Source organism: Pseudomonas asturiensis (assembly GCF_900143095.1).
Classification (GTDB): domain Bacteria; phylum Pseudomonadota; class Gammaproteobacteria; order Pseudomonadales; family Pseudomonadaceae; genus Aquipseudomonas; species Aquipseudomonas asturiensis.
On sequence record NZ_FRDA01000014.1, the window covers coordinates 113412 to 157409 of the forward strand.

48 protein-coding genes (1 of these 48 cut by a window edge) are annotated in these 43998 nt (G+C 58.8%); 26 read left to right on the top strand and 22 right to left on the bottom strand.

Annotated features, from left to right (window positions below):
* Both BUB69_RS21455 and BUB69_RS21460 read left to right on the top strand, forming a co-directional pair.
* Positions 1–848 carry the 3' portion of a 5'-nucleotidase gene (locus BUB69_RS21455; protein ID WP_073170250.1) on the top strand. Its footprint begins 127 nt before the window's first position, so 848 of the gene's 975 nt are visible here — the last part of the coding sequence; its start codon lies off the left edge, out of view; the stop codon is at positions 846–848.
* 357 nt (positions 849–1205) lie between these two features.
* Complete coding sequence (locus BUB69_RS21460; RefSeq protein ID WP_425439396.1) at positions 1206–1604, top strand: DUF1493 family protein; 399 nt, start codon at positions 1206–1208, stop codon at positions 1602–1604.
* 115 nt (positions 1605–1719) lie between these two features.
* Here BUB69_RS21460 and BUB69_RS21465 read toward each other — a convergent pair whose 3' ends face one another.
* Genes BUB69_RS21465 through BUB69_RS21475 form a run of 3 tightly spaced genes read right to left on the bottom strand, consistent with a single transcriptional unit; the run spans position 1720 to position 4419 of the window.
* On the bottom strand, positions 1720–2271 hold the full coding sequence (locus BUB69_RS21465) for an RNA 2'-phosphotransferase (RefSeq protein ID WP_073170252.1): 552 nt from the start codon (positions 2269–2271) through the stop codon (positions 1720–1722).
* A 38-nt stretch (positions 2272–2309) separates the two neighbouring features.
* Entirely contained in the window at positions 2310–3062 is a 753-nt protein-coding gene (locus BUB69_RS21470) for a hypothetical protein (protein WP_141121888.1), read from the bottom strand.
* Between the two features lie 58 nt (positions 3063–3120).
* A complete protein-coding gene (locus BUB69_RS21475; RefSeq protein ID WP_073170256.1) occupies positions 3121–4419 on the bottom strand; it encodes a mechanosensitive ion channel family protein in 1299 nt (432 codons plus the stop codon).
* A 231-nt stretch (positions 4420–4650) separates the two neighbouring features.
* On the opposite strand from BUB69_RS21475, the gene BUB69_RS21480 reads away from it, so the two are divergent.
* On the top strand, positions 4651–5766 hold the full coding sequence (locus BUB69_RS21480; RefSeq protein ID WP_073170258.1) for an XAC2610-related protein: 1116 nt from the start codon (positions 4651–4653) through the stop codon (positions 5764–5766).
* A 4-nt stretch (positions 5767–5770) separates the two neighbouring features.
* On the opposite strand, the gene BUB69_RS21485 is transcribed toward BUB69_RS21480, so the two are convergent.
* Positions 5771–6664, bottom strand: coding sequence for a LysR family transcriptional regulator (locus BUB69_RS21485; RefSeq protein ID WP_073170260.1), 894 nt, complete (start codon positions 6662–6664; stop codon positions 5771–5773).
* Between the two features lie 155 nt (positions 6665–6819).
* Here BUB69_RS21485 and BUB69_RS21490 point away from each other — a divergent pair, with 155 nt between their 5' ends.
* Positions 6820–8019, top strand: coding sequence for an MFS transporter (locus tag BUB69_RS21490; RefSeq protein ID WP_073170263.1), 1200 nt, complete (start codon positions 6820–6822; stop codon positions 8017–8019).
* A 45-nt stretch (positions 8020–8064) separates the two neighbouring features.
* Complete coding sequence (locus BUB69_RS21495) at positions 8065–9093, top strand: alpha/beta hydrolase (RefSeq protein WP_073170265.1); 1029 nt, start codon at positions 8065–8067, stop codon at positions 9091–9093.
* Positions 9094–9140: 47 nt separating this feature from the next.
* Here BUB69_RS21495 and BUB69_RS21500 read toward each other — a convergent pair whose 3' ends face one another.
* A complete protein-coding gene (locus BUB69_RS21500; protein WP_084537152.1) occupies positions 9141–9629 on the bottom strand; it encodes a cyclophilin-like fold protein in 489 nt (162 codons plus the stop codon).
* Positions 9630–10108: 479 nt separating this feature from the next.
* Between BUB69_RS21500 and BUB69_RS21505 the strand changes: the two genes are divergently transcribed.
* Positions 10109–10984 (top strand): EamA family transporter, encoded by an 876-nt coding sequence (locus BUB69_RS21505; RefSeq protein WP_073170268.1) that lies wholly within the window; start codon positions 10109–10111, stop codon positions 10982–10984.
* 65 nt (positions 10985–11049) lie between these two features.
* Here the strand turns inward: BUB69_RS21505 and BUB69_RS21510 are convergent, their stop codons facing one another.
* The 8 genes from BUB69_RS21510 to BUB69_RS21545 form a co-directional block, all read right to left on the bottom strand.
* On the bottom strand, positions 11050–11484 hold the full coding sequence (locus tag BUB69_RS21510) for a DUF3757 domain-containing protein (RefSeq protein ID WP_084537155.1): 435 nt from the start codon (positions 11482–11484) through the stop codon (positions 11050–11052).
* Between the two features lie 232 nt (positions 11485–11716).
* Positions 11717–13084 carry an ATP-binding protein gene (locus BUB69_RS21515; protein ID WP_073170270.1) on the bottom strand — a complete coding sequence of 456 codons (1368 nt, stop codon included), beginning with the start codon at positions 13082–13084 and terminating at the stop codon, positions 11717–11719.
* Positions 13081–13743 (bottom strand): response regulator, encoded by a 663-nt coding sequence (locus tag BUB69_RS21520; RefSeq protein WP_073170272.1) that lies wholly within the window; start codon positions 13741–13743, stop codon positions 13081–13083. The genes BUB69_RS21515 and BUB69_RS21520 overlap by 4 nt, the downstream gene beginning before the upstream one ends.
* Before the next feature lie 10 nt (positions 13744–13753).
* Complete coding sequence (locus BUB69_RS21525) at positions 13754–14401, bottom strand: tetratricopeptide repeat protein (protein WP_073170274.1); 648 nt, start codon at positions 14399–14401, stop codon at positions 13754–13756.
* Complete coding sequence (locus tag BUB69_RS21530) at positions 14398–15207, bottom strand: SDR family oxidoreductase (RefSeq protein ID WP_073170275.1); 810 nt, start codon at positions 15205–15207, stop codon at positions 14398–14400. Before BUB69_RS21530 ends, BUB69_RS21525 begins: the two co-directional genes overlap by 4 nt.
* Entirely contained in the window at positions 15194–15883 is a 690-nt protein-coding gene (locus BUB69_RS21535) for an iron-containing redox enzyme family protein (protein WP_073170277.1), read from the bottom strand. The genes BUB69_RS21530 and BUB69_RS21535 overlap by 14 nt, the downstream gene beginning before the upstream one ends.
* Entirely contained in the window at positions 15880–17370 is a 1491-nt protein-coding gene (locus BUB69_RS21540) for an AMP-binding protein (protein WP_073170279.1), read from the bottom strand. Before BUB69_RS21540 ends, BUB69_RS21535 begins: the two co-directional genes overlap by 4 nt.
* A complete protein-coding gene (locus tag BUB69_RS21545; RefSeq protein WP_073170281.1) occupies positions 17360–18037 on the bottom strand; it encodes a thermostable hemolysin in 678 nt (225 codons plus the stop codon). Before BUB69_RS21545 ends, BUB69_RS21540 begins: the two co-directional genes overlap by 11 nt.
* Before the next feature lie 266 nt (positions 18038–18303).
* On the opposite strand from BUB69_RS21545, the gene BUB69_RS21550 reads away from it, so the two are divergent.
* Both BUB69_RS21550 and BUB69_RS21555 read left to right on the top strand, forming a co-directional pair.
* Positions 18304–19644, top strand: coding sequence for a DEAD/DEAH box helicase (locus tag BUB69_RS21550; protein WP_073170321.1), 1341 nt, complete (start codon positions 18304–18306; stop codon positions 19642–19644).
* 401 nt (positions 19645–20045) lie between these two features.
* The gene (locus BUB69_RS21555; RefSeq protein ID WP_073170283.1) at positions 20046–20423 is read left to right on the top strand and encodes a transcriptional regulator; all 378 of its coding nucleotides are present in this window, start codon (positions 20046–20048) and stop codon (positions 20421–20423) included.
* A 68-nt stretch (positions 20424–20491) separates the two neighbouring features.
* On the opposite strand, the gene BUB69_RS21560 is transcribed toward BUB69_RS21555, so the two are convergent.
* From BUB69_RS21560 to BUB69_RS21580, 4 genes are all read right to left on the bottom strand, one after another.
* On the bottom strand, positions 20492–21364 hold the full coding sequence (locus BUB69_RS21560) for a DUF6279 family lipoprotein (protein ID WP_073170285.1): 873 nt from the start codon (positions 21362–21364) through the stop codon (positions 20492–20494).
* Positions 21365–21444: 80 nt separating this feature from the next.
* Positions 21445–22173 (bottom strand): TorF family putative porin, encoded by a 729-nt coding sequence (locus BUB69_RS21565; RefSeq protein WP_073170287.1) that lies wholly within the window; start codon positions 22171–22173, stop codon positions 21445–21447.
* A 147-nt stretch (positions 22174–22320) separates the two neighbouring features.
* A complete protein-coding gene (locus BUB69_RS21575) occupies positions 22321–22833 on the bottom strand; it encodes a hypothetical protein (RefSeq protein ID WP_073170289.1) in 513 nt (170 codons plus the stop codon).
* A 166-nt stretch (positions 22834–22999) separates the two neighbouring features.
* Positions 23000–23188: a hypothetical protein gene (locus BUB69_RS21580; RefSeq protein ID WP_002554403.1), complete on the bottom strand. Its 189-nt coding sequence runs from the start codon at positions 23186–23188 to the stop codon at positions 23000–23002.
* A gap of 313 nt (positions 23189–23501) precedes the next feature.
* Between BUB69_RS21580 and BUB69_RS21585 the strand changes: the two genes are divergently transcribed.
* Complete coding sequence (locus BUB69_RS21585; protein ID WP_024689143.1) at positions 23502–24338, top strand: CvfB family protein; 837 nt, start codon at positions 23502–23504, stop codon at positions 24336–24338.
* Positions 24339–24380: 42 nt separating this feature from the next.
* On the opposite strand, the gene BUB69_RS21590 is transcribed toward BUB69_RS21585, so the two are convergent.
* Complete coding sequence (locus BUB69_RS21590; RefSeq protein ID WP_073170292.1) at positions 24381–25013, bottom strand: DsbA family oxidoreductase; 633 nt, start codon at positions 25011–25013, stop codon at positions 24381–24383.
* A 153-nt stretch (positions 25014–25166) separates the two neighbouring features.
* On the opposite strand from BUB69_RS21590, the gene BUB69_RS21595 reads away from it, so the two are divergent.
* Entirely contained in the window at positions 25167–25568 is a 402-nt protein-coding gene (locus tag BUB69_RS21595; protein WP_073170322.1) for a DUF2177 family protein, read from the top strand.
* A gap of 118 nt (positions 25569–25686) precedes the next feature.
* On the opposite strand, the gene BUB69_RS21600 is transcribed toward BUB69_RS21595, so the two are convergent.
* Positions 25687–26067, bottom strand: coding sequence for a hypothetical protein (locus BUB69_RS21600; protein WP_073170293.1), 381 nt, complete (start codon positions 26065–26067; stop codon positions 25687–25689).
* A gap of 244 nt (positions 26068–26311) precedes the next feature.
* Between BUB69_RS21600 and BUB69_RS21605 the strand changes: the two genes are divergently transcribed.
* The 3 genes from BUB69_RS21605 to def all read left to right on the top strand — a co-directional run bounded on the left by BUB69_RS21605 (position 26312) and on the right by def (position 28288).
* Entirely contained in the window at positions 26312–26503 is a 192-nt protein-coding gene (locus BUB69_RS21605) for a CsbD family protein (RefSeq protein WP_073170295.1), read from the top strand.
* 227 nt (positions 26504–26730) lie between these two features.
* On the top strand, positions 26731–27690 hold the full coding sequence (locus BUB69_RS21610) for a YihY/virulence factor BrkB family protein (protein ID WP_073170298.1): 960 nt from the start codon (positions 26731–26733) through the stop codon (positions 27688–27690).
* 58 nt (positions 27691–27748) lie between these two features.
* Positions 27749–28288 carry a peptide deformylase gene (def, locus tag BUB69_RS21615; RefSeq protein WP_073170300.1) on the top strand — a complete coding sequence of 180 codons (540 nt, stop codon included), beginning with the start codon at positions 27749–27751 and terminating at the stop codon, positions 28286–28288.
* Between the two features lie 9 nt (positions 28289–28297).
* Here def and BUB69_RS21620 read toward each other — a convergent pair whose 3' ends face one another.
* Positions 28298–28708: a GNAT family N-acetyltransferase gene (locus BUB69_RS21620; protein WP_073170302.1), complete on the bottom strand. Its 411-nt coding sequence runs from the start codon at positions 28706–28708 to the stop codon at positions 28298–28300.
* Between the two features lie 157 nt (positions 28709–28865).
* On the opposite strand from BUB69_RS21620, the gene BUB69_RS21625 reads away from it, so the two are divergent.
* The 4 genes from BUB69_RS21625 to BUB69_RS21640 all read left to right on the top strand — a co-directional run bounded on the left by BUB69_RS21625 (position 28866) and on the right by BUB69_RS21640 (position 31475).
* A complete protein-coding gene (locus BUB69_RS21625) occupies positions 28866–29879 on the top strand; it encodes an ABC transporter substrate-binding protein (RefSeq protein ID WP_073170303.1) in 1014 nt (337 codons plus the stop codon).
* 7 nt (positions 29880–29886) lie between these two features.
* Entirely contained in the window at positions 29887–30414 is a 528-nt protein-coding gene (locus BUB69_RS21630; RefSeq protein WP_073170305.1) for a GNAT family N-acetyltransferase, read from the top strand.
* A gap of 96 nt (positions 30415–30510) precedes the next feature.
* Positions 30511–31008, top strand: a complete 498-nt coding sequence (locus tag BUB69_RS21635) for a hypothetical protein (RefSeq protein WP_073170306.1) — start codon at positions 30511–30513, stop codon at positions 31006–31008.
* Between the two features lie 29 nt (positions 31009–31037).
* Positions 31038–31475: a nucleoside deaminase gene (locus tag BUB69_RS21640; protein WP_073170307.1), complete on the top strand. Its 438-nt coding sequence runs from the start codon at positions 31038–31040 to the stop codon at positions 31473–31475.
* Between the two features lie 18 nt (positions 31476–31493).
* On the opposite strand, the gene BUB69_RS21645 is transcribed toward BUB69_RS21640, so the two are convergent.
* Complete coding sequence (locus BUB69_RS21645; RefSeq protein ID WP_073170308.1) at positions 31494–32522, bottom strand: diaminopimelate epimerase; 1029 nt, start codon at positions 32520–32522, stop codon at positions 31494–31496.
* 149 nt (positions 32523–32671) lie between these two features.
* Between BUB69_RS21645 and BUB69_RS21650 the strand changes: the two genes are divergently transcribed.
* The 5 genes from BUB69_RS21650 to BUB69_RS21670 all read left to right on the top strand — a co-directional run bounded on the left by BUB69_RS21650 (position 32672) and on the right by BUB69_RS21670 (position 37799).
* Positions 32672–33493 carry an alpha/beta fold hydrolase gene (locus BUB69_RS21650; protein ID WP_073170309.1) on the top strand — a complete coding sequence of 274 codons (822 nt, stop codon included), beginning with the start codon at positions 32672–32674 and terminating at the stop codon, positions 33491–33493.
* Complete coding sequence (locus BUB69_RS21655) at positions 33483–34658, top strand: PAS domain-containing sensor histidine kinase (protein WP_073170310.1); 1176 nt, start codon at positions 33483–33485, stop codon at positions 34656–34658. The genes BUB69_RS21650 and BUB69_RS21655 overlap by 11 nt, the downstream gene beginning before the upstream one ends.
* Positions 34659–34872: 214 nt before the next feature.
* Complete coding sequence (locus BUB69_RS21660; RefSeq protein WP_073170323.1) at positions 34873–36078, top strand: GAF domain-containing sensor histidine kinase; 1206 nt, start codon at positions 34873–34875, stop codon at positions 36076–36078.
* Positions 36079–36249: 171 nt separating this feature from the next.
* Positions 36250–36570 (top strand): hypothetical protein, encoded by a 321-nt coding sequence (locus BUB69_RS21665; protein ID WP_073170311.1) that lies wholly within the window; start codon positions 36250–36252, stop codon positions 36568–36570.
* A 62-nt stretch (positions 36571–36632) separates the two neighbouring features.
* Positions 36633–37799 carry a PQQ-dependent sugar dehydrogenase gene (locus BUB69_RS21670; protein ID WP_073170312.1) on the top strand — a complete coding sequence of 389 codons (1167 nt, stop codon included), beginning with the start codon at positions 36633–36635 and terminating at the stop codon, positions 37797–37799.
* 102 nt (positions 37800–37901) lie between these two features.
* On the opposite strand, the gene BUB69_RS21675 is transcribed toward BUB69_RS21670, so the two are convergent.
* Positions 37902–38210 (bottom strand): PepSY domain-containing protein, encoded by a 309-nt coding sequence (locus tag BUB69_RS21675; RefSeq protein WP_073170314.1) that lies wholly within the window; start codon positions 38208–38210, stop codon positions 37902–37904.
* A gap of 291 nt (positions 38211–38501) precedes the next feature.
* Between BUB69_RS21675 and BUB69_RS21680 the strand changes: the two genes are divergently transcribed.
* The 4 genes from BUB69_RS21680 to BUB69_RS21695 all read left to right on the top strand — a co-directional run bounded on the left by BUB69_RS21680 (position 38502) and on the right by BUB69_RS21695 (position 43941).
* The gene (locus BUB69_RS21680; protein ID WP_073170315.1) at positions 38502–40673 is read left to right on the top strand and encodes a TonB-dependent siderophore receptor; all 2172 of its coding nucleotides are present in this window, start codon (positions 38502–38504) and stop codon (positions 40671–40673) included.
* A gap of 195 nt (positions 40674–40868) precedes the next feature.
* Complete coding sequence (locus BUB69_RS21685; RefSeq protein WP_073170316.1) at positions 40869–42185, top strand: MFS transporter; 1317 nt, start codon at positions 40869–40871, stop codon at positions 42183–42185.
* Between the two features lie 550 nt (positions 42186–42735).
* The gene (locus tag BUB69_RS21690) at positions 42736–42984 is read left to right on the top strand and encodes a helix-turn-helix domain-containing protein (protein WP_163032204.1); all 249 of its coding nucleotides are present in this window, start codon (positions 42736–42738) and stop codon (positions 42982–42984) included.
* A gap of 237 nt (positions 42985–43221) precedes the next feature.
* On the top strand, positions 43222–43941 hold the full coding sequence (locus BUB69_RS21695) for a hypothetical protein (RefSeq protein WP_073170318.1): 720 nt from the start codon (positions 43222–43224) through the stop codon (positions 43939–43941).
* Positions 43942–43998 lie beyond the last annotated feature (57 nt).

The following is a 43998-nucleotide window of genomic DNA, read 5'->3' on the forward strand; positions in this document are numbered from 1 at the left end:
ACCTCAACAGTCCGCTCTCCAAGGGCATTGCGTATCCATTCATCAAACGCCTGCTCTCCCTCAATGACCTTGCCGAACCCGATGACCCGCTGGTCGAAGTGGTCCTGCTTTCCAGAAACGACCCCGATACCGGTCTGCGCGTGATGAAGACCATCGAGCATTACGGCCTGCCCATGACTCGCGCAATCTTCATGCAGGGCAAATCCCCCTACGAATACATACCGGCACTGAACATCGCGCTGTTTCTGTCGGGTAACAAAGCCGATGTGGAGTCCGCCATCAAGGCCGGGCATCCGGCGGGGCAGGTGCTGGATTCCGAATTCGATGATGATGAGGACGACAAGACCCTGCGCATCGCATTCGACTTCGACGGCGTGCTGGCCGGCGATGAGTCGGAAACCGTCATGCAGGCCTCGGGCCTGAACGAGTTTCATGCCCATGAAGTGAAAAACGTGATGCAGCCGCATCACCCCGGCCCGCTGAAAGAGTTCATGGTGCGAATGTCGAAGATTCAGTCGGTGGAAGAGCAGCACAAGAAAAACAACCCGGATTACCAGAACCGGATTCGTGTCTCCATCGTCACGGCCCGCAACGCGCCGTCCCATGAGCGTGCGCTCAACACCCTGAAAAGCTGGGGCGTAATGGCCAACGATGCGTTCTTCCTCGGCGGCATCGAGAAAGCCAAGGTCCTGGCCGTGCTCAAGCCCCATATCTTTTTCGACGACCAGTCCGGGCACTTGAAGTCTGCAAGCGCCGTCGCACCGTCGGTTCACATACCGTTCGGTGTGACCAATCAGCAGGCGATCGAGCCGCCTGTTCATCAGGTGGGCGAGGTATTAGCCGAGTGATTATGTAATGTCACAGGGTGCTGTTTATAGCTTGTGAAATCAAAAGAGAGAGGACCCTATTTCAAGTAGGAATATTCTGATTTTTGAGTTTTGAAGATTTCATCGCGGCTGAAACAAGACGGGCTGGCGTATGCTGATGCAATGATCGTTGCTCTTGTGATGAGCCGATGTTGAATGGGAAAAATGAGGTGAGCTTGACGGTAGGCAAGCTTGCTGCCTATGCATAGGCAGTGTGAAGTGGCTGCGTTGTATTGTTATGAAGGTGAATGTGGGCTCTCTGCAGATGATGTGCTGTTGGTTGGTCGATGAACAAGACCGGATTTTTTGAACATGGGCGAAGGTAGGTTGGATCGAACAGTGCTGAATTACCTGGTCGAGAAAATATTCTTCTTCGCAGGCTTTGGCCGTAACGCTTTCGAAACGCTAAGTCTTGCCACGCAATTGAGCGATGACCTAGGTCTTGATGGCGAGGATGCCAACGATTTGATGGCGGATTTCTTTGAGCGTTTCAATGTGGCTCCGGGCGACTACGATCATTACCGCTACTTCAAACCGGAAGGCACGGATGTAGGTGTGTTTTTTCGTTCCAGAGAAAGGCGCGCCGGCACACCCATGACGTTAGGGATGTTGTGTGAGGCTGCGAGGATGAAAGCGTGGGATTGCCAAACGCTTGAAGCGATGAGGTTCAGCTCTGTGCCTGTCTACAGTTGTACGGAGGACATACCTGTCGAGGGGTTCAAGATCAGGACAAGGTAATGCATCACGTCACATCGTTTGGCATCACGAATCAGCAGGCGACTGCGCCCGGTGGAGGTCGATCAGGCGGCTGAGGTCGTGAGGGGGGTGATGGCGCAGGCGAGCGGCATTCGGCTCAGGTCAGCCTGGTCAGGTAAATCGCCGGCACCGATTGCACCAGCCATACGCCGTTGTCTGCCTGAAAGAACCGAACGCCTGCTTGCCGCATCCCGGGCACATCCACAGCGAGTAACACTGGCTGTCCGTATCGTTTGCCAACGCTCTTTGCCGTTTCGGGATTGTCGGTCAGATGCACATGATGCCGACTTCCGGCGATCAGTCCCTGAGCCTCAATCGAGGCCATGAAACGTTCAGCTGTGCCGTGATAGAGAAGGTCGGGCGGCGTCTTTTCGAGGTGCTGCACCTCGACCTGCCCGGTGCTATGGCCCTGGGCTGCGCGAATGCGTTGGCCGTCGTGCGAGAGCGTAAAACGCTTCTTGTCGTTTGTCTCGACCACCTCGCACAGCATCTGACGGTCAAGCGTATGGCCTTGCTTGTTCGCGTTCTGGATCAACAGATCGACTTCGGTCCAGCCATCGCGATCAAGATCGAGGTCCATGGATTCGGGGGCGTGGCGCAAGACATAACTGAGTAGCTTGCTGATTTCGTCTCGTTGTTTCTTGTTCAAGGAGATACGCCTTTCAATCGGTTGGAGTCAGTACCGGGTTACAGGGTAGGTATGGGTTGCTTGCACACATACCCGGCGAATGTTTTTCGATTTCTCCACTCTTTCCAGTTTGCAATGAACCAGTCGTGATGAAGGCTTCCGTCCTTTGAGTACATGTCTTTTCCTTGCGCAACATTGAAGAAGAAGACGTGCTCCTCTGACGGGATTGAGCGGATCACTACTTTGATCTTTGCATCAGGTCCGTAAGTGTTGGCAAAAAAACGATTGATGTCGTCGACGTAACGCGAATCCACAATCGTGAACGGTTCTCCGTTCGGCGAGTGGACATCGATCTCTGACAGCTTTTGCTCCGTCAAATAGCTGGAAACCCCCAGCAGGTTTACATGCGTACCAACGGTTATCCATTCGGTTTGACCTGGCGCGATCGTGAGGGTGTTGTTTTCGTTGGGGTTCGGGCTGAGCGTGCATCCGCCTTTGCTTGAGCCTTCTCCAACAGATATCCCCGAGCCGTCAGTCACTGACAAGACAGAGGACGTCAGTGTGATTTCAGTTTGCCCATAATTTCTGATCTGCAGGCTCAGAGAGGCTTGCTCTCTACCATGACGCATTTCAGGGTGGCGGAAGATCGGCGTCAAGCGGGCTTGAATAATCGACAGGGGTTCCGGCTTGCCAATCAGGTTTTTAATGGCGTCCCATGCGCCACCCAGGTCGCTCAAAAAAGTAGCTGTTAACGCTATCGCCGCTGCAAGCGATGCGGCTGTCTTTTTATGTCGTCTGATGAAGTTTTCCACAATTGATCCCATACAACATTCGGTGTTTTCGTTGACCTGTTGGTTGATGAATACTCGGTCATGACAATGTTCCGGCTTGTGGTGAGTCTGCCGCTATCACCTCATTCGCCCCTCGCAAGGCCATGCGCATATCCGCGCCACTGGGCTGCTGATAAAGGCTCAACCCGAACTCCGGCATTACCGCAATCAAATAATCAAAGATGTCGCCCTGAATCCGTTCGTAATCCACCCACACCGTGGTGCGGGTGAAGCAGTAGATTTCCAGCGGGATCCCCAGCGAGGTGGCTTCCAGTTGCCTGACCATGCAGGTCATGTCGGGATTGATCCCAACATGGCTTTTCAGGTAGGCGAGGGCATAGGCGCGGAAGGTGCCGATGTTGGTCATGCGACGGCGGTTGGAGGCGAGTTCGGCGACGTTGCCCTGGGCCTGGTTCCAGGCGAGCAGTTCGGCCTGTTTGCGGCCGATGTAGTCAGTCAGCAGATGGACCTGCATCAGGCGCTGCTCTTCGTCGTCACGCACGAAACGCACGGCGCTGGCGTCGATGAACAGGCTGCGTTTGATGCGTCGCCCACCGGATTGCTGCATGCCGCGCCAGTTGCGGAAGGACTCGGACATCAAACGCCAGGTCGGGATGGAGACGATGGTCTTGTCGAAGTTCTGCACCTTGACGGTGTGCAGGGTGATGTCGACCACATCGCCATCGGCCCCGACCTGTGGCATTTCGATCCAGTCGCCGACGCGCAGCATGTCGTTGCTGGTCAGTTGCACGCTGGCCACGAAAGACAGCAGCGTGTCTTTGTAGACCAGCAGAATGACCGCCGACATCGCGCCCAGACCTGACAGCAGCAACAGCGGCGAACGGTCGATCAGGGTGGCAACGATGATGATCGCGGCAAAGATGTAGAGGATCATCTTTGCCAACTGCACATAGCCCTTGATCGAGCGGGTGCGAGCGTGTTCGGTGCGGGCGTAGATGTCGAGCAGGGCGTTGAGCAGTGTGCCGATGCTCAGGGTCATGAACAGGATCGTGAACGCCAGGGCGATGTTGGCGATCACGCCCTTGCCGGTCGCGCTCAGGCCGGGGACCAGGTTCAGGCCGAACTGGATGACCACCGACGGCACGATCTGCGCCAGTCGGTGGAAGACCTTGTTATGGCGAAAGTCATTGAGCCAGTGCAGGGCAGGCTGACGGCCAAGCATCTTCATGGTGTAGAGAATCAGAAAGCGCGCCACGCGGCCAAGGACCAGCGCGGCAGTGAGCAGCAGGATCAGCGCCAGGCCGGTACGTACCCAGGGATGCTGATCGAGCATGCCCCAGAGTTCCTGCGTTCTGAGCCACAGCGATTGAATGTCCATACAGCAGAAAATCCTGTGAACGAAGAGGGGGGCGTGATTAAAACATTAACGGCGCGGGTCGGGCAGGGGATCGCAAAGGGCGAAACATAATCGGTGGAGCCCAATGATAGCCAGAGTGTGGAAGGCGTTAATGAGGTTCGATAGGCCACTACAGCAGCAGGATGCCCTGACAGAACACTGAACCTGAAAAAACTGCAGTAGACTCGCGGTTCATCAAACAGGGTGTTCACCATGCTGACTTCGATCATTCAACACGTGGGTGCATCGCGTGTTCTGCAGGCAGCGATGATGCTGTCCGGGCTAATGCTGTCGACGCTGACCCATGCTGCGGATGCGCCGGTGACTTACGGTGAGATGGACGCGGCGGCCTATGATCAGGCCACGCGCGAACGCTACACGCTGCAGGATTTCTCCGACCGATACCGCGCCACGCTGGACATTGTCGCCAAGGATGATGTGTTCCGCCCCGGAGTCATCAGCATTTACGACAAGGCCAGCGACCAGGCACTGATCCGGGTGCAGTCCGATGAGCTGGTGCTAGACACCGACGCGAAAACCGGCAAGGTCAAAGCCAATGTTCACGAGCTGCCGTATGGCGAGCAGAGCGTGTTGATCTATCAGGACTTCAACTTCGATGGCATCAAGGATCTGGCGTTGATGGATGGCCAGAACAGCTGCTATCACGGGCCGTCGTTTCAGGTGTTTCTCGGCACGGCAAATGGCTTCACGCACAGCGACTCATTCACCCAACTGGCGCAGGAAAATTGCGGGATGTTCGGGGTGGATGAGAAAAAGCGTGAAATCAGCACCATGACCAAAAGCGGTTGCTGCTGGCACCAGATGGCCACGTATACCGTGCGCAACGGCGAGCCGCTGCTGGAAACCGAGACGGTCATCGATCAGACCGGCAACTCGGGCTTGCCCACCGAAACGGTAGGAGTGAACAAGAATGGCAAGATGACCTACACCACCCACATCCTGTGGGAGGACGATGACCAGCGCGAGATCCTGCTTGCGTTCAAGCTGGCACCGTTGGGCAAGCGCATCGTGATGTTCCGCGCCGCACCGGCTGAACCGGTCAGCTACGCGGCCATCGACGCGAAGGATCAGGTCGGTCTGGTCTATCCGCAAGCTGAAAACGAGCGGTTTGACTACGATGCTGCAACCCATACGTTGAGTTTCGTGCGTGGCGACACGACCTGGCGGATTCTGGCCGACGCGAAGGGCGCACCCAACAGCATGCAAGTGGTGATACGGGGCAAGGTCACCCCACTGACGTTGCTACCCGAACCTGCCCAGGGTTCACTCGACAAGGTGGCACAAGCCTTGAAGGAAAGCGGCGAGTAAGACGTCAGCCCCGATACCTGATCGCCTCCACAAACGCCGTGAATGCCGGTGATGCCTGGCGGCGATTGGGGTAGTAAAGGTGAAAGCCTTCGAAATACGGGCTCCAGTCGGCCAACACTTCCTTTAGGCGTCCGCTGTCCAGATACGGCCTGGCAAGAAAGTCCGGCACGTAGGCCAGGCCAACGCCGTCGAGCGCGGCGTTCATGACGTGGATCATGCTGTTGGAGGTGAATTGGCCGTTAACCCGTGTGTTGAGCTTGCGCCCGCCCTTTTCGAATTCCCAGGCATAACAGTTGCCATTGGGTGAGTGGCGGATGTTGATGCAGGTGTGTTGCGTCAGGTCTTGAGGTATGAGCGGCGCGGCATGTTTCTCGAAGTATTCCGGCGTGCCGACCACGGACAGGCGCCAGTCCGGGCCGAGACGTACGGCAATCATGTCCTTGCTGATCGACTCCCCAAGACGTATCCCTGCATCGAAGCGCTCGCTGACGATATTGGTAAAGCCATAGTCGATGCAGACCTCGACCTGAATGTCCGGATACTGCGCCAGAAAGCCCGCCAGCATGGGGCGGATAATGTTCTCCGCTGCGTCATCGGAGCAGGTCACCCGAATCGTGCCGGCAGGTTTGTCGCGCATTTCGCCCAGCACCGCCACTTCTGTGGCGATCTGATCCAGCAGCGGCCCGATGGTGTTCATCAGTTTTTCGCCGGCTTCGGTGGGCGCCACATTGCGTGTGGTGCGCGCCAGCAAGCGCACGCCCATCCTCTCTTCCAGCCCCCGAATGGTATGGCTCAACGCCGATGCCGTGACGCCAAGTTTTACCGCTGCGCGGGTAAAACTCTGATCCCGTGCGACGGCAAGGAAGGCTTGCAGATCATTCAGTCTGGGTGTGCTCATTGCTGAGTTTCTCTCACAATCACATGGAAATTGTGGCGTCTAATCATCCTAATCCCTTTGCCCTAACCTGTGCTTCACATTTTTACAGGCGTCAGGTCGGCAGCGCGAATGCCTTGTAGCGACCTGCCGACCTCGTCCAGACAGGTCAGTGGAGCATGAAAACATTTGATTCAACCTTGGGGCATAAAGCGCACGCGGCCCACCCGCCTGCGTGGGGCGCGGTTTTTTCAATGGCGCTGTGCGTGGTCGTGCTCATCGCCTCGGAGTTCATGCCGGTCAGCCTGCTGACGCCCATCGCGCAGGACCTTGGCATCAGTCAGGGACAGGCAGGCCAGGCGATTTCCATCTCGGGTTTCTTTGCGGTGCTGACCAGCCTGCTCAACACGCCGCTGACCGGGCGATTTGATCGCAAGAAAGTGCTGCTGGGTTTCAGCTTCCTGTTATTGGTGTCGGGGGTGACGGTCACCTTCGCGTCCAATGGCGCAGTGTTCATGACGGGTCGCGCCTTGCTGGGTGTCGCCATCGGTGGTTTCTGGTCGATGTCCACGGCCACGGTCATGCGTCTGGTGCCGAAGGCGTCCGTTGCCAAGGGCCTGGCGCTGATCAATGGCGGTAACGCGCTGGCCGCAACCGTTGCGGCTCCGCTGGGCAGTTTTCTAGGCCAGTACATTGGCTGGCGCGGCGCGTTCTTTCTGGTAATCCCGCTCTCGATTCTGGCCTTTGCCTGGCAGTGGCTAAGTATTCCGGCGATGAGCAGCCCACAGAAGACCCGGGCTACCAATCCTTTCAAACTGCTGCGCAACCCGCAGGTGGCCATTGGCATGCTCGCGATCATGCTGCTGTTCATGGGCCAGTTCGCGGTTTTCACCTACCTGCGTCCGTTTCTGGAAAGTGTCACCGGCGTGAGCGTGACCACCTTGTCGTTGATGTTGCTGCTGCTGGGCCTCTGCGGTCTGGCCGGCACTTACATGATCGGCTCGCTGCTGCAAAACCGCATGTATGCCTACCTGATCGCCATTCCCCTGGTGATGGCGATGTTGGCCGTCGCCCTTGTCGCGCTGGGTCATTTGCCCATGGCTGTAGCCGTCGTGCTCGGTGTCTGGGGGCTGGTTGCCACGCCTGCACCGGTGGCCTGGGGATTGTGGCTCAGCCGTACGCTGCCCGACGACGCGGAAGCCGGTGGCGGCCTGATGGTCGCGACCATCCAGATGGCGATCACGGTGGGCGCGGGTGTCGGCGGCGAGGTATTCGACCACCTGGGTTGGTGGAGTCCCTTCGTCTTTGGCGCTGTGGTGTTGCTCGGTTCGGCCGGTTTTGCCTGGGCCGCGATGCGCAATGTTCGATTCAGTGAATAAAGCCATAAAGAACGTTCGTTTATCACTCGACTCAGGAAAACCGCAATGAAGAAAATTCTATTGATGCTGGGGCTTTTAATGGGCTCGTATTCGGTAATGGGAGCAGACATGTCCAGAGGCGCAAACAACTTCTACACGAGTGACAAGCTCATTCAGCAGAAGGTGACGTTCAACAATCAGTACAAGATGCGAGTGGCCGGTAACCTGTTTATTCCCAAAGGCTGGGATCCTGATGTCAAGGCACCTGCGATCGTCGTCGGTCACCCGATGGGCGCGGTGAAGGAGCAGAGTGCCAATCTGTATGCACAAAAGCTGGCAGAAAAAGGCTTCGTGACGCTGTCCCTGGACCTGTCTTTCTGGGGCGAAAGTGACGGTCGGCCTCGTAACGCCGTATCGCCGGACATCTATGCGGAGGACTTCAGCGCAGCGGTGGATTTCCTGGGCACCCAGACGTTTGTTGACAAGAACCGCATCGGCGTTCTGGGCATCTGCGGCAGCGGCAGTTTTGTCATCAGTGCTGCCAAGATTGATCCGCGGATGAAGGCCATTGCCACCGTCAGTATGTATGACATGGGCGCTGCCAATCGTGATGCGCTCAATCATTCGCAGACACTGGAACAAAGAAAGAAAATCATCGCTGAAGCCGCAGCGCAGCGTGACGTGGAATTTGCAGGCGGCGAAACCCGGTACACCAGCGGCACGGTGCATGAGCTGACTGAAAAGTCCCATCCCATCGAACGCGAGTTCTACGACTTTTATCGCACCCCACGTGGGGAGTTCACGCCTGAGGGCCAGTCGCCGAAACTGACCACGCACCCGACGCTGACCAGCAACGTCAAGTTCATGAACTTCTACCCCTTCAATGACATTGCCACGATCTCGCCACGTCCGATGCTGTTCATCGCGGGCTCTGAAGCGCACTCGCTCGAGTTCAGTCAGGAGGCTTACAAGCTTGCCGGTGAGCCCAAACAGCTGGTGATTGTGCCGGGTGCCGGTCACGTCGACCTGTACGATCGCGTCGATCTGATCCCGTTCGACACACTGACCGAGTTCTTCAAGACCGGGTTGAAGTAACCGGTTCGACACACGACAGCCCTGCTGAGAAGCGGGGCTGTTTGCGTTCAGTCCTTGATCAGTTCGAACCTGACGTTAAGCGGGCCTGGCTGACGGATCAGGTCCAGCGGTGATTCGAGTGTGCCGAGCTTGATCAGCCCGGGCGAATAGTTGAAGCCTTTGTGGAAGATCGCGATGTTGCCCCAGGGCGCGTAGTAGGCGAAGTCTCCTGCTTTCGGCGTGATGCCGGGCGCCGCGCCTTGGGTGTTCAGCTTGCGTGGCAGCACGTTGATCTTCTCGGTCGAGGCGTAGTCTTCCAGAACCACGTCGAGCGGTAGCAGGGCGACGAAGTCTCGGGAGGTCTGATGGTCTTCAAGCGTGAACGTCAGGGTCTTGCCATTGGCGAGCATTGCGATACGCATGGGGTGTTCTCGGGTGGGGTTCCGGGCTGTTTCAGCAAGGGCCGGATGCGGCATCAGTGTCGGCAGCGCGCTGATATAGAGCAGGGCGGTCAGCAGTTTTCCAGAGCAGCGAGTGTGCAGTGTTTTTCGGGGCATCGGGTCTAGGCCTGTAACGACTGAAGCTTGAATAACAGGGTGGCCCCAAGCATAGGTCACTCGTCGTCGTTCATTACCCGGCGGGCGTTGCATGCGGATGTGAGCGTTGCTCAGTAATCGACTCATTTAAGGCTTCATGACCACACGGGACGCTTAGCGTGACTCCCACCTCTTGCAGCGACTAACGGACTGTGGGAGGCGGCTTGCCGGCGATGCGTTTTCTGAAGCGACCTATCAGCGACTGAAGTGACGCCATCGCCAGCAAGCCGCCTCCCACAACCCCGTGTTTGCTGCGCGACAGCGCGGCGTCGAAGACGGTGGGGATTTCTCACAGGCGATGCATTCAATCAGGCATCCTTGTTTTGACTCGGTTTTGCGCTACTTGCGCACGTGTGGATAACAATCAGCCAGCCCTCCACCTCAGTGGACAGCCCCGCCTGCAACCCGCTATGGTCGCGCCCTTCAAAAGAGAGGCGAGTATGGGCTATCTACTTTTCGTGACGCTGATCCAGGCGTTTTCCTTCAGCTTGATCGGTGTCTACCTGGCAGGCCATGTCGACAGTTATTTTGCGGTGCTGATCCGTGTCGTGCTGGCCGGGCTGGTGTTCATCCCGCTGACGCGCTGGCGTCAGGTCGAGCCTGCGTTCATGCGTGGCATGCTGCTGATCGGTGCGCTGCAGTTCGGCATCACGTACGTGTGCCTGTACCTGAGCTTCAAGGTGCTGACAGTGCCCGAAGTGCTGTTGTTCACCATTCTCACGCCCCTGCACGTCACGCTGATTGAAGACGCCCTCAACCGGCGCTTCAACCCTTGGGCCTTGCTCGCCGCGCTGGTCGCCGTGCTGGGCGCAGGCGTCATTCGTTACGACGGGCTGGACGGCAACTTCCTGGGCGGTTTCCTGCTGTTGCAACTGGCCAACTTCACCTACGCGGCCGGGCAGGTTTTGTACCGGCGTCTGGTGGTGCGTTACCCCAGCGACCTGCCGCACTATCGCCGCTTCGGCTATTTCTACCTGGGTGCGCTGGCGGTCGTGCTGCCTGCGTTTCTCGCTTTCGGCAACCCGCAACGTTTACCCGAAGACCCGGCCCAATGGAGCGTGCTGCTGTTCCTCGGTCTGTGCTCGACCGCGCTGGGCATGTACTGGTGGAACAAAGGTGCCTGCATGGTTTCGGGTGCCACACTGGCGGTATTCAACGTGTTGCATGTCCCGATCGGGCTGCTGATCAACCTGATGATCTGGAATCAGCACGAACCGTTGAGTCGGTTGTTGATCGGCGGCATGCTGATTCTGGTGTCGCTGTGGATCAGTCGGTTGGGCTCGCGTCGTGAATCAGCCATAGCAGCAGGTCACTGACCACATCTTGAAGGCTCTTTATCCAGACCGTGTCAGCCGGTTAAAGAGCCTTGGGAACCTGCTAATTACTGAACCAACGAAAATGTGCAGTTTTCGGGCTGCGTGTTCTCGCAAACGTAACTGATAGAGCCAAAATAGCCGGGCTCTTTTTTCCACGAGTCGCCTTCGGTTTTGACCGTGAATTCTTCTTCGTTTTTCGGGACGAAATATATGTCGAGGGACATGCCGTAATCTGCTTTATAGACGCATGTCTGAAATTTTTGAGGAGAATTTTCATCTGCCTGGAGGACCGTAGCTTTTTGAAAACTGGCTCGGCCAAGATCAAGCTTGTTAACGGGCGTCTTGCTGGTCCAGTTACCCTTTTCGCCTTTCGCCGTATAGATACCGGCGGAGTCCTGCGAAATTGCCGAGGCAGCCGGACAGTGCTCTATTGCCAGCGATGCAGTAGAAAGTCCCATGAGCAGCGTCGCGGCTGCTACGCCTGATACTAGGATGTTCATAGATAGTCCTTTATCTATAGAGAATATATATTTCTGGATTTCAATAGGCGCCATCATCGTCTCGGCATGTTTTGCCTGATACCCGCCAAGCAGATGGCTATAACGACAACCCTTTTAGTGATAATCGGGCGTTATCAATCAGAACGTGTTCAATCCTGATCCAACTAAAGTATAGGTCAGGTCTGCGAGTGATGAGCGCTCGTTCAGAGGCCATTACCGTTCCAGGCTCATCTCAACCCAACGGCGCTCTCAAACTGGCCCGCAGCCCGCCACCCGACCGGTTTTGCAAATTCACGCCGCCACCCAGCAACAGCGCAACCTTCTGCACGATGGCCAACCCAAGGCCTACGCCCTGATCGCTGCCTCGACTGTAGAAGGGCTCGAACAATCGCTCGCACTCCTGCTCATCAATGCCCGGCCCTTGGTCGTCGACCGTCAGTACAAAATGATGGGCGTTAAAGGACAGGCCTACAGTCACTTGTCCGCCTTCGGGCGAGAAGTTGACGGCGTTGGTGATGAGATTTTGCAGGGCAATGTCGAGGGCAGAGAAGTCCACGTTTGCCTCGTGCACGGTTTCGCTGCACTCGAAGGACAGTTCCAGGCCTTTGTTAAGCACCCACGGCGTCAACTGCACCAGGCTGTCACGCACCGCGCCGACCAGTTCCACAGGCGCTCGGCCTGCCTGTGATGGATCAGGTTCCAGGCGTGCGATGGTCAGCAGCTGATTGACCAGCCGCGTGGTGCGGTCTACGCCGATGATCAGATAACCCAGCGATTCGCGGCGCTGTTCCTCGTTGTGCGCTTCCAGCACATTCTGCGCATGCACCCTGAGCACCGCGAGCGGCGTGCGCATTTCATGGGCGGCGTCGGCAATGAAGCGACGCTCACGCTTGAGCAGTTCCTGAATCTGCCCCAGCAGCCGGTTCAGCGCCGCCTGCATGGGCTCCAGCTCGCTCGGCAAGGGTGTCAGGCTCAAGGGTTGCAGCGAACCCGCATGGCGAGCTCTGAGGGTGTGGGCGAAGTTGGCCAGGGGTTTCAGGCCCCAGCCGATGGCCAGCCAGATGGCCAGCACCAGCAGCAGGCTGCCGATCAGGTTGGGCAGCACGGTGTGGCGAACGATCCGGTTGACCAGATCCGAACGCACATCGTCACGTTCGCCTACCCAGATGCGCAGCCCGTTCTGCAGGTCATTGAGCACGAACGCACGCCAATAATGACGGTTCAGGTCGGGAACGTTGCTGAAACCGGCACTTTCCGGCGGGTGGGTGAAGGTGGGTGCGCTGGCAGTACGCACCAGGGAACGACCGTCCTTGTCCCAGACCTGAAAGGCAATCTTGCTTTCGTAGGGGTGACCGTCGATACGCGGCTCGGCCTGGGCCAGCGCCAGGTTGAACGCCTCATAAAGCTGCGCGTGTTCCTGGCGCTCCAGCGGCATACGCATGATGCCTTCCAGGAGCCTGGCGTTCTGTGCCAGTTGTGCGTCATAGATTTCGGCGATTTCGTGATTGCTGTCATGCACGTTGAACAGCGTGAGGACCAGCAGACCGGCCAGCAGCAGGCCGATGATGGGCGTCAAGGTACGGCGGCGTATCGACTTCAAGAGCGCTCCTCCACCAGATAGCCGACGCCGCGAATCGTCCGTATCAGGTCGCTGGAGAATTTCTTGCGCAAATGGTGGATGTGCACCTCAAGCGTGTTGCTTTCGGCCTCTTCGTTCCAGCCGTAAAGCAACTGCATCAGCCGTTCGCGGGTCATCACCCGACCCGGTGGCGAGAGCAGTTCGTACAACAACTGGTACTCCTTGGGGGTCAGCGCTACCGGCTCGTTGTGGTAGCTGACTTGTTGGGTGCCGGGGTCCAGGATGATGCCTGCATGCTCGATCAGCACCTTGGCGCGCCCGGCACTGCGTCGCAGCAGCGCACGCAGACGGGCCTTGAGTTCCGAGACGTCGAAGGGTTTGACCAGATAGTCGTCGGCCCCGGTGTCCAGGCCGGTGATGCGGTCTTCGGTGGAGTCCCGCGCGGTCAGGATCATGACCGGCAGCGTCGAGCCACTGTGACGCAGCCGTCGCAGTACCTCGAAGCCGTCCAGCCTTGGCAGGCCAAGGTCGAGAATCGCCAGGTCAAACGTCTCACTGAGCAGCGCGTGCAAAGCACTGCTGCCGTCACGGATCCAGTCGACGGTATAACCTTCACGGCTCAGCGCCTGATGGATACCTTCGCCCAGGGCAGCGTCATCTTCGATCAGCAGCAGGCGCATGGTGGCTCCGTCAGTCGAGCTTCTTGTTCACATCGACCAGCAAGGTCTGAATGTCTTTTTTGCGCGATGCATCGGCCAGCTCGCGGCCAGGTCGCGGCGGCGCCTTCAAGGCTTTGTTCAGGGCATCGCGGGCTTCAGCGTACTTGCCCTGGCGGTACTGGTGATCACCCCAGAAGTAGAGCGGGTCGATGCCGTCGGGGTTGATTTTCAACGCTTGCTGAAGCAGTTGACCGGCCTTGTCCGAATCGCCAAACGCCAGCGGCCAGCCCGGCACGCGGTCGTAAAGCACTGCCAGGCTGGTGTAGGCCGAGCCTTGCAGGGCGGTAGGGTCGATGCTCAAGGCTTTTTCCAGATCAGCCTTGGCCAGCTTGGCCTTTTCCAGTGCGCCGAGGCCCGGGCCCTGGGCGCTGGCCCAACTGCTGTTGACGATCCCGGACCAGATCCAGGCTTCGGCCGCTGCCGGGCGATCCTTGACGAAGGCGGTCGATTGCGTCGCCAGTTTTTCGAAGGCGGCGGCACGCTGGTCCTTGGGCAGGTCGTACTGAATCCGCCTCCAGTCCTGCTGGATGGTATTCAGGCGTTGCTGGTCAGGGGCATCCAGGGCAGCCCAGACGGGCAGGCTGATCAGGCCGACGAAGGCCAACACGATTCTTTTCATAAGGTCTGTTTCTCTTGCGGGTGAGTGCTGCTCAGACGACGAATCAAGGGTAGGTGTTTACGCAGGCCGCGGTCGACCAGCGTGGGCAAAATGCTGTTGAGCCGTACGAAAAAACGTTCCGGCCAACCCAGGTACAGGTCGCGCCGATCTCCGGCAATGGCATGCACCACGGCTTGCGCCACGTGTGCCGGATCATCGACACCGGATTTCAGCGCCTCGTTCAATGCCTGCGCTGCCGGGCTGTTCATCGTGGTACGCGTCGCTCTGGGTGCAACGTACAGGACGCTGACACGCGTGTCTGCCAGCTCGCGGCGCAACGCTTCGGAAAAACCGCGCAGGGCAAATTTGCTCGCGCAGTAGGTCGCGTAGCCCGCGTGGCCGATGGAACCGTAAGTCGAGCCGACATTCACCACCATGGCCTGTTCGGCCTGTCTGAGCAGAGGCAGCATCGCGCCCGTCAACTGAATCGGCGCGTGCAGGTTGATCGTCAGCATAGCGTCGATATCGCTGGATGAAAGCTGATCCAGCATCGCGAAGTGGTTGGTGCCTGCCGCGTTGATGAGCAGATTGACGCCCTGCAGGGCCTGCGCTTTTGTCACGACGCGTCGACGGCCTTCCTCGCTGCACAGATCGGCTTCGACCCAGTGCAGGGTGTGTGGGTATCGGGCGAGCAGGGGGCGCAAGGGTTGTTCGTGACGTGACACTGCCAGAACCTGTGCGCCATGGCTGCACAACGCTTCGGCAATCGCCAGGCCGATACCGCCGCTGGCACCGGTCAATACAACGCGGGCGTCAGACAGTCGCATGAGCGGTTTCCTTATGGTTCTGAGTCAGCATGCCGGGCAGTTCGCGGAACATGTCGGTGTACAGGCGATACACGATTTTCGAGGCATGGATGACGGCCGCCTGATCCTGCGGGTCGTCGATACGGTCCATCAGCATGCGAAAGGTTTCCATATGACCGATGTCCAGGCTGCCATGGGAACTCAGGTAGCTGAACGCCGTGGCAGGCAGTTCCAGGTGTTCGCGGATGCTGTCGGCGGCATGGGTCGCCAGCGCGATGCTGGTGCCTTCCAGCACATTGACCATGCCAAACAGGCCCACCGGATTGCCACGTGCGATCAGGTCGTAGAGATACGCCACCATCAGTTCGATGGGGGTTCCCGGCAATCCATCGCGTACGGCATGTGCATCACCACCGCAGGCGCTGAGGTCGTTGAGAATCCACTGCTCGTGACCGTATTCGTCCTCGATGTACTCGCACACCGCAGCGCGCAGCCATTCAAGTCGGCTCGGCAGGCGCGCGCCACAGGCCATCATCAGCGGCACGGTGTGGCGTACGTGGTAATAGGCCTGTGACAGAAAGGCCCGGTAGCTCTCCAGGCTGACCTGGCCCTTTAATGCCTGGCGAATGATTGGCTGGTTGAACAGGGTGTCACGCTCTTGCTGGGTGGCGTCTTGCAGGGTCTGGAAAAAACTCATGATGAAATACCTTCGGCAGGGTTCGACAAAATAAACAGGGAGCGGTAGTGCTCCAGGATGGCGTCGCGACGTGGCCGACCATTGGCAGTGGCCAGACCGTTGGCCGGGCTGAATGGCTGTGTGAGCCGGGTCCAGTCACGCACGCGGGCGTAATCCGGAAGTTGCTGGTTAGCCTGGGCCACGGCGTCGGCGAGTTGAAGGTCGGTCAGCTCCGGGCGCGCCCAGAGCAGCGCATGGTTGTGCGCCATGGCCTCGCCGTAGACGAACGCCTGGGCGATACGTCCGCTTTGGGTGAGTTCGGCCTCGACCCATTCCGGGTTGACGTTGCGTCCGAAACTGGTGACGAACTGATGTTTCTTTCGGCCCTTGAGGTACAGATAGCCGTCGGCGTCGAATTCCCCCAGATCGCCGGTCGGCCACCACGCATCGGCAGGCTCCGGATCACCCAGATAGCCCAGCATGGGGACCTTGCCGATCAGCACTTCGCCATCGTCGGCCAGACGTACCTGAACATGGGGCAGTGGCTTGCCGACACTGCCGATGCGCTGCAGGCCAGGACGATTCAGCGCTACGACCGAGGCGCACTCCGACAGGCCATAGCCTTCGAAAACCGGAAGGCCCGCCGCCTGCGCACGCACCAACAGTTCGCGACTGACACGCGCTCCGCCGACGGCCACGAAGCGTAGCGTCGAGGCATCGAATACGCCCATCTCGCAGGCCGTGACCAACAACAGCAGCAGTTGCGGGACCAGAATCATGCTGTCGGCGCGCTGCTGATTCAGGCACGTCAGCAGGCGCTGGGTATCGATACCGCTGGCGCCTTGAATGCCCAGCGTCTGCTGACTCGGCAGGCTGACCCTCGCGCCTGCATACAGCGCGGCGTAACCCCCGATATTTTCCAGCAGGACTGCCAACGGCAACAGCGTCAGGTGATGCGTCGGCTGCAACGGGCGGCTGGCTTCGAACAGCTCGCGGGCAACGGTCAGGACACTGTCGGCGCTCAGGCATACGCCTTTGGGCGTGCCGGTCGTGCCCGATGTGAATGTCAATTTGGCAGTGCCTGGCGGCATCTTCGACTCTGCGCTGAAGGCGCGACGCCAGAACAGCGTGCCGGTTTCAGCGTGAGCCTGGTAATGCGCTGCCTGAAGTTGCGCATGATGCGCGGGGTCTGCGATGACCAGGTCGGCCTGGCTCTGCTCCAGGCAGTGCAATTGCTGGCTGGCGCTGAAAAACGGTGGCAGTGCCACGCAGCTCAAGCCTTCGAACAGAATCGCCAGGTCCCACAGCAAGGCGTCAGGACTGTTGCCCAGCAGCAGGGCCACGACGCGGGTGCCAGCCTGTTGCAGCTGTTGACGGCGCTGCTGGATCTCGACGAGCAGTGCGCCGTAACCCACGTCTTCCGTGTCACCTCTAAGTGCTATCTGTTCGGGCTGTTCGTGGGCGAACCTTTCCAGTCTCTTCCAGAACACTTCACGTTCATGCGACATGGCACCGCTCCTCCAGCGTCAGCGGCAGGCCGAAGCGCTCGAACACACCGGTATGACTCAGGTGCCGAAAGCCCGCGCCGATGTCGCCGACATGCACGCTGGGCTGGGTCTGGTAGTAATTGCCCCACGCGTGGCGTTCGTCACCCAGGCGCAGCGGATCGGCCGGGCCCAGTGTGACCGGGCACAGGCCCAGCCTGTTGAAACTGTTGACCAGCGCGGTATTGCCGGTAAACGCCACCCACTCAAGTCCGCATACCGCCAGCAGCCAGGTCACGGTGATGATGCTCAGCCGTGCGCTGCCCAGCGAGCTGGCGGCCAGGTTGCCGACTTCGACAATGGCCTGCCGCTCGACCGGACGCCCTGCGGCCACACGGACCTGCTGCTCGATGGGCTCATCCAGATACCGCTCCAGAAACAATGCCCCGCTGGCTGCCAGGCGAGCACCGGCCACGGCGCACAGTGTTCCGCTGCCGTCGCTGAGCCCGAACAGTTCAGGCATGAAGTGCCGAACGTCGGCGTTGTGGGCTTTCTGGAAACGGGTCTGAATAAAGGCTTCGCAGGCAGGGCGCTGAGGGTCGTCAGTCGCTGCACGGGAAAGGGTCAAGGGTGCAGCGTCGGGATTGCCGAAGTGCAGCGGCAGGCAAATGTTCCAGTCGATATCAGGCATTGGTGAGGTTCCTCCCCCGGTCAGCGAGTGAGGGGGAGTATCGAGTTGGTTTCTTAACGGAATCTGAAGGTGAAAAAAATTTCGTACGTGCGTCCAAAAACCCTCCACATGCCGCGTGCCGCCAGCGTTTGTCTTGACGTTGCGGCGGGGTATGGGCCGTGCCCTGGCAAACAAAATCAGCCGTTGGTGGTAAAGAAACTCGGCCCCGGCGCTCGAAACCGTTACGCTATGCAGCTGTATTTTTGTTTTTCGTCGAGGTAGCACCCGTGTTTTCCGAATTCGCCCTGCACGAACGCCTGCTTAAAGCTGTGGCCGAGCTTAAATTTGTCGAGCCTACGCCCGTGCAGGCAGCGGCCATTCCGCTGGCATTGCAAGGGCGCGACCTGCGGGTGACTGCGCAGACCGGTAGCGGCAAGACAGCCGCCTTCGTACTGCCGATCCTCAATCGCCTGATCGGCCCGGCCAAGGTTCGTGTGGACATCCGCGCCGTGATCCTGCTGCCGACCCGCGAGCTGGCTCAGCAGACGCTGAAAGAAGTCGAGCGCTTTTCGCAGTTCACCTTCGTCAAGGCAGGTCTGGTCACTGGTGGTGAAGACTTTAAGGCCCAGGCCGCCATGCTGCGCAAGGTGCCGGATATCCTGATCGGCACGCCGGGCCGCCTGCTTGAACAACTCAACGCGGGCAATCTGGACCTCAAGCACGTTGAAGTGCTGGTGCTGGACGAAGCTGACCGCATGCTGGACATGGGCTTCTCCGAAGACGTCGAGCGTCTGGCGGGCGAATGTGCCAGTCGCGAGCAGACCATGCTGTTCTCCGCTACCACCGGTGGTGCGGGCCTGCGTGAAATGATCGGCAAGGTGCTGAAGGATCCACAGCACCTGCAGCTCAACAACGTCAGTGAACTGGCTTCCGGCACGCGCCACCAGATCATCACCGCTGACCATAACGTACACAAAGAGCAGGTCCTGAACTGGTTGCTGACCAACGAGACCTACCAGAAAGCCATTATCTTCACCAACACCAAAGCCATGGCCGACCGTCTGTATGGCCGTCTGGTTGCGCTGGAATACAAGGCGTTCGTGCTGCACGGTGACAAGGACCAGAAGGACCGCAAGGCAGCCATCGACCGTCTGAAGCAGGGCGGCGCCAAGGTCATGGTCGCCACTGATGTGGCAGCCCGTGGTCTGGACGTTGAAGGCCTGGACATGGTCATCAACTTCGACATGCCACGCAGCGGCGACGACTACGTGCACCGTGTGGGCCGTACCGGTCGTGCCGGCAGCGATGGTCTGGCGATCTCGCTGATCTGCCATGGCGACTGGAACCTGATGTCCAGCATCGAGCGCTACCTCAAGCAGAGCTTCGAGCGCCGTGTCATCAAGGAAGTCAAAGGCACTTACGGCGGGCCGAAGAAGGTCAAGGCCTCGGGCAAGGCCGTTGGCGTGAAGAAGAAAAAGACCGACGCCAAAGGGGGCGACAAGAAAAAAGTCGCCGCCAAAGGCCCTACCAAGCGCAAGACCGCCAACCGTCCCAAGTCCGATCTGGTCAGCCAGGACGGCATGGCACCCCTGAAAAAACGCAGCACACCGGCACCTGCGGCTGAGTGATTTCCTGACACCTGAAGCACCGAAACGTGTGGGAGGCGGCTTGCCGGCGATGCGACCTGTCAGACGACCCTTCAGCGTCTGACCTGACGTCATCGCCGGCAAGCGTCTCCCACAATCATTTCGACGTAGGAGTGGATCGGGTGTCGCTCTGTTTGTCCGAGTACATCCAGCCCAGATGTAGCGCCTGACACACTGCCTTCGCGGACAAGTCCGCATCCCACATTGATGACCGCGCATCCCGCATGGGAGCTCTGGAGCACAGAAACGTGTGGGAGGCGTCCGGTCCCGCAACTCGGCACCCCGGCTGAACGGCTACACACCCGGCAGGTCACAACGTTGAGACATACGCTTGTGACTGGATGTCATGAGCCATTCATCCATGCAGAACGGAGGGTTTGACAATGACTTACAACTGGGACCTTATCGAACGTCTGCTTCATGAAGTGCAGAACAGCGGTGGCGATTCGTTTGACGCGCAGGAGTACACCACCACCCGGGCTTCAGAGGGGGAAACCGTTGCTGATCCGGGAAAACTCGAGGCCGAAGCCGCTCAGCTCAAGGAGCTGTTGACCAATCGTGGTTTCATCCAGTCGCGTCTGGCAGAAGAGGATGGCGGGCGTTCCGGGTTCATCCTGACCCCACGTGGATCAAGCCTGCTGGCGTTGATCGACAGCAGCATTCCCGGTAACGACCATCCGCGCGAGGTGCTCGGCAGGCAGGAAGACGGTCTGGACCCGGCAACCTTCGACGAAGTGGCGTCAAAGCCGCAGGTGGCCTGACTCAACCCTGTTAACGCGCCGCCTGGCTGGCGGCGCGTTTCATTGCGCAGGCAGCTACCTCCGTCGGTCTATCGGGCCGCGCCCGCGGACTTCAGGCAGTTCAGGTCGGTAAAGTCCTTGCGCATGTCTGCGATACGGCTCAGCAAGCGGTCGCGTTGCTCCTGAGTGCTTTGCGCGGTGACATCGACGATCAACGATATGGCGGCCTTTTCGGTCTGGTCGTATGCCTTGCGATATTCCGGCGTCCAGAAGGTTTCCCGATCCTGCAACAGCGCGCCAATACGTTGCGCAAAGTCGCTGGATTGGCGCTGTTGCACGGCGGCCAGAAACAGGTTCTGCCAGCGTGTGCGGTTCTCGATCCAGGCCTTGTTCTGTTCACCCAGTGACGCCGACCAGGCTTGTATCCGGTCCTTCTGGGGCTGATTCAGTTTGCCGATCCATGGCGTCAGGCGCTTTTCCATGCGGTCGGCGCGCTCGGCAATCTGGCGTTCAAGGGGCTGGTCGAGGTATTTGTTCTCGCGCTTGCGCTGGTCCTTGGCAAATGCGTTCTGCATTTCCTGGACCTGCTTGTCATCGAACCGGGCCAGCAGTTCGACGGCCGACGGCGTGATCTCGCGGGAGATGGTGGCGATGGCCTGCTTGGCTTCATTGGTGCGTGCTTGCAGGCCCTCGTAGGTCACCTGATCGCTCTTCACCATCTCTTCCAGCTTGTCCAGCCAGGTCAGGTATTCGGGAAGTTGCGTGCTGCAGTGCCAGCTCAGGTGCTGTTTGAGGCGCACATCGAGCCAGCTTTTCTGATCGGAACTCATGTCCAGGTAGTCGCTGAGCGTCCACGGAATGATCACATCCAGATTGCGATACGCCAGCCCCACCTGATTGCATCCAGTGAGCAGCAAAACGGCCATCAACATCGTACTGAAGGCTTTGAACAAAGACTGCATGACCACTCCTTGGGTACTGACTGCACAGGTTCTGTGCAGTAGAGGAGTGTAACGCGCGGTGGTTCAACCGGGTTGTTGTGTCAGAAGAACGAACGTACGGCCTTCAGGGTGAACGTTCCATCACAGCGTGCGTTGTGACCGCTGTAGACGCTGCAATCGCCGCCGCTGAGGCTCGATCCGCTGTAGATCAGATTCATGTCGATGCCCAGCCAGGGCCGTGACAGATTCAGTGACCAGTCATTGAAGCCGCTGATCTGCCCGCCATCGGCGGCGGTCTGTGGCGTGTCGAACTGGTGGTTGGCGTACTGCATGCGTACGCCCACGCCCAGCCGCTCGATGGCGCCCAGGTCGATGAACACTGTGCTGTCGCGTGAGCCCACATCGTTGCTGAAGGCTGCGCCGACCCGACTGTTCTCCATGCGTAGCCCGGCATAGAACTCGTGACTGTCGATCTGACTGGTGTCGGGATAGCTGTAGCGAATCATCCCCAGCTCGTAGCCCAGCGTGTTATCGAAGGGTTTCTTGAAGCCCATGTAGGAATCGACTTCCAGCGTGCTGTCGGACGTAAACCCCATGTTCGGGGCCCACTGGCCAAAATAAAAGCCGCTTTCATGGGTAAGGTCCATCCCGCCATGGAAAGACCCTGAGCCGCCGCTGGGCGTCACCAGGCCCTGCGCCATGCTGCGCGTGGGGGTGGTGGCCAGTTTCAGGTCGAAGTCGCCCAGATCCCGCTCCAGAACCTGGGCAGAAGCAGACTGGCAGACGAACAGGGCGCTGAAGGTCAACGCGTGTAAGCGATGGCTGAGCATGGCTCACTCCTTAATGTGTCGAGGAGTGTGGTCAGGAATGGCGTATCGAAAAATGGCTCAGGAGCCCGACACAAGCCGCGTGCTAGAGCCTCGCAAGGATACCGGTGAAATCGCCGTGCAGTGGACCGTTCGTCGATTTGCAGTGTGTCAGTTGGCCGCAGTCGCCTGGGCCGGTGGGATGACCAGGCCGCGGATCACCACCAGCGCCTGCTCGAAGGACGGGTAGCCACTCTTGGCGACGTCCAGTTCGGCGTACTCTTTCTGGTAGCGTTCAGAGAGTGTCGGGTCGCTGATGCTCAGCTGCTGCGAGAGCAGGGCGATGGCCAGCGGATGCTTGTGCCTGGCGGCGGTCTGCAAGAGATCGACAATCTGTTTTTGGTCGGCCTGTTGGCGGATCAGCAGAACCGCCTGATAAAACTCGGCTTCACCGGACGCGTCGTCCAGTGCGGCACGGCGCAGCATGGCTTCGGCCAGTTCGTAGTTCTCACGGTTGTCTTCACTGATCAGCAGCTTGGCCTGCAGCATGTCGTTCTGATACAGCAGATGCCCGGCCCGGCAGGGGCTGTCGGTGAGCTGACTGTCATTGGGGCCGTTCTCGCAATGATGCGAGGCGCAACCACCCAGGTACACAAGTGCGCCGAAAAGCATCCAGTTCTTCATTCGAGCATTCCGCAAATGAGACAGCTACCCGAGCATGATCCGGCTCGTGGTCATAGTGATATCAAGCAAGAGAGTAGCAGCGTGGCGGGAGGAATATCCAGAGAGGGTGTTCAATCTAGCGCCTTGAGCGTCAAGGCGCATAGAGATCGACGGGCGAAGCGGGGGATTACTTCTTGCCGAGGTTGATCTGCTTGGACGGTGCGAAAGTCTGGCCACTCACGCCTTTGGCGATTTGCTGGATTTCGCCGCCGGACTTCAGGAAGGCCGCAATCTGTGCGTTGATCGAGTCGCTCGTTTCAACGGCTGGTGCGGGCTTGGCTTTCGAGTGGGATGCTTTGATACGCATGGCTGCCATTTACCTTCATAAACGTAATACGGCCAGCCATCGTACAGGAAACGCTTGCCCATTGCTTGGCCAATACGTTAACCGCATGACGCGCCCGCAAGCGTCAATGCGCCTCATCGTACCGATCAGAGCCGCTAACCGACTGTTTTGACTGGAAAGTCAGTAAGTCGCGGTACACCGCTGATCAATCTTCGACCTGTCGGCGGGTGTGCCCGGCCGACGAGCGGGGCCCGTCAGGGGGCTGCACGCCTGCCATCTTGCACCGCGAATGCCGACGCAAAGTCGGGTAGAATGCGCCCCACGCAATGAGGGTAATCTGCACATGGCTTTAATCGGGCGCTACAACAGCTTGCAAGTGGTCAAGCACACTAATTTCGGTCTGTACCTGGACGGGGCGCAGGATGGCGAGATTCTTCTGCCCAATCGTTACATCCCCAAGGATGTGCCGAGCGAAGACGAAGACTGGCTCAACGTGTTCATCTACCTGGACAGCGAAGACAAGCTGATCGCCACCACTGAAAAACCCAAGGTTCAGGTGGGCGAGTTTGCGAGCCTGAAAGTGGTCGAGGTCAACAGCATCGGCGTGTTCCTGGACTGGGGCTTGCCCAAGGACCTGTTGCTGCCGTATTCGGAAGAAAAGCGCACGCTGCAGGCGGGTGACTACTGTGTGGTGCATGTCTACCTCGACAAACACACCCGCCGCATCACCGCCACGGCGCGCCTGGATCGTTATCTGGACAAGACTCCGGCCAACTACAGCGTGGGTCAGGAAGTCGATCTGCTGGTGGCTGAAGCAACCGATATGGGTTTCAAGGCAATCATCAACAACAAGCACTGGGGCTTGATCCACAAGAACGAAGTGTTCAAGTTCATGCGCGCCGGCAAGCAGGAAAAGGGTTTCATCAAGGAAATCCGCGCAGATGGCAACATCAGCCTGAGTCTGCAGCCGGTCGGTGCGGAGGCGGCCAGCAGCCTGAACAACAAGATTCTGGCCAAACTGCGCGAGAACAATGGCACGTTGCCGGTCAGTGACAAGAGCGATCCACAGGTCATCAGCGGCCTGTTCGGTGTCAGCAAGGGCAACTTCAAGAAAGCCATTGGTGCGCTGTACAAGCAGGGTCAGATCGTGATCCATGCCGATCGCATCGACCTGGTCTGATAGCGATGAAGTCTGACCGCGCAGCCGTGATGGCGGCGCGGGTCAGGCCCGAGCGGACAGCTTGTCGATTTCCTGCTTCAAACGATTGAACGGCAGCGTGCCGTTGAAGACCCTGGCCTGCTCCAGCGACTGGTCGCTGCGCCTCAGCAATGCCACCGGTACGGCCCTCAGTCCAAGCTTCTGCGCGAGCGTCTGGTCATCCAGTACGGCTTTTTCGTACTCGCTGCCTTCCAGCGCCTGCTCCAGCGCCTGCCTGTCCAGACCCACGGTGTGGCCCAGTTCAACCAGATTCGGCGTTTCGCCGATATCCACCCCGTCTTCAAAAAAAGCCTTGAATGCGCCCTTGTGGAAGTCTGCAAAACGCCCCGCCGTTTTGGCGAAGGCTGCGGCTTCAAGCACTTTTCGGCTGCGTGGCTGAACGGTAGGCATCTTCATGACGACTTGACGTTTGTCCGCCATGGGCAGCACGGAACGTGACCAGGTGGCGCGCAGGTAATCGGCATTGGGGTCGAGCATGGCGAGCGGGGCGGGACGTAATTCGAAGGCGTGCCAGTTGAATTCGAGCCGTTCGCCATAGCTTTTCTGAAGTTGTTCCAGCACCGACAGTTGCAGATAACAGAAGGGGCAGACGTAGTCGCTCCAGACATCGATTTTAAAAAGACCCACAGTGTTCATTCGCCAGACTCCTTAACGCTAGTAAACACTGACCCCCGTGATCTCTTAAAAGTCCTGCCGTTCAGAGGATCATTTTCCGGTCCTTGTCGGTCATACCTCAATACGGGGGCTCTTTGCCTTCGAACTTATCAAGGACGCCCCATGAAAATGCCTCTGAAAACGATCGTCACGGCCTACCTGGGGACGCTGCTGGCGTTTCTGATACTCGATGGAATCTGGCTGGGGGTATTGATGGGGCCGACGTATCGCGAATGGCTCGGGCCGTTGATGCTGCAGACGCCGGTGATCGGGCCGGCAGTCGCGTTTTACCTGCTGTATGGCGCAGGCGTGGTGATATTTGGCGTGATACCGGGCCTCAAGGAGCGACGTCTGGGGCGTGCCACAGTCTGCAGTGGTCTGTTGGGGCTGATTGCCTATGGCACTTACGACCTGACCAACTGGGCGACGTTGCAGGGCTGGCCCGCGCAACTGGCGCTGATCGACCTTGCCTGGGGGACCGTGGTGTCGGCGCTGGCGGGGACTGCCGGGTATCTGGCGGCGCGTCGGTTTGGCTGACAAACCGCGCCGACTGTATCGCCGGCTTGCCGGCGATTCGGCTTCTCAAGCAGTTCATCAGCGACTGACACGACGCCATCGCCGACACGCCCCCCGCAATCCAGCGTTTGCTGCGTGATCAGTCCTGCAAAAAGCCCGCAAAGCTCAGGTTGCTGCCCTTGGGGCGCATGTCCTTGAGCCAGGAGTCCTTGTCGGCGCTCAGCTCCAGGCTGACGGTAGGTTTGCGCTTGTCGGCGTTGCGCACTTCAAGGCCTTCCATGTGATCACGCATGAACACGGTCGTTACTTTCAGGTGCAGCAACTGGTCTGTCTCAGGGGTGTGCAGCAGCAGGTGCAGCCACTCGTACTGACCAACTTGCAGGCGCGGGACGGGCAGGTCGAACCACCAGATGTTGCGCTTGTGGTCGAGCACGGCGAAATGGGTGTTGTTGACGCCCAGCACCGCGCCGCCCAGTTCCTGGTTTCTGCGTGCAATGGCCAGCTTTTTATCGAGTTTCATAACGTTCCTGTGAATCGGTTTGTTCAGCGTGCCGGACTGTGCGGGCAACGGTGCCGCGCATTCTCGCACAAAGTCTGCCTGGCGCTCGCTGCGAACCAGACAAATGCAGCTGAATCGGACTGCAGACGAACGGCTGTCGAGGCTCGAAAAATACTTGAAACTCTTCGCAAACGCCGCGGGTCAATCTTTATGTCGAGTACGACATCCGAATTCAATGTGGTCTTCAGACCCAGGAGATACACCCATGAGCAGCACTGGCGATAAAATCAAAGGCATGGCGAATGAAGCAGCTGGTAACGTCAAGCAGGCAGTTGGCAAGGCGACCGATAACACCAAGCTGAGGGCTGAAGGCAAGGCACAGGAACTCAAGGGCGAAGGCCAGCAGGCCAAGGGCGAAGCCAAGGATGCCATCAAGAAAGGCGTCGACAAGGCGTAAGCCCGGCTTTTCCCGAGTCTGAAATCGGGAGAAGAACAATGCAGATAACGGTCATCTCTGGATGGCCGTTATGCATTCTGCTCTGCAAAACTGAAACCTTTTACCGCCCGTCAAGTCAATGTGACATCGGTGCCCGTGCAGGTTTGTCATTGAATTGACAGATAATTGCAGCGATACCCGGTCTTGAGGTTGTAAGGTGTTCCAGTAAGGGAGCGAGAGGAAGCGCCATGATTTTCCCCCATTTACGTCAACTGTCGGTTGGCAAAGTGCTGGTACGCACCGTCAATGAATTTCTCGACGACGAGATGTCCACGTATGCATCGGCACTCGCGTATCAGATGCTGTTTTCCCTGTTCCCGTTTCTGCTTTTTCTGATCGCACTGATCGGCTTTCTGCACCTGCCTGACTTCTTCTCGTGGTTGCGCCTGCAATCGGAACTGGTGCTGCCGCCGCAGGCGCTGGAGCAGGTCAATCCGGTGATCGACCAGTTGCAGCAGTCCAAGGGTGGTTTGCTGTCCATTGGTATCTTCATCGCGTTATGGACCGCCTCGGCGGGTGTGCGGCTGATGATGAGCGCCATGAACGCTGCCTATGACGTGGTCGAAGGTCGGCCGATCTGGAAGCGCTTCCCATTGTCGATTTTCTATACCGTCGGTATCGCCGGCATGTTGCTCGCTGCGGCAGCCTTCATGGTGCTGGGGCCGCAGGTGATGAACTGGATTGCCGCGCAGATCGGCATGGAGGAGTTCATCGTCACGCTGTGGACCATCCTGCGCTGGCCTGCAATTATTCTGCTGCTGATGGTCGCTGTGGCACTGATCTATTACGTGATGCCTGACGTGAAGCAGGAGTTTCGTTTCATCACCCCAGGCTCGGTATTGGCCGTGGTGGTGTGGATCGTCGCTTCGCTGGCATTCGGTTTCTACGTCAAAACCTTCGCGGACTACAACGCCATGTACGGCAGCATCGGCGCGATCATTGTGTTGCTGCTGTATTTCTACATCTCGGCGGCCGTACTGTTGCTCGGCGCTGAGATGAATGCAGTCATTGAGCACATGTCTGCCGAAGGCAAGGAAGCGGGTGAGAAGGAAGCGGGTGATGGCGGTGGCGAAGGCACTGAGAAGCAGCATGTCTCGGGCCTGGGTCGTGACCATTCCGTGCCGTTGGCCAAGGCCGACGAAACCTGATTTATTTATGCGGCGTGCGCTTGCGCGTGTTCAATCCATACGTTGAGAGGCCTGATTCGTGATTCACAAGATCCTGAAAATGGGCGACCCACGCCTGCTGCGTATCGCCCCGCCTGTGCCTGCAGAAATGTTCGGCAGCGAAGACCTGAAGACGCTGATTGCCGATATGTTCGAAACCATGGAAAGCGTCGGCGGCGTCGGCCTGGCGGCGCCGCAGATCGGCGTCGATCTGCAGTTGGTGATCTTCGGCTTCGAGCGTAGCGAACGCTATCCGCAGGCCGAGGCCGTACCGCAGACCATCTTGATCAATCCGGTTATCACGCCGTTGTATCCAGCGGTGGAAGAGGGCTGGGAAGGCTGTCTCTCGGTGCCGGGGCTGCGCGGCATGGTCAATCGTTTTCAGAGTATTCGTTACGAAGGTTTCGATCCGGACGGGCAGCCCATCCAGCGCGATGCCTTCGGTTTTCACGCGCGCGTCGTGCAGCATGAATGCGATCACCTGATTGGCCGTCTCTACCCTTCACGCATCACCGACTTCAGCAAATTCGGCTTCATGGACGTGATGTTTCCCGACATGGACCCCAACGCCGACGAGTAGCCTTTGCCGTCAGGCATCCCTGCACAAGGCCACCAGGGCCTTGGTGCGGCTGTAACGCATCAGTCGTTCGCCCAGAGGCAGTGGCAGACGTTGCGCCGGTTCAAACCCTAAGGGTTGATAAAACGCGAGCAACTGCGGATCACAGAACAGCCAGACCGGACCGGTCAGCGGCTGGAGCGCCGCGTTGATCAGCCGCTTGCCGACCGCCTGACCACGCAACTGCGGGGCGACGAACAGACTGGTCAGCCAGTGCCCGTCTGCAACAGGCGTCAGGCACAGTGCCCCGATGATTTCCCGCCGCTTTGCCACCCAGGCCTGGCCCTTGCTCGCCGCACGCATCGACGACTGATGCTGGCGATAAAACTTGCCCAGCAATGGGCGGCATTCATCGGGCAAAGGCATGAAATGTGTATCAGGCATGAGAAACCGCTCACAGGCGTGCAACAGACGGGCTGCATCATACAGTGCGACAGCTAGGGTGGAGGGTGTGGTCAGGCATATGACTACAACTTATTACACCGAGCCGATGTCGATAGGTTTCAGACATCCTGTCCGCTATCCGCACCCTGAGGTGATCATGAAATCCATAACAAGACTTGTGGGCAGTTCGCTGCTGGCGTTGGGGCTGCTCGCGCAGCCCGTGCTGGCTGCGGACAAGGCCGAACCCATCAAATTCGGCGCGCTCACCTGGGAAAGCGGCAGCTTGATCACCGAAGTGCTGCGCACGCTGGTCGAGAAAGGCTATGGCTACCGGACCGATACCTTGCCCGGCAGCACCGTCAGTCTGGAAACCGCGCTGGCCAAGAACGACATTCAGGTGATCGCCGAAGAATGGACCGGTCGCAGCCCGGTGTGGGTCAAGGCCGAAGCCGAGGGCAAGGTGTTCGGGTTGGGCGATACCGTCAAGGGGGCGACCGAAGGCTGGTGGGTGCCCGAGTACGTCATCAAAGGCGACGCCGCCAAGGGCATCAAGCCGCTGGCACCTGAGCTGAAAACCGTCCAGGACCTGGCGCGCTACAAAGATGTGTTCAAAGACCCGGAATCCCCGGACAAAGGACGTTTCCTCAACAGCCCGAGCGGCTGGACGTCGGAAATCGTCAACACCCAGAAACTCAAGGCCTATGGCCTGAATGACAGCTTCGTCAACTTCCGCACCGGTTCCGGCGCAGCGCTGGACGCCGAGATTGCTTCTTCCATTCGCCGTGGCAAACCGGTGTTGTTCTATTACTGGTCGCCGACGCCTCTGTTGGGCAGCTACAAGCTGATCAAGCTTGAGGAGCCGCCATTCAATGAAGAGGCCTGGAAGACCTTGACCGATGCCAGCAATACCAACCCCAAAGGGTCTGCCTCGCTGGCTGCCAAGCTGTCCATCGGCGTCTCGGCTCCGTTCAATGAGCACCACCCGGAGCTGGTGAGTTTCTTCAAGAAAGTCGACCTGCCGATTGACCTGCTCAACAAGACGCTGGCCGAGATGACTGAAAAACGCACTGACCCGAGCGTCGCCGCGCAGGCCTTTCTCAAGCAACATCCTGAAGTCTGGAAGGCCTGGCTGCCGGATGATGTGGCCGCGAAGGTCAGCAGCGCGCTGTGACGGACTCATGAGTACGATTCGCACCGAACGCCTGATGCTGCGCGACTTTGAACTCGCTGATGTGCCCGCGTTGGCCGTGATACTGGGCGATGGGCAGGTGATGCGCTATTCGGTGCGTGGCGTACTCAGCGAACGCGCCACGGGCGACTTTGTGCGCAACTGCCTGCATGCCTACAGCGCTGACGGGTACGGTCCGCAGGCGTTGGTTGAATCCGCTTCAGGCCAGTTGGCCGGGTTCTGCGGTTTGAATGCCGAGCTTGTGGACGGCGTGATGGAGGTGGAAATCGGCTATCGCCTGGCCCCGTCGTTCTGGGGACGAGGCCTTGCCAGCGAAGCGGTTCAGGCGACGTTGCGGCAGGGTTTTGAAACCCTGCGGCTTGAATCGGTGATCGGCATTGTCCAGCCGCAGAACGCCGCATCGGTCAAGGTGCTGCTCAAGGCCGGGTTCAGCGATTATGTGCATAGCCAGTACCATCGCCTCGGGGTGCGCATTTATCGCCTCGATCAGGCGCAGTGGCAGGCGCGACATTGCTGAGAGCGGCACAGGTGTGCGGTATGCGACGTGGTCTGTGGCAAAGCCTGCGTTTGCTGTTAAGTTCGTCAAGTACCGACGTTTGCCTGGGAGGGCCTGATGGGTGAAAGCAAGCAGGGCTCGTGTGTCGCAATCAAGACGGGCCTGGCGCTGATCGCCTGCCTGCTGGTTGACGGCACCCGGCAGGTGCACGCCGACGAGGTGGACGATACGGCGCTCGCTTTCGTTCAGGAACGCAAGCTGGGCGACGGCCTGGCCTGGCTGGGTTATCAGGTCGCGTCACGAACCGCCACGTTCGCCAGTCTGGTGAATCAGGTCGGCAAAACCGAGGCGCAGGAGCTGGTTCAAACCGAGCTGCAGCGCCTGCAGCCGGCGTATCAGACCGAGTGGGACCGTAATCTCGCCGCCGCCTACGCACATTCCTTCACGGCCGATGAGTTGCGCTCGCTGAGCCAGGGCGATGGCTCATCGTCGGTGGTGAATAAATTCAGAGCCCGTAACATACAGGTCAGCGCCGAGATGAAGTCCAGCTCTTCCGAGCTGCTGGGGCGCTACGTCAGCAAGGCCCTTGGCAATGCTCAACAGGCCCTGAATTAATCCAACGCAAACAAACAGTGAGGCAAACCATGGACCCATTCATGCAGGCTGCAATTGACGAGGCCAGACAAGGGCTGGAAGAGGGTGGAATCCCTATCGGTTCAGTCATCGTCCATGACGGCAAGATCATCGGTCGGGGCCATAATCGCCGGGTTCAGGAGGGCAGCGCCATCAAGCATGGCGAGATGGACGCCCTGGAAAACGCAGGTCGCCATCCTGCCAGTGTCTATCGCGAGGCGGTGCTGTATACGACCCTGTCACCCTGCGCGATGTGCAGCGGCGCAATCCTGCTGTACGGCATCCGCAAGGTGATCGTCGGTGAGAACCGGAGCTTCATGGGTGAGGAAGCCTTGCTGCGCTCACGTGGCGTACAGGTCGATGTGCTCGATGATTTGACCTGCGAGCACATGATGCAGGGCTTCATCGCAAGCAAGCCTGACCTGTGGAATGAGGACATTGGTGAGTAAAGCGCCTGTTGCGCGGCTTCATTTGCCCGTCTGGCTGGATAAGCACTGGACTGCGGGTCGTGCCACGCCAAACAGCGCAACGTTGCTCAAGGCATGCTCATCGCCGGTCAGCCTGATCGGCGCGGTGCCGCCCGGCATGACCACTTCCACAAGGCCTGCCTGAACCCTTCCGGCTTTCCAGGCGGCACAGGCTACGGCGCTTGCGCTGGTGCCTGACGAGGCGGTTGCGCCTTCGCCCCGTTCGAACACACGCGCCTCGATACGGTCGGGACCGGTCACGCTCGCCCACTGCAGGTTCACGCCCGCCGCACAGGGATCGCCCAGTCCCACGTCGCCGTCGGAAAACGCAATCCTGGCCAGCGCCTGATGCAGATCCGGCGTCTGTAGTCGGGCGAAGGAAGGCAGGTGTTCGGGGGCACAGACCAGTGTCACGCAATGCGGATTGCCGATGCGCACAAAAACGCTTTGGGACCACGCCTCATCAATGTCGCTCAACCGGTCGACGCGGTTTACCGGCGCGCCCATGAACATTGCCTCTGAAACGCCGGGACCCTGCGCGCTGACCGCCTCTGGCCCGAACTGTGGGCGGCCCAGGTCGAGCCAGAAACCTGCATCGTCACCCATTGTCGTCGGCTGGACCTGCGTCTGGACAGGGGAAGCAGCGTCCGTCTTGTCGTGATGCACCCTGAGCATGAAAGGCTGCCCGTTGCTGACCAGACCCTGATCGGTCAGCGCCTGGGCAAAGATAGTCAGGCCATTGCCGCTGCGTTCGGCCAGCGTGCCGTCGGTGTTGACGATCAGCAGGTCGAACGGTGCAGCGTCCTGAAAGGGGCCGACCAGCAACCCATCGGTGCTGTGAGTGGGCTGCGATGCGTTCAACGGCGGCTCTTCATACCCGCATACCTGCTGGACTGCGAGCCCCGTCCATTCACGGCGCAACGAAGCCGCTGCCTCAACCGATTCCGGAACCGGTATGCCCATCGCTCGCAGTGTCCGGGGCGTCACGACGGCGTAGACGTTACCGCGGGCATCATAAATTCTGTTCATACCGCTTTCGCTCTTTTTTTCCGCTCACAAGAGATTCATCATAGGTACTGTTGGTGCCACTAGTTTGCCGCTAACGATGATAATCTCGTCTCATCACGGTTGATGCACGTATGACCTGCTGATGCACAGTCGTTTTTCTGGAGTTCTCTATGTCGGTCCAACAGCGCAATAACGTCAAGATCATGGGTGATGGACCGACCACACTGATCTTTGCCCACGGTTTTGGTTGCGATCAGAACATGTGGCGCTTCATGGCACCTCATTTTGCCGAGCATTTCAGGGTTGTGCTGTTCGATCTGGTTGGCAGCGGGCAATCCGATGCGTCGGCCTATTACCCGCACAAATACGCGTCGCTCAAGGGGTATGCCACCGACCTGCTGGAACTGGCCGATGAATTTGGCGGTTCGGGGCCGATCATTCACGTCGGGCATTCTGTCAGCGGCATGATCGCGGTGCTGGCCGAGCTTCAATCGCCCGGGCGTTTTGCCGGCCACGTGATGATTGGCCCGTCGCCGCATTACCTCAACGACGGCGATTATGTGGGCGGCTTCACACGGGCGGACGTCGATTCCTTGCTGGAAACGCTGGAAAGCAACTACCTGGGCTGGTCCAGCACCATGGCGCCGACCCTGATGGGGGCGTCCGACCGTCCTGAGCTGGGCGAAGAGCTGGCCGACAGTTTCTGCCGCACCAACGCCGATATCGCCAAGCAGTTCGCGCGGGTGACCTTTTTGTCCGACCATCGCGCAGACGTGGCGCGTTTCAAGGCCAGGACGCTGATCCTGCAGAGCAGTGACGATCTGGTCGTGCCGGTTCAGGTCGGGGAATACCTTCACGCGACGATTACGGACAGTACCCTTTACATGATCGACAACGTCGGCCACTACCCTCATATGAGTGCGCCGCAGGAATGCATCAACGCCATGAACCAGTTCCTCGACTCGGTCGGGAGTTCTGCGCATGGACATTGAGCCGATACCACCACGCGACATCGAGCAGCTTTACGAGCATGCACCCTGCGGGTTGGTGGTCACTCAGGCCAATGGCACCATCGAACGCGTCAACGAAACATTCTGCCTCTGGCTGGGCATGACCCGCGAAGCGTTGACGGGGCGCCGCTTTCAGGACTTGCTGAATGTGGCCGGCAGGGTGTTTCTGCAGACCCATTGGGCACCCTTACTGCAAACCCAGGGCTCGATTGCCGAAGTGAAAGTCGAGATCACCCATGCCGATGGCCGTTCCATACCGATGATGCTCAATGCCGTACGCCGCGAGCATCCGCAGGGCGTGCGTCATGAGCTGGCGGTCTTTCTGGCCGAGGAGCGCAACAAGTACGAGCGCGAATTGCTGGCCTCGCGCAAGATGGCCGAAGAGTTGCTGCAGCAGCAGATGTTCGTACAGACAGAGTTGACCTCCGCACGTAACCGCTTGCGTCTGGCCCATGCCGAAGCCGAGATACGGGCCATTTTTGCCGAGCAGATGATCGGCATTGTCAGCCATGACCTGCGCAACCCGCTGACGGCGATCAAGATGGCAGCAGGCCTGTTGGACCGTACTGCACTGGAATCCCGGCAGGAACGCATTCTGGGCCACATCCACCTGTCGACCGATCGTGCCGACCGCATGATTGTCGATCTGCTGGACTTTACCCATGCCCGTGTCGGTCGTGGCATCTCGCTGTCCACCCAACCGATCGATCTGCATGCCACCGTTGCCAGGGCCGTCGAGGAGCAGCGTCTGGCTTATCCGGGACGGGTGATCACTCATCACACCGAGGGGCAGGGCGCCTGTACAGCCGATGCGGATCGTCTGCTGCAAATGATCGGTAATCTGGTGAGCAATGCCGTGACTTATGGTGCACCCGACAGCGAAATTATTGTTACATCCGCTTTCGAAGCGAATGTGATCAAGGTGTCAGTGCACAACAGAGGCGAGCCGATCCCGGCGCAGAAGATCGATGGCCTGTACGAACCTATGGTCCACGCAGCAGGCAGTGGCGATGAAACCCGTACCGTCGGGCTTGGACTGTTCATTGTTCGCGAGATCGTCCGGGCTCATATGGGTGATATCAGCGTTCGCTCTTCGGCTGAAGACGGCACGACGTTCACTGCAACTTTTTCACGCCCTGCTGACTGAATGAGTGGGTAACTGCGTATGGAGCCATTCAAATGAATGGTTTATCGTGCGCTTCTGCGTGAAGCACTTTCGTTGTTTGCGCATCTGGTCTGGAACCTGCGGACCGGATTGAAGCCTGGCCCAAGGGTTTCATGATTGGTGATATACAAAACAGCCTGCGCGTCTAGAATGCTGCGTCATGCACAACACTTCAAAGTTTGGTTACAGGTCGGACATGCAGCAATCCATTGCTAACGATGTAGCCACCATAGGTCGGATCAGTGCGGTTCCCGCCATCCTGCAAGTCGTGACTGAGTCCACCGGTCTCGGCTTCGCTGCGGTTGCGCGCGTGACACAAACGTCGTGGACCGCCTGCGCTGTTCTGGACAAGCTCAATTTTGGTCTGCAAGCCGGCGGCGAGCTTGAGTTGAGCAGTACGATCTGTCATGAAATCAGCCTGTCCCATGAGCCTGTGGTGATCGACCATGTGTCTCAGGACACGCGATTCTGCGAGCACCACACACCGCGCACGTATAATTTTCAGAGCTACATATCCGTCCCGATCTTTCTCGGCGATGGCCGGTTCTTCGGCACCATCTGCGCGCTCGACCCTAATCCTGCCAAACTGATCGGCACACCGATCCTGGCCATGATGGAGTCGTTTGCACGTCTGCTGGCTCTGCAGCTTGAGGCCGAAAAAGACATGCAACAGGTGCAGGCCGATCTGCTGGCCGAGCGTGAAGTGTCAGAGTTGCGCGAGCAGTTCATCGCCGTGCTGGGCCATGACCTGCGCAACCCGCTGTTTGCCATCAATGCCAGCGCTGAACTGCTGCTGCGGCGTCCGCTGGACGACAAGGGGCAGCAGATCGTGCAGCACATTCTGACTTCCGGAAAACGCGCGTCGCAACTGGTGGATGACGTGCTCGATTTCGCGCGAGGTCGGCTGGGGCACGGTATCCCGTTGAGCATTCATGATGCGCAAGGCCTCGATGCAACGCTTGAACACGTGGTCTCGGAGATCCGGCGGGTGCATCCGTCCCGGCAGATCCGTTCGCAGATCGGCACGCTGGAGCTCATCCGCTGTGATCACGAGCGGATTGCGCAATTGCTGTCCAACCTGGTTTCCAATGCGATCAGCCATGGTGATGCGGCAAGCCCTGTCGATGTGGTGGCGCTGGTCGAGGGCGGCTCGTTTCTGCTCAGCGTGACCAATCAGGGCGAGCCCATACCCGAGCCGGTGATGAGTCAGTTGTTCCAGCCGTATTCACGCCCAGTGACGGACGAGCCCCAGGCCGGTCTGGGGCTTGGCTTGTACATTGCCAGCCAGATTGCTGTGGCCCATGGCGGCACGCTTGAGGTGTCTTCGACGCGCGAGCGCGGTACGACCTTCACGTTCAGCATGCCGCTGGTTTCTGTGTCCTCGCTTGCAGGTGCCCGGTAAGGAGCGACGGGCTCGTGCTCGACGTTTCGGTGCTGCGCTGACCATCCTTGTTACAAACTCTCCGACCGCTTTGCTTGCTCATCGTTGTGACCGGGCCGAACCTGAAGCCTCTATCGTCATCAAAGACCTGAGTCTTCACCGTCCTTCGGGGCAACCGATGAGAGCCCAGTGATGAACAGTCGTGTACGAAAATTTGCCTGGGGCGCGTTGTGCGTCATGTTGAGTGTGAGCGCTGTTCAGGCGCAGAACCTGCCTAACAGCACGCAAGGCAATGGTGCCAGCAGCAACCCTTACAACAGCCCCATCCATCGCGCCAACCCCAACAGCCGCCAAGGCACCGAATCGAGCATACCGCCCTCGCGAGCGCCCAATATTGCGCCGCCGGTGCGCAGGCCGACGCTGGAAAACGGTGGCATCGGCAACGGCTACCCGACTCGTCAGACGCCGTCGCGCCCGTCCACGCAAACCCCTGACCCGCAACGCGCCAAGTGATCCAGTGACGTCACGTTCCCGTCGTGCGACGGGACATCCAATTCATGCATAAGGAATCGCCCATGTTCAGAAAGACCCTGTTTGCGACACTGTGTGCCACCGCTGTCCTGAGCCTGCCACTGTCGGTAAGTGCCGCCCCTGCCGAGCAATACAAGAGCGAGCTTGGCACCGTCACGGTCACCCCGATCGTTGAAGGCTTGAACTACCCTTGGGCGTTGGCGTTTCTGCCGGACAACAAAGGCATGCTGGTCACCGAACGCTCGGGTAATCTGCGACGGGTTTCGGCGGACGGCAAGTTGTCTGCGCCGCTCTCTGGTGTTCCGCAAGTCTGGGCCAGAAAGCAGGGCGGGCTGCTCGATATCGTGCTGTCGCCGGACTTCGCCAAAGACCGAATGGTGTACCTGACCTACTCCGAAGGCAGCGGCAAAACTGCCGCCGAAGGCGATACCGCAGGCACCGCGGCAGGACGCGGCCGGCTATCGGCAGACATGACGAAGCTTGAAGATTTCGAAGTGATTTTCCGCCAGGAACCCAAGCTGTCATTGGGTAACCACTTTGGCTCACGGATGGTCTTTGATCGCGACGGCTATCTGTTCATCGCACTGGGCGAAAACAACGAGCGTGCAACTGCGCAAGACCTGGACAAGCTGCAGGGCAAGGTCGTACGTATCTTCCCGGATGGCAACGTTCCCAAGGACAACCCCTTCGTTGGTCAGAAAAACGTGCGCCCGGAAATCTGGTCCTATGGTCATCGCAACCAGCAGGGCGCGGCCCTCAACCCCTGGTCCGGCACACTGTGGACCAATGAGCATGGCCCCAAGGGTGGCGATGAAGTGAACATCATCGAGCGTGGGCAGAATTACGGCTGGCCGCTCGCAACCCACGGCATCAACTATTCTGGCGAGCCGATTCCGGAAGCCAAGGGTAAGTTTGTCGAAGGCACCAAAGTGCCGTTTCAGGTGTGGGAAAAGTCACCGGGTATCAGCGGAATGACCTTTTATGACGATGGCCGTTTCAAAGCGTGGGATCACAACCTGTTCATTGGCGCACTGGCCACTGAAGAGTTGATACGGTTGCAGTTCGAAGGCGACCGGATCGTGCATGAAGAACGTCTGCTCAAAGACATGAAACAGCGTATCCGTGATGTGCGTCAGGGGCCGGATGGTTATCTGTATCTGTTGACCGATGACGATAAGGGGCAGTTGCTGAAAGTGGGACTGGCGCAATAAGTCACGCGTTATACAACGTACGAAAAAGAAAATTCCCACCGTCAGTGGGAATTTTCTTGTTGAGTGGACAAACGCTGAAAGACTCAGCGTTGTACACCCGAATCAACGATCCTGTTCGTCGCGAATAACAGCGCCGGTCTTGGCGTTGACATCGTAGTTCCACTCAACGCCTTTGGCGTCCTTGAGTTCGATCTGGTAGACGTAGTTGCCGCCCGCGTCTTTCTCAAGTTCGGTGTCGTGAATCTGAAAGCCCGAGTGCTTGGCCAATGCCTGTTTGTTGAACTGCTCGAAGTCACCGACCGCGCCGGATTTTTGCAAACGAACAACTTCATCCGGGCCGATATCGGCTTGAGCAGCACCGGCAGCGGCAGTCAGGGCAACAGCGGCGAAGAGGGCAGACATAAGTTTCATAGGGTATTCCTTCTGATTGATCTGTTGTAATGGATTGTCGGCTCGCTGATTCGTTCAGCGGCTGTGTTGGAATCAGATTAGCGACGCATACTTAATTCACGCTTAATTAATCGACCGGGCTTCTTTATAGGACGGGCCCGCCGCTGCACGCATAAAGTTTGCCGACCTGATTCGTTTGAAAAACAGGGCGCACGCAAAGGTTGAAAAAAACCGGCGGTGAACGTAAAAGGTTGCCCCCTGCCTGAAGGTGCTTTGCGTCTGTCCAGGCGCATGATCTTCTGGAGTTCGACAATGAGTACGCCACACCGACCTGCTGCGCGTCTTGCGTTTCGTTTGCTGCCATTGGGCATGGCCGTTGCCTCACCTGTGCTGGCGGTCGAGCCGGTCAATCTGGCCGCAGTGAACGTCTCGGGCAGTCGCGAAGAAAGCGTCGGCGACTATCAGGCGGCTCGGGCGTCGGTTACCGGTTATGACCAGGCCACACTGCTCGATACACCTGCGTCGGTGTCGGTGTTCACCGAGGCATTGATTCAGGATCGCCAGGCAAGATTGCTCAGTGAGGTACTGCGCAATGACGCGTCGGTGGGCGAAAGCTATGCCCCGGTGGGTTACTACGAAAATTTCGTGGTGCGCGGCTTCTCGCTCAATGCCGCCAACAGCTATCGCATCAACGGCCGCAGCATCACTGGTGAACAGAACGTGGCGCTGGAAAACAAGCAGCAGGTCGAACTGCTCAAAGGCCTGTCGGGCCTGCAAAGCGGTGTGTCGGAGCCGGGCGGTGTTATCAACTACCAGACCAAACGTGCAGAGGATGTGCGCTCGGTCACGGTGTCGACCAACGAGCACGGCGAACGCTATATCGCCACCGACGTGGGCGGCTGGTTTGGCAGTGAGCAGCAGTTCGGCCTGCGCGCCAACCTGGCGCATGAGGACATTCGTTCCTACGTCGAGCACGCCGACGGCCAGCGCGACTTTGCCTCCCTGGCGTTCGACTGGAACATCAGCGAGCGCGCCTTGCTGCAACTGGATGTCGAGTATCAGACCAAGGAACAACGCTCGGTACCCGGTTATCAGTTGCTGGGCGGCACAACCCTGCCGCACGACGCTTCGCCGCGCAAATTACTGGGCTATCAACGCTGGTCCAACCCCGTTGGCATCGACTCCCTGAACATGAACGGCCGCTTCGAGTACCGCTTCAACGACAGCTGGAAAGGCCGTGTCAGTGCATCGCGCAGCCGGGTGGTTATCGACGACTACAGTGCGTTCGCCTGGGGGTGCTACGGTTCGGCCAGTTGCGCGGCAGAAGCGGTGCCCAATCATTTCAGCGCCGAAGGTGGCTATGACATCTACGACTTCCGCAGCCCCGACGACACGCGGCGCAACGATGAGCTCGAGGCCGCGCTCTCCGGCACCTTTACAACCGGATCGCTTGCGCACGACCTGACGGTTGGCAGCAGTGCGTACCGACGCACCGTCGATACCCGTGGCACCTTCAATGAGTTCGTCGGGTCCGGCAACATCAACGAGTCGCCTGATTCGGTTGCGCCCTCCGACCTGCCGTTGCCGCACACCGAGCGCCGTCTGGACAGCCGCCAGTATGGCGTGTTTGTGACCGACCGGATCAGCTTCAACGAGCAATGGCAGACGGTGCTGGGCGGGCGTCAGGTGCGTCTGGATGAGCAGGCCTATGCCGAGGACGGCAGTGATGCACGCCACACCGAGCGCTGGGTGTTTCTGCCTCAGGCAGCGCTGATCTACAAGCCGGTGGACAACGTTTCTCTTTACACCAGTTACAGCAAAGGACTTTCGCTGGGTGGCACGGCGGCCTGGTTTACCACCAACGCCAGCGAGATTCTGGCTCCGACCGTGTCACGCCAGCTTGAGGCGGGCGTCAAGTACGATTGGCAGCGTATGAGCTTCACTGCGGCGGTGTTTCAGGCGCGTCAGGCCTATCAGTATTCCAGACCCAATGACGACGGCACCTTCACCTACGTGCAGCAGGGCGAGCAGAAGAACACGGGGCTGGAGCTGGGTGCCAACGGCTGGGTCACTGACCGCCTGCAGCTTTCGGCCAGCGCGGCGGCAATTCGCGCACGGGTCGAGGGCAGCGGTACTGAAGCCTATGAAGGTCATCAGGCACTCAACGTTCCGAAATACCGGGGCAGCCTGCAAGCCGACTACAGCCTGCCGATTCGCGGGCTGGCTCTGCTCGGTGGCGTGCAGTACAGCGCGAGCAAGATGGCGGATCGGGAAGGCTCCGTGCAGGTCAACGATTACGCGTTGTTCAACATCGGCAGCCGCTACAGCACGAAGATCAGTGGCTACGACACCGTCCTGCGCCTGACCGTCGACAACCTGTTCGACAAGCGCTACTGGCGTGACGCTGGCGAATACCTGGGCGACGACTACCTGTTCATGGGCGCCCCCAGGACCGCCAGACTCTCGGCCTCGGTCAGTTTCTGAATCCACGGCTGGGGCGGGCGCAGAGCGTCCTGAGTGGCAGTCCCGCGCAGGCGCGTTCCGCGTTCACCCGTCTTGCTGGATGAACAAGGAACCCACGGGATCTGTATTCCAAACCCCGCAGCTCGCCGCAAGCTTTGCTATTCTTCGCGCCCAGCGAGCGCGGGACGCGCTTTTCAGCCATGTATCGGGGGCTTCATGACGGCCATCGTTCGACCACCTCCACAGCCGTTCAGCCGTGGCGACTACAAGACTCTGGGTCTTGCAGCGCTGGGCGGGGCGCTGGAAATCTATGATTTCATCATTTTCGTTTTCTTTGCGCTGACCCTCAGCCAGCTGTTCTTCCCGCCCGAAATGCCCGAGTGGCTGCGTTTGCTGCAGAGCTTCGGTATTTTCGTGACCGGCTATCTGGCGCGCCCGTTGGGCGGCATTCTGATGGCGCATTTTGCCGACCGTCTGGGACGCAAACGGGTGTTCAGCCTCAGCATCCTGATGATGGCCTTGCCCTGCCTGCTGATCGGCATCATGCCCACCTATGCCCAGATCGGCTATTGGGCGCCGTTGGTGCTGCTGGCCCTGCGCATTCTGCAAGGGGCAGCCGTCGGGGGAGAGGTGCCGAGTGCCTGGGTGTTCGTCGCCGAGCATGCACCTGACGGCCATCGAGGTTACGCCTTAGGTGTGTTGCAGGCCGGACTGACCTTCGGCTACCTGCTGGGCGCGTTGACGGCGACCTGGCTGGCACGGGTCTTCAGCCCGGCGGAGATTCTCGATTGGGCCTGGCGCATCCCGTTCCTGCTGGGCGGTGTGTTCGGCGTCGTGGGCGTCTGGCTGCGTCGCTGGCTGAGCGAAACGCCTGTGTTCATGGCTTTGCACGCCCAGCGCGAAGGGCTGCAAGGACTGCCACTCAAGCAGGTCCTGAAAGACCACCGGGCTTCGCTGTTACCGGCCGCCTTGCTGACCTTCGTGCTGACATCGGCCGTCGTCGTGCTGGTGGTGATCACGCCGACCGTGATGCAGCAACGATTCGGCATCACGGCCAGCCATACCTTTGCCCTGAGTGCAGCCGGTATTGTTTTTTTGAACATTGGCTGTGTGCTGGCCGGCATGCTGGTCGACCGCATCGGTGCCTGGCGCGGTGTCATGCTCTACAGCCTGTTGTTACCACTGGGCATCGGCGTGCTGTACGCCAGTCTGATCGAGGGCTGGTTGCCACTGGGCGTCGCCTACGCCATTGCGGGTCTGGCCTGCGGAATCGTGGGTGTGGTGCCGTCGGTGATGGTCGGCCTGTTTCCAGCCAGTATCCGGGTGTCGGGCATATCGTTTACCTACAACATTGCCTATGCGTTCTGGGCCAGCACCACGCCGCTGTTGCTGATCGCGTTGATGCCCTGGAACGTCTGGGTATGCGTGCTCTACGCACTTGCAATGGGCGTAACCGGTCTGGTCACGGCCATCGTGTTCGGCGTGCGCAGAGGCGTTGTGGTCGATGATGTGGCACTGAGCCGAGCCGGTTAGGCACCTGACGCCTGGCGAGGTCTATGACCTTTTCTCCGGGCAATCGCCTTCGCACACCAAAGACCTCTACAGTCCACGAACGCCAGACAAGTCGATCCCCGTCCCGCCCGGTAGGCGGGGCGATTCAGCACGTTGAAACCTGACAGTGCGCAGGTGATTGGCTGGATCCAATTGTAACAACTGATTGTAATTATGAGTGTGCAAGTTTATCTTGCGCCTGTCTCGCCAAGTAACGTTTTTATAAAGCCTTCAGGTAAGTACCCTTGTTTGCGCTAATCTGTGCAGGGCTTGCCTATGGGTTTTTATATATAAATTAAATAGGATTTGTCTGGGCTTTTTGTAGGAGTTTTCTTTGAGGTTTTGAGTGTGTGATCGATTCAGGAATAAGCCTGCACACTGTGCCCTGTCGGAGACAATGTGTATCGCGTGATAAAAAGATCATTAAATAAAATGGCGTCTGTGCCGATTCACTCTTGAAGTCATGGATGATGAATATGAGAAATGTCCTACAGTTTCATCTGTGCACGCAGTGACAATGGGAGGGAATACCATGTGGGTGACTATTCGGGAACAGGAAGTCCTGGGGCTCTTGCTTCAGGGATTTACCAACAAGGAAATCGCGCAGCAGCTTTGTATCAGTGGCTACACCGTGCGTGATCACGTGTCTTCATTGCTCAGAAAGAATCAGGCCAGGACCCGTGCAGAGTTAATGGCACGTTGCGTGTCGCGTCTCATGGTGTCAAAAAATATCCTACCCCCTACATCTGTCGGATTGCCTGGCGAGATGATCTCTACATAATAGGTACTTGTACGCTCTGTCAGAAGCGCGTCGAGGTTAGAGCGCCTGGGCGTTCCTTCTTTTTAAAATGCCAGGTTATACGATTCAGCTTATAAAGATTTGCGGGTGGGGTGTTCTTGCGGGGAGGCAGGATATACCCGATCCGGTGGCGAAGGGTCTTGTCGGCAGACGTTAGCGCAGCGTTTCAGATAGTGATACGGCACGACAACATTGGATCAACAATAAAAGGAGTCACTCATGACTGTGTGTCTTGTTCGGCGAGCTTCGCGTTCCGATCAGTCATCGCGGCCGGAACCGCAACGTCCTGAAGTCGATGCGCTGACGGATATGCAACGTCTCGCCCAGCGCCAGTCCGGCCTGTCGCGAGCAGTTCTCGCCGCACAACAGGCCGCCCTGCTGGGGCCGACAGGTCACTTTGCGAACCTGTCCCGACAGGTTCGAAAGCAGGGCAGACAGGCACCCGTCCTCAAGGACATCAGCGCTCTTGAAGACCATGACCGTCGGGCGCTTGCAGAGCAGGCCTTGCAATTCGTACTGGCGGTCCATTGCCGGCGACCTCCGGCTGACAATCCGTTTCGAGGCATGACACGCGAATACCTGTGCTGCGTCGTGTTCGATGAGGCAGCCCCCTACACACTGGTCGAGCGCTACGCAGCAGGCGATGCGTTGCGGCAAGCCGACAGCGAATACTTCAGCAAGCTGATCGCAACGACGCGCGACACCGTCGAACGACGAATAGTCTTCCACGGCCTGCTTGAACACTTTGACCACTTACTACCCATCGAAAAAAGTATCTATCCACTGGACTATCGCGCCGTGCAACAAGCGCACCTCGATCACGAAGAAGCGCTCTACGGCAAACTGGAACTTGAACAGCCCATCCGTGTGATGCTTGAAACACGTGAACCTCAATGGCTCGTTGATCACGTATGCGAACTTGAGCGTCCTGCCCGCTGAAACAGGGGTGACCATAATCACGTCGCTAGGGAATCTCCGAACAAGTCCCAAGATGTG

What these genes read in the sequence shown, in the direction of transcription:
- BUB69_RS21645 (WP_073170308.1), bottom strand. Translation starts at nt 32,522, where the DNA reads ATGAACAGAATTTATGATGCCCGCGGTAACGTCTACGCCGTCGTGACG.
- BUB69_RS21530 (WP_073170275.1), bottom strand. Translation starts at nt 15,207, where the DNA reads ATGCGACTGTCTGACGCCCGCGTTGTATTGACCGGTGCCAGCGGCGGT.
- BUB69_RS21675 (WP_073170314.1), bottom strand. Translation starts at nt 38,210, where the DNA reads ATGAAACTTATGTCTGCCCTCTTCGCCGCTGTTGCCCTGACTGCCGCT.
- BUB69_RS21565 (WP_073170287.1), bottom strand. Translation starts at nt 22,173, where the DNA reads ATGCTCAGCCATCGCTTACACGCGTTGACCTTCAGCGCCCTGTTCGTC.
- BUB69_RS21580 (WP_002554403.1), bottom strand. Translation starts at nt 23,188, where the DNA reads ATGGCAGCCATGCGTATCAAAGCATCCCACTCGAAAGCCAAGCCCGCA.
- BUB69_RS21625 (WP_073170303.1), top strand. Translation starts at nt 28,866, where the DNA reads ATGAAATCCATAACAAGACTTGTGGGCAGTTCGCTGCTGGCGTTGGGG.
- BUB69_RS21540 (WP_073170279.1), bottom strand. Translation starts at nt 17,370, where the DNA reads ATGTCGCATGAACGTGAAGTGTTCTGGAAGAGACTGGAAAGGTTCGCC.
- BUB69_RS21480 (WP_073170258.1), top strand. Translation starts at nt 4,651, where the DNA reads ATGCTGACTTCGATCATTCAACACGTGGGTGCATCGCGTGTTCTGCAG.
- BUB69_RS21520 (WP_073170272.1), bottom strand. Translation starts at nt 13,743, where the DNA reads ATGCGCCTGCTGCTGATCGAAGATGACGCTGCCCTGGGCGAAGGTATC.
- BUB69_RS21640 (WP_073170307.1), top strand. Translation starts at nt 31,038, where the DNA reads ATGGACCCATTCATGCAGGCTGCAATTGACGAGGCCAGACAAGGGCTG.
- BUB69_RS21630 (WP_073170305.1), top strand. Translation starts at nt 29,887, where the DNA reads ATGAGTACGATTCGCACCGAACGCCTGATGCTGCGCGACTTTGAACTC.
- BUB69_RS21600 (WP_073170293.1), bottom strand. Translation starts at nt 26,067, where the DNA reads ATGAAACTCGATAAAAAGCTGGCCATTGCACGCAGAAACCAGGAACTG.
- BUB69_RS21590 (WP_073170292.1), bottom strand. Translation starts at nt 25,013, where the DNA reads ATGAACACTGTGGGTCTTTTTAAAATCGATGTCTGGAGCGACTACGTC.
- BUB69_RS21605 (WP_073170295.1), top strand. Translation starts at nt 26,312, where the DNA reads ATGAGCAGCACTGGCGATAAAATCAAAGGCATGGCGAATGAAGCAGCT.
- BUB69_RS21525 (WP_073170274.1), bottom strand. Translation starts at nt 14,401, where the DNA reads ATGAAAAGAATCGTGTTGGCCTTCGTCGGCCTGATCAGCCTGCCCGTC.
- BUB69_RS21495 (WP_073170265.1), top strand. Translation starts at nt 8,065, where the DNA reads ATGAAGAAAATTCTATTGATGCTGGGGCTTTTAATGGGCTCGTATTCG.
- BUB69_RS21610 (WP_073170298.1), top strand. Translation starts at nt 26,731, where the DNA reads ATGATTTTCCCCCATTTACGTCAACTGTCGGTTGGCAAAGTGCTGGTA.
- BUB69_RS21635 (WP_073170306.1), top strand. Translation starts at nt 30,511, where the DNA reads ATGGGTGAAAGCAAGCAGGGCTCGTGTGTCGCAATCAAGACGGGCCTG.
- BUB69_RS21510 (WP_084537155.1), bottom strand. Translation starts at nt 11,484, where the DNA reads ATGAACATCCTAGTATCAGGCGTAGCAGCCGCGACGCTGCTCATGGGA.
- BUB69_RS21505 (WP_073170268.1), top strand. Translation starts at nt 10,109, where the DNA reads ATGGGCTATCTACTTTTCGTGACGCTGATCCAGGCGTTTTCCTTCAGC.
- BUB69_RS21655 (WP_073170310.1), top strand. Translation starts at nt 33,483, where the DNA reads ATGGACATTGAGCCGATACCACCACGCGACATCGAGCAGCTTTACGAG.
- BUB69_RS21545 (WP_073170281.1), bottom strand. Translation starts at nt 18,037, where the DNA reads ATGCCTGATATCGACTGGAACATTTGCCTGCCGCTGCACTTCGGCAAT.
- BUB69_RS21690 (WP_163032204.1), top strand. Translation starts at nt 42,736, where the DNA reads ATGTGGGTGACTATTCGGGAACAGGAAGTCCTGGGGCTCTTGCTTCAG.
- BUB69_RS21620 (WP_073170302.1), bottom strand. Translation starts at nt 28,708, where the DNA reads ATGCCTGATACACATTTCATGCCTTTGCCCGATGAATGCCGCCCATTG.
- BUB69_RS21650 (WP_073170309.1), top strand. Translation starts at nt 32,672, where the DNA reads ATGTCGGTCCAACAGCGCAATAACGTCAAGATCATGGGTGATGGACCG.
- BUB69_RS21575 (WP_073170289.1), bottom strand. Translation starts at nt 22,833, where the DNA reads ATGAAGAACTGGATGCTTTTCGGCGCACTTGTGTACCTGGGTGGTTGC.
- BUB69_RS21680 (WP_073170315.1), top strand. Translation starts at nt 38,502, where the DNA reads ATGAGTACGCCACACCGACCTGCTGCGCGTCTTGCGTTTCGTTTGCTG.
- BUB69_RS21490 (WP_073170263.1), top strand. Translation starts at nt 6,820, where the DNA reads ATGAAAACATTTGATTCAACCTTGGGGCATAAAGCGCACGCGGCCCAC.
- BUB69_RS21665 (WP_073170311.1), top strand. Translation starts at nt 36,250, where the DNA reads ATGAACAGTCGTGTACGAAAATTTGCCTGGGGCGCGTTGTGCGTCATG.
- BUB69_RS21685 (WP_073170316.1), top strand. Translation starts at nt 40,869, where the DNA reads ATGACGGCCATCGTTCGACCACCTCCACAGCCGTTCAGCCGTGGCGAC.
- BUB69_RS21695 (WP_073170318.1), top strand. Translation starts at nt 43,222, where the DNA reads ATGACTGTGTGTCTTGTTCGGCGAGCTTCGCGTTCCGATCAGTCATCG.
- BUB69_RS21475 (WP_073170256.1), bottom strand. Translation starts at nt 4,419, where the DNA reads ATGGACATTCAATCGCTGTGGCTCAGAACGCAGGAACTCTGGGGCATG.
- BUB69_RS21670 (WP_073170312.1), top strand. Translation starts at nt 36,633, where the DNA reads ATGTTCAGAAAGACCCTGTTTGCGACACTGTGTGCCACCGCTGTCCTG.
- BUB69_RS21555 (WP_073170283.1), top strand. Translation starts at nt 20,046, where the DNA reads ATGACTTACAACTGGGACCTTATCGAACGTCTGCTTCATGAAGTGCAG.
- BUB69_RS21560 (WP_073170285.1), bottom strand. Translation starts at nt 21,364, where the DNA reads ATGCAGTCTTTGTTCAAAGCCTTCAGTACGATGTTGATGGCCGTTTTG.
- BUB69_RS21535 (WP_073170277.1), bottom strand. Translation starts at nt 15,883, where the DNA reads ATGAGTTTTTTCCAGACCCTGCAAGACGCCACCCAGCAAGAGCGTGAC.
- BUB69_RS21660 (WP_073170323.1), top strand. Translation starts at nt 34,873, where the DNA reads ATGCAGCAATCCATTGCTAACGATGTAGCCACCATAGGTCGGATCAGT.
- BUB69_RS21585 (WP_024689143.1), top strand. Translation starts at nt 23,502, where the DNA reads ATGGCTTTAATCGGGCGCTACAACAGCTTGCAAGTGGTCAAGCACACT.
- BUB69_RS21485 (WP_073170260.1), bottom strand. Translation starts at nt 6,664, where the DNA reads ATGAGCACACCCAGACTGAATGATCTGCAAGCCTTCCTTGCCGTCGCA.
- BUB69_RS21500 (WP_084537152.1), bottom strand. Translation starts at nt 9,629, where the DNA reads ATGCCCCGAAAAACACTGCACACTCGCTGCTCTGGAAAACTGCTGACC.